This is a genomic window from Methyloversatilis discipulorum (assembly GCF_018780585.1).
Lineage (GTDB): Bacteria > Pseudomonadota > Gammaproteobacteria > Burkholderiales > Rhodocyclaceae > Methyloversatilis > Methyloversatilis discipulorum_B.
The window spans coordinates 1-57671 of sequence record NZ_JADMJL010000003.1; the positions used below are offsets into that span (position 1 = coordinate 1).

51 protein-coding genes (1 of these 51 running past the window's edge) are annotated in these 57671 nt (G+C 66.9%); 19 read left to right on the plus strand and 32 right to left on the minus strand.

The window, feature by feature from the left end:
- Window positions 1-174 precede the first annotated feature (174 nt).
- Window positions 175-954, minus strand: coding sequence for an SDR family NAD(P)-dependent oxidoreductase (locus tag IV112_RS00225; RefSeq protein ID WP_304000309.1), 780 nt, complete (start codon window positions 952-954; stop codon window positions 175-177).
- A gap of 33 nt (window positions 955-987) precedes the next feature.
- Window positions 988-1320 (minus strand): YnfA family protein, encoded by a 333-nt coding sequence (locus tag IV112_RS00230; RefSeq protein WP_304000312.1) that lies wholly within the window; start codon window positions 1318-1320, stop codon window positions 988-990.
- A gap of 134 nt (window positions 1321-1454) precedes the next feature.
- Here IV112_RS00230 and IV112_RS00235 point away from each other — a divergent pair, with 134 nt between their 5' ends.
- Together IV112_RS00235 and IV112_RS00240 are read left to right on the plus strand one after the other, a co-directional pair.
- Window positions 1455-2654, plus strand: coding sequence for an MFS transporter (locus IV112_RS00235; protein ID WP_304000313.1), 1200 nt, complete (start codon window positions 1455-1457; stop codon window positions 2652-2654).
- 69 nt (window positions 2655-2723) lie between these two features.
- On the plus strand, window positions 2724-3188 hold the full coding sequence (locus IV112_RS00240; protein ID WP_020165728.1) for a hypothetical protein: 465 nt from the start codon (window positions 2724-2726) through the stop codon (window positions 3186-3188).
- Between the two features lie 47 nt (window positions 3189-3235).
- On the opposite strand, the gene IV112_RS00245 is transcribed toward IV112_RS00240, so the two are convergent.
- From IV112_RS00245 to msrA, 18 genes are all read right to left on the minus strand, one after another.
- A complete protein-coding gene (locus IV112_RS00245; RefSeq protein WP_304000316.1) occupies window positions 3236-3544 on the minus strand; it encodes a type II toxin-antitoxin system RelE/ParE family toxin in 309 nt (102 codons plus the stop codon).
- Window positions 3541-3765, minus strand: coding sequence for an addiction module protein (locus tag IV112_RS00250; protein WP_020165730.1), 225 nt, complete (start codon window positions 3763-3765; stop codon window positions 3541-3543). Before IV112_RS00250 ends, IV112_RS00245 begins: the two co-directional genes overlap by 4 nt.
- A gap of 179 nt (window positions 3766-3944) precedes the next feature.
- The gene (locus tag IV112_RS00255) at window positions 3945-4391 is read right to left on the minus strand and encodes an SRPBCC family protein (RefSeq protein ID WP_304000322.1); all 447 of its coding nucleotides are present in this window, start codon (window positions 4389-4391) and stop codon (window positions 3945-3947) included.
- 101 nt (window positions 4392-4492) lie between these two features.
- Window positions 4493-5065 (minus strand): dihydrofolate reductase family protein, encoded by a 573-nt coding sequence (locus IV112_RS00260; protein WP_304000325.1) that lies wholly within the window; start codon window positions 5063-5065, stop codon window positions 4493-4495.
- A 162-nt stretch (window positions 5066-5227) separates the two neighbouring features.
- Entirely contained in the window at window positions 5228-5614 is a 387-nt protein-coding gene (locus IV112_RS00265; RefSeq protein ID WP_304000328.1) for a hypothetical protein, read from the minus strand.
- Window positions 5615-5802: 188 nt separating this feature from the next.
- On the minus strand, window positions 5803-6630 hold the full coding sequence (locus IV112_RS00270; protein ID WP_304000331.1) for a DUF817 domain-containing protein: 828 nt from the start codon (window positions 6628-6630) through the stop codon (window positions 5803-5805).
- A 33-nt stretch (window positions 6631-6663) separates the two neighbouring features.
- Window positions 6664-7260: a hypothetical protein gene (locus IV112_RS00275; RefSeq protein ID WP_304000333.1), complete on the minus strand. Its 597-nt coding sequence runs from the start codon at window positions 7258-7260 to the stop codon at window positions 6664-6666.
- A 332-nt stretch (window positions 7261-7592) separates the two neighbouring features.
- Window positions 7593-8201: a hypothetical protein gene (locus tag IV112_RS00280; RefSeq protein WP_304000335.1), complete on the minus strand. Its 609-nt coding sequence runs from the start codon at window positions 8199-8201 to the stop codon at window positions 7593-7595.
- Window positions 8182-8436, minus strand: a complete 255-nt coding sequence (locus tag IV112_RS00285; protein WP_304000336.1) for a hypothetical protein — start codon at window positions 8434-8436, stop codon at window positions 8182-8184. Before IV112_RS00285 ends, IV112_RS00280 begins: the two co-directional genes overlap by 20 nt.
- Window positions 8437-8514: 78 nt before the next feature.
- Entirely contained in the window at window positions 8515-9231 is a 717-nt protein-coding gene (locus IV112_RS00290) for a hypothetical protein (RefSeq protein ID WP_304000339.1), read from the minus strand.
- Between the two features lie 109 nt (window positions 9232-9340).
- Window positions 9341-9826: a hypothetical protein gene (locus tag IV112_RS00295; protein WP_304000341.1), complete on the minus strand. Its 486-nt coding sequence runs from the start codon at window positions 9824-9826 to the stop codon at window positions 9341-9343.
- A gap of 104 nt (window positions 9827-9930) precedes the next feature.
- Entirely contained in the window at window positions 9931-10248 is a 318-nt protein-coding gene (locus IV112_RS00300; RefSeq protein WP_304000344.1) for a hypothetical protein, read from the minus strand.
- A 251-nt stretch (window positions 10249-10499) separates the two neighbouring features.
- Window positions 10500-14456 (minus strand): translocation/assembly module TamB domain-containing protein, encoded by a 3957-nt coding sequence (locus IV112_RS00305; RefSeq protein ID WP_304000347.1) that lies wholly within the window; start codon window positions 14454-14456, stop codon window positions 10500-10502.
- Between the two features lie 58 nt (window positions 14457-14514).
- Window positions 14515-15813 carry an HlyD family type I secretion periplasmic adaptor subunit gene (locus IV112_RS00310; RefSeq protein WP_304000349.1) on the minus strand — a complete coding sequence of 433 codons (1299 nt, stop codon included), beginning with the start codon at window positions 15811-15813 and terminating at the stop codon, window positions 14515-14517.
- The gene (locus tag IV112_RS00315; RefSeq protein WP_304000352.1) at window positions 15797-17512 is read right to left on the minus strand and encodes a type I secretion system permease/ATPase; all 1716 of its coding nucleotides are present in this window, start codon (window positions 17510-17512) and stop codon (window positions 15797-15799) included. The genes IV112_RS00310 and IV112_RS00315 overlap by 17 nt, the downstream gene beginning before the upstream one ends.
- 76 nt (window positions 17513-17588) lie before the next feature.
- The gene (locus IV112_RS00320; RefSeq protein WP_304000354.1) at window positions 17589-19361 is read right to left on the minus strand and encodes an autotransporter assembly complex protein TamA; all 1773 of its coding nucleotides are present in this window, start codon (window positions 19359-19361) and stop codon (window positions 17589-17591) included.
- Window positions 19362-20036, minus strand: coding sequence for an FKBP-type peptidyl-prolyl cis-trans isomerase (locus tag IV112_RS00325; RefSeq protein WP_304000357.1), 675 nt, complete (start codon window positions 20034-20036; stop codon window positions 19362-19364).
- Between the two features lie 39 nt (window positions 20037-20075).
- Complete coding sequence (gene msrA / locus IV112_RS00330; protein ID WP_304000360.1) at window positions 20076-20630, minus strand: peptide-methionine (S)-S-oxide reductase MsrA; 555 nt, start codon at window positions 20628-20630, stop codon at window positions 20076-20078.
- A gap of 165 nt (window positions 20631-20795) precedes the next feature.
- Between msrA and IV112_RS00335 the strand changes: the two genes are divergently transcribed.
- From IV112_RS00335 to IV112_RS00385, 11 genes are all read left to right on the plus strand, one after another.
- The gene (locus tag IV112_RS00335) at window positions 20796-21815 is read left to right on the plus strand and encodes an AAA family ATPase (RefSeq protein WP_304000363.1); all 1020 of its coding nucleotides are present in this window, start codon (window positions 20796-20798) and stop codon (window positions 21813-21815) included.
- Between the two features lie 14 nt (window positions 21816-21829).
- A complete protein-coding gene (locus IV112_RS00340; protein ID WP_304000365.1) occupies window positions 21830-22681 on the plus strand; it encodes a DUF58 domain-containing protein in 852 nt (283 codons plus the stop codon).
- Between the two features lies 1 nt (window position 22682).
- Entirely contained in the window at window positions 22683-23750 is a 1068-nt protein-coding gene (locus IV112_RS00345) for a nonribosomal peptide synthetase MxaA (RefSeq protein ID WP_304000368.1), read from the plus strand.
- Window positions 23747-24775 (plus strand): vWA domain-containing protein, encoded by a 1029-nt coding sequence (locus IV112_RS00350; RefSeq protein ID WP_304000371.1) that lies wholly within the window; start codon window positions 23747-23749, stop codon window positions 24773-24775. Before IV112_RS00345 ends, IV112_RS00350 begins: the two co-directional genes overlap by 4 nt.
- Window positions 24772-25311: an MxaK protein gene (locus IV112_RS00355; protein WP_304000373.1), complete on the plus strand. Its 540-nt coding sequence runs from the start codon at window positions 24772-24774 to the stop codon at window positions 25309-25311. Before IV112_RS00350 ends, IV112_RS00355 begins: the two co-directional genes overlap by 4 nt.
- Window positions 25308-26285, plus strand: coding sequence for a VWA domain-containing protein (locus IV112_RS00360; protein WP_304000374.1), 978 nt, complete (start codon window positions 25308-25310; stop codon window positions 26283-26285). The genes IV112_RS00355 and IV112_RS00360 overlap by 4 nt, the downstream gene beginning before the upstream one ends.
- 323 nt (window positions 26286-26608) lie before the next feature.
- A complete protein-coding gene (locus IV112_RS00365; protein ID WP_304000376.1) occupies window positions 26609-28411 on the plus strand; it encodes a methanol/ethanol family PQQ-dependent dehydrogenase in 1803 nt (600 codons plus the stop codon).
- Window positions 28412-28861: 450 nt separating this feature from the next.
- Window positions 28862-30664 (plus strand): methanol/ethanol family PQQ-dependent dehydrogenase, encoded by a 1803-nt coding sequence (locus IV112_RS00370; RefSeq protein ID WP_304000378.1) that lies wholly within the window; start codon window positions 28862-28864, stop codon window positions 30662-30664.
- Between the two features lie 297 nt (window positions 30665-30961).
- Complete coding sequence (locus IV112_RS00375) at window positions 30962-31831, plus strand: quinoprotein dehydrogenase-associated putative ABC transporter substrate-binding protein (protein WP_304000379.1); 870 nt, start codon at window positions 30962-30964, stop codon at window positions 31829-31831.
- Between the two features lie 10 nt (window positions 31832-31841).
- On the plus strand, window positions 31842-32879 hold the full coding sequence (locus IV112_RS00380) for a S1 family peptidase (protein WP_304000380.1): 1038 nt from the start codon (window positions 31842-31844) through the stop codon (window positions 32877-32879).
- 47 nt (window positions 32880-32926) lie between these two features.
- Window positions 32927-33589 carry a hypothetical protein gene (locus IV112_RS00385; RefSeq protein ID WP_304000382.1) on the plus strand — a complete coding sequence of 221 codons (663 nt, stop codon included), beginning with the start codon at window positions 32927-32929 and terminating at the stop codon, window positions 33587-33589.
- 16 nt (window positions 33590-33605) lie between these two features.
- On the opposite strand, the gene IV112_RS00390 is transcribed toward IV112_RS00385, so the two are convergent.
- From IV112_RS00390 to IV112_RS00405, 4 genes are read right to left on the minus strand one after another with little or no spacing between them, the layout of a single operon-like run.
- The gene (locus IV112_RS00390; protein ID WP_304000383.1) at window positions 33606-35699 is read right to left on the minus strand and encodes a putative bifunctional diguanylate cyclase/phosphodiesterase; all 2094 of its coding nucleotides are present in this window, start codon (window positions 35697-35699) and stop codon (window positions 33606-33608) included.
- A complete protein-coding gene (locus IV112_RS00395; protein ID WP_304000385.1) occupies window positions 35680-38469 on the minus strand; it encodes a response regulator in 2790 nt (929 codons plus the stop codon). The genes IV112_RS00390 and IV112_RS00395 overlap by 20 nt, the downstream gene beginning before the upstream one ends.
- Window positions 38466-39029 carry a YfiR family protein gene (locus tag IV112_RS00400; RefSeq protein ID WP_304000387.1) on the minus strand — a complete coding sequence of 188 codons (564 nt, stop codon included), beginning with the start codon at window positions 39027-39029 and terminating at the stop codon, window positions 38466-38468. The genes IV112_RS00395 and IV112_RS00400 overlap by 4 nt, the downstream gene beginning before the upstream one ends.
- A gap of 1 nt (window position 39030) precedes the next feature.
- Entirely contained in the window at window positions 39031-40998 is a 1968-nt protein-coding gene (locus IV112_RS00405; protein WP_304000389.1) for a TonB-dependent receptor plug domain-containing protein, read from the minus strand.
- 250 nt (window positions 40999-41248) lie between these two features.
- Here IV112_RS00405 and IV112_RS00410 point away from each other — a divergent pair, with 250 nt between their 5' ends.
- The 5 genes from IV112_RS00410 (at window position 41249) to IV112_RS00430 (ending at window position 46198) form a co-directional block, all read left to right on the plus strand.
- Window positions 41249-43303 carry a M3 family metallopeptidase gene (locus IV112_RS00410; protein ID WP_304000391.1) on the plus strand — a complete coding sequence of 685 codons (2055 nt, stop codon included), beginning with the start codon at window positions 41249-41251 and terminating at the stop codon, window positions 43301-43303.
- A gap of 10 nt (window positions 43304-43313) precedes the next feature.
- A complete protein-coding gene (locus tag IV112_RS00415) occupies window positions 43314-43892 on the plus strand; it encodes a DUF4124 domain-containing protein (RefSeq protein ID WP_296813324.1) in 579 nt (192 codons plus the stop codon).
- A gap of 102 nt (window positions 43893-43994) precedes the next feature.
- Window positions 43995-44753 carry an exodeoxyribonuclease III gene (gene xth / locus IV112_RS00420; protein WP_304000393.1) on the plus strand — a complete coding sequence of 253 codons (759 nt, stop codon included), beginning with the start codon at window positions 43995-43997 and terminating at the stop codon, window positions 44751-44753.
- Window positions 44750-45412 carry a Crp/Fnr family transcriptional regulator gene (locus tag IV112_RS00425; RefSeq protein WP_304000395.1) on the plus strand — a complete coding sequence of 221 codons (663 nt, stop codon included), beginning with the start codon at window positions 44750-44752 and terminating at the stop codon, window positions 45410-45412. Before xth ends, IV112_RS00425 begins: the two co-directional genes overlap by 4 nt.
- 18 nt (window positions 45413-45430) lie before the next feature.
- Complete coding sequence (locus tag IV112_RS00430) at window positions 45431-46198, plus strand: amidohydrolase family protein (RefSeq protein WP_304000396.1); 768 nt, start codon at window positions 45431-45433, stop codon at window positions 46196-46198.
- Window positions 46199-46282: 84 nt separating this feature from the next.
- Here the strand turns inward: IV112_RS00430 and IV112_RS00435 are convergent, their stop codons facing one another.
- From IV112_RS00435 to IV112_RS00450, 4 genes are read right to left on the minus strand one after another with little or no spacing between them, the layout of a single operon-like run.
- Window positions 46283-46573 (minus strand): contact-dependent growth inhibition system immunity protein, encoded by a 291-nt coding sequence (locus tag IV112_RS00435; RefSeq protein WP_304000397.1) that lies wholly within the window; start codon window positions 46571-46573, stop codon window positions 46283-46285.
- Entirely contained in the window at window positions 46566-51575 is a 5010-nt protein-coding gene (locus IV112_RS00440; protein WP_304000398.1) for a two-partner secretion domain-containing protein, read from the minus strand. Before IV112_RS00440 ends, IV112_RS00435 begins: the two co-directional genes overlap by 8 nt.
- A 14-nt stretch (window positions 51576-51589) precedes the next feature.
- On the minus strand, window positions 51590-52318 hold the full coding sequence (locus IV112_RS00445; protein WP_304000399.1) for a peptidylprolyl isomerase: 729 nt from the start codon (window positions 52316-52318) through the stop codon (window positions 51590-51592).
- A 21-nt stretch (window positions 52319-52339) separates the two neighbouring features.
- Window positions 52340-53962 (minus strand): ShlB/FhaC/HecB family hemolysin secretion/activation protein, encoded by a 1623-nt coding sequence (locus IV112_RS00450; protein ID WP_304000400.1) that lies wholly within the window; start codon window positions 53960-53962, stop codon window positions 52340-52342.
- 179 nt (window positions 53963-54141) lie between these two features.
- Here IV112_RS00450 and IV112_RS00455 point away from each other — a divergent pair, with 179 nt between their 5' ends.
- Complete coding sequence (locus IV112_RS00455) at window positions 54142-54339, plus strand: YgaP family membrane protein (RefSeq protein WP_020165766.1); 198 nt, start codon at window positions 54142-54144, stop codon at window positions 54337-54339.
- A 5-nt stretch (window positions 54340-54344) separates the two neighbouring features.
- Here the strand turns inward: IV112_RS00455 and rsmA are convergent, their stop codons facing one another.
- The 4 genes in view from rsmA to IV112_RS00475 are tightly spaced (at most 13 nt apart) and all read right to left on the minus strand, a layout consistent with a single transcriptional unit that may run on beyond the window.
- Window positions 54345-55121, minus strand: coding sequence for a 16S rRNA (adenine(1518)-N(6)/adenine(1519)-N(6))-dimethyltransferase RsmA (rsmA, locus tag IV112_RS00460; protein WP_304000403.1), 777 nt, complete (start codon window positions 55119-55121; stop codon window positions 54345-54347).
- The gene (gene pdxA, locus IV112_RS00465; protein ID WP_304000405.1) at window positions 55121-56116 is read right to left on the minus strand and encodes a 4-hydroxythreonine-4-phosphate dehydrogenase PdxA; all 996 of its coding nucleotides are present in this window, start codon (window positions 56114-56116) and stop codon (window positions 55121-55123) included. The genes rsmA and pdxA overlap by 1 nt, the downstream gene beginning before the upstream one ends.
- 7 nt (window positions 56117-56123) lie before the next feature.
- A complete protein-coding gene (locus IV112_RS00470) occupies window positions 56124-57458 on the minus strand; it encodes a peptidylprolyl isomerase (RefSeq protein ID WP_304000406.1) in 1335 nt (444 codons plus the stop codon).
- A 13-nt stretch (window positions 57459-57471) separates the two neighbouring features.
- On the minus strand, window positions 57472-57671 hold the end of the coding sequence (locus IV112_RS00475) for an LPS-assembly protein LptD (RefSeq protein WP_304000408.1). 2683 nt of this gene lie beyond the right edge of the window; only the last 200 of its 2883 coding nucleotides appear in the window; its start codon lies beyond the right edge, outside the window; it ends in the stop codon at window positions 57472-57474.

Below are 57671 nucleotides of genomic sequence, written 5' to 3' on the forward strand. Positions count from 1 at the left end.
ACCTTTCGACCCAACCGCTCACGGTGCTTGACTCGGATAACAGTATCTACAGGGGCGGTGCGCAATCCACGGCCCAAGCATGGGCCGGGGTTCTGTGGGAGGGGTCTTCCGACCCCGACAAAGCTTCAGATCACCGCGGTGCCCGCCCCACCGCACTCATCCATCCGGCCGCCCTCAGAACGCGCTCTTCACGGTGCCGCCATCGACGCGCAGCGCAGCGCCGGTGGTGGCGGAGGCGAGCGGGCTGCACAGATAGGTCACCATCGCCGCCACTTCCTCGGTCGTCGCGAAACGCTTGATCAGCGAGGTCGGGCGCACCTTCTCGAAAAACTCCTTCTCGAACGCCTCGAAGCTCTGGCCGCTGTCGCCGGCCAGCGCCTGCACGAAGTCCTCGACGCCGCGCGAGCGGGTCGGGCCGGGCAGCACGCTGTTGACGGTGATGCCGCTGCCGGCGACCGATTCGGCGATGCCGCGCGCGATCGCGATCTGCGCCGACTTGGTCATGCCGTAATGCACCATCTCCGCCGGAATCTGCACACCGCTCTCGCTGGAGATGAACAGGATGCGCCCCCAGTTGCGGCGCTTCATGCCGGGCAGCACCAGTCGCGCCAGACGCGCGCCGCTCAGCACATTCACCTCGAAGAAACGCAGCCAGTCCTCGTCCGGAATGTCCTCGAAGGCCTTGGGTTCGAAGATGCCAAGGTTGTTCACCAGGATGTCGATGTCCGGGTAGTTATGCACCACCGTCTCGGCGTCGCCCGCCTTCGACAGGTCGCCGGCAAAGCCTATGGCACCCGCGCCCAGCCGGGCGACCGCCGCGTCCACCGACGCCTGCGAGCGGCCATTGACGATGACGCGGGCACCTTCGCGCAGCAGCGCTTCGGCGATCGAGTAGCCGATGCCGGCCGTGCTGCCGGATACCAGCGCGAGACGGTTGTTCAGTTGCAGATCCATACGGGAACTCCTTTCGAAGACAGCGCCGCGGCGTCAGCCCCGCGGTGCGAACATGATGATGGCCATGCCGGCCAGCGCGACCGCCACACCGGTGACATCCCACAGATGCGGACGTTCGCCGTCGACCAGCCACAGCCACAGCACGGCGACGCAGACATAGACGCCGCCATAGGCCGCATAGACCCGCCCGGCCGCGGTCGGATGCAGAGTCAGCAGCCAGACGAAGGCGACCAGCGAGACGGCCGCCGGCAGCAGCACCCAGGCCGACGCGCGGTCCTTCATCCACAGCCAGGGCAGATAGCAGCCGATGATTTCGGCGAGCGCGGTGGCGACGAACAGTGCGGTGGTCTGGAGCAGTGCGGACACGGGCGCGGAGCGGCGGGACGACAACGCGTCAGTGTGCCGCGATTCGCGCCCGGCGCGTAGCGTCGCTGTGCGGCACAGATGCCCGCCAGGCCTGTGCTAGCGTCGACGCCTCCAGATTCCGCGCCTTCCTCACCATGCCCACCGCCCTGTCAGCCGTGCTGTGCGCCGCCCTGCTGCTGATGGTGAGCATGGGCGTGCGGCAGTCCACCGGTCTGTTCATATCGCCGATCAATACCAGCACCGGGCTCGGTATCGTCAGCCTGAGCTTCGCGCTGGCCATCGGCCAGTTCATGTGGGGCGCGGTCCAGCCGGTAGCCGGTGCCGTGGCCGACCGTTACGGTCCGGGTCGCGTGCTGGCGGCCGGGCTGATCGTGCTGGCACTCGGCTGCGTGCTCACCACCTTCGTCGACAGCGCATTCGGCATGACGATGACGCTGGGCGTGCTGGCCGCCGCCGGCTCCGGCGCCGGCAGCTTCTCGGTGCTGATCGGCGCCGCCTCGCGCCGGCTCGATTCGGCGCAGCGCGGTCAGGCCGCCGGCATCATCAACGCCGGCGGCTCGCTCGGCCAGTTCGTGTTCGCGCCGCTGGCGCAGAAGCTCATCGCCAGCGTCGGCTGGATGGGCGCGATGTACGCGATGGCCGCCGCCGCGCTGGCCGCGCTACCGCTGGCACGCGCACTGCGCGCCCGCGAGCCGCATCCGCAGCACGCTGCCGGCACCGACGGCGGGCTGCGTCGCGCGGTCGGCGACGCGATGCGCGACCGCAGCTATCTGCTGCTGCATGCAGGCTTCTTCACCTGCGGCTTCCACATCGCCTTCCTGATCACCCACCTGCCGGGCGAAGTCGGCCTGTGCGGCCTGCCGGCCGAGGTGGCGAGCGGCGCACTGGCGCTGATCGGGCTGGCCAACATCTTCGGCAGCCTGCTTGCCGGCTGGGCGGTCGGCCGCTGGCGCAGCAAGATGATCCTGTTCTGGATGTACGCATCGCGCGCCGTGCTGGTGCTGATCTACCTCGCGTCGCCGCGCACCGAATGGACCTTCTACCTGTTCGCCATCGGGCTCGGCGTGACCTGGCTGGCCACCGTGCCGCCAACCGCGGGCGTCGTCGGCAAGCTGTTCGGCACCCGCTACCTCGCGACGCTGTTCGGCCTGACGCTGCTGTCGCACCAGACCGGCGGCTTCTTCGGCGCCTGGCTGGGCGGGCTGGCGCTCGAACACAGCGGCAACTACCAGTGGATGTGGTACGCCGACGCCACACTGGCCGCCGCTGCCGCGCTGGTGAATCTGCCCATCCGCGAGGCGCCCGTTGTGCGCGCGACCGCCGCGGCCACGTAGGCGCCCACCGATGGCGTTGCGCGCGCGGCGGCGCCACAATGCGGTGATCACAACAAGAGGAGACACCGCATGAGACTGCTCGGCGCACTCGGCATACTCGTACTCGGCCTGCTGGCCGCCTTCGTCATCGCCAACTGGCACGTGCTGGCGGCACCGGTCGAGGTGTCGCTGCTGGTGGCAACGATCGTTGCCCCCGCGGGCGTCATCCTGCTCGGCGGCACCGCACTGCTGCTCGTACTGCTCGGCGCCTATACGCTGAGCCTGCACACCTCCACCCTGCTCGAAGCACGCCGCCACGCCAAGGAACTGCGCGAACAGCGCCTGCTCGCCGACCAGGCCGAAGCCTCGCGCTTCACCGAACTGAACGCCGCGATGCAGAAGGAATTCGCCGACCTCAGGGTCGAACTGCAGAAGGTGTCGGTGGAGTCATCGAACTCGCTCGCCGCCGCCATCGGCGAGGTCGAGGACAAGCTGGATCGGGCGCTGGGTACGACGGGGGCGGCGACTGGATTGACGCAGAGATCTATTTCGTAAGACGCGTCGCGCGGCCAGTGCAAGGCTGGCCGCGAAGTTCGGCGCTCTTACCTACGCAACTCTCCGTGGTCAGGATCGCGATGGTGAGCGCGGACCACGAGAATTCGCAGTCGGCCATCGCGCAGTCGGCCATCGACTTCGCGATAGATCACCGAGTAGGGAAACTCATGCAGCGGATGCACTCGCCTCAGTTCGTCCGCCGGCGTACCGATGCCGGGGTATTCGAGCAGCAGCTCCACCACCCGCTCGAATTCGCTCAGAAAGCGGTTCGCCAGCATGACACCGCCCTCGCGCCGGTAGAACTGTGCCGCCTCCAGCAAGTCGAGTTCCGCGCCACGGTGAAGGCTGTATGTCATCCGAGGCTGGCCCGGATACGCGCGATCGCCTCCGGGCCGGACACAAGTGCCGATGGATCGGCGTCCGCCTCGGCGTCGCGTTGTGCGGCGAGGGCGTTCCAGCGGGCATCCCGCTCGCGGTCTGCATCGAGACTGCTGATCACTTGATCCAACAGACGTGCGCGATCCGTTGCGGGCAACTGAAGAACCTGTTGAACCAGGAGTTCTATAGGAGCAGCCATCGTGTTACCTCCTGTTCGGGAATGCGAAGGGTGCCATAACGCTCATTCTGAGCTCAAGACAAGCGGAAGCGTAAATCAAGGCCGGAATTCCGGCGCACCGCTCTCGCTCTGTGCCACCTTGCTCGCGAGGCACTGCCCGGCCCGCTGGCGCAGCACGTTGTCACGAGGGCCCCAGGCCCTCACTCGCGTATCTCCGGCTCCACGAGCAGGGTCAGCAACTGCAGCGACTGCTGCCAGCCCAGGTAGCAGCCTTCGGGCGGAATGACGGCCGGGATGCCCTCCTGCACGATGTTCATGTCGACGCCGCAGGACACGGTCTTCAGCGTCACCGTCGTCTGCATGGTGCCCGGCAGGTTCGGATCGTCGAACACCGCCGTGTAGCGCAGCGTCTGTCCTGGAATCAGCTCCAGATACTCGCCGCCGAAGGAATGGCTGTGACCGGTCGTCAGGTTGGTGAAGGACATCCGGTACCTGCCACCGACGCGCGGCTCCATCAGATGGACCTTGCCGGTATAGCCGTGCGGCGGCAGCCATTTGGCCCACGCGTCGGGATCAAGGAAGGCGCGATAGATGCGGTCGGCAGTCGAAGGGATGACGCGATGAAGCCGGACGGTATAAGTAGACATGAAGAACTCCGTTGCCGAGGACAACCCTCTGTTCACACGACGGATGGCAGGCGCCGGTTTCGACAGGGCGGCGTGCCGCGTCGCTGCTCCGACCTGCCCCGTCAGACCGCGGGGGCGATCGCGCCTGAAGGCACCTGATAGCGCAGTTCAGCGAAGCCCGTGCCCACCTGCCTGACCGACACGAGCACCAGCGGCGGACTGGTGAGCTGCCGCGGAAACAGCGGCTTGCCCCTGCCCAGCGTGACCGACCCCACCTGCACGATGATCTCGTCCAGCAGCCCGGCGTCATGGAACTGCCCGGCCAGATCGCCACCGCCGACGATCCAGATATTCCTGTCGCCCGCCGCCGCGCGCATGGCGCCATGCACGGGTCGCACATCGCCCCGGACGAAGCGGATGTCGGCGCCGGGAACGGTTGGCAGGGTCCGCTTCGAAAACACCCACGTCGGCTGGCTGTAGGGCCAGGCCGCGCCGGTTTCCGCGGCCACCGTGTCCGCGTGACGCAGCATCCATTCGTAGGTGGACGACCCCATCGCCAGCGCACTGACCTCGGCGATGAAGGCCGGGTAGCTCGTGTCACTGACGTCGCCCAGCGGAAACAGCCAGTCCAGCGAGTCGTCCTCGGTAGCGATGAATCCGTCGAGGCTCGTGGCGGTGTAGTACTGGGTTTTCATGGAAGTACCTCGGGGAAGGTGCGGGTGGACGTTCTGGCGTGGGGCCGCCGGGCGCTGTCGGCCACGGACAACATGTTCTCCGGTCTCACGTAACGAGATGACCTGTGACGGGCGGAACGGCGAAGGCGCGGTGCCGAACCGCTCGTCCGCGCCCTTTGTCCGCTAGGCTACGCGCTCACGCAGATGCACGATATTGCCCTCCGGGTCGCAGACATTGCGCACCTGCATGCCGGGGCCCGGCCACACCGGCCCCCAGACCCGCCCGCCACATTGCTCCGCAATGCGCTCCGCCGCCACCAGACTTTCCACCGTGAAGAAGGGCTTGATGGCCTGCCCCTCACGCGCCACCGGCGGCGCCTGAATGACGATGGAACGGCTGTACTGCTCGGGGATGGCGTGGATGATGAGCTGGACATCGGGCGTCTGCAGGACTCGGTGTTCGTCGTCCGCATGCAGCACCCGGGCACTCAGAACCTGTTCGTAGAAGGCGGAAACGGACGACAGATTCTTCGCGTAGATGAGCACACCGGTTCGTGCGGGGCCTGACATCGGGATCTCCTGTTGAAAAGACTTTCGAACTGGTGGGTATCAGCGCTGAGAGGTGCGCCGCGTGAAACTGCAGCTGCAATTCGCTCGATGGATCAGCGCACCAGGAAAGACCATCCGGTTCATGCGCCAAGAAGCTCTAAGAACCGTGACAGTCGGCGATTGTAAAGTGCTGCGCCACACTGGCCCGCTCACGCCGGCACGTGCACGGTGGCCTTGATGTGCTTCAGGTTCGTCACGATGGTGAAGCTCATCAGCACCAGCAGAGACCAGGCACTCCACTTGGTCACATGAACGGCCGCCCACGCGCCGAGCTGATGCGGATATGCCCACAGGCCGAAGAAGGTGCCGATGTTCTCGGCGAGCCAGATGAAAAACCCGATCAGCACCAGCGCCAGTGACAGCGGCATGCGGCGATCGACGCGGTGCGGCCGGAAGACCACCTGCGCCCGTGCGTACAGACCCAGCGCGGCGGCGGCCAGGTACCACCGGTAATCGCCGATGAAGTGGTGGGTGAAGAAGTTCAGGTAGAGCGCAGTCGCCACCAACCCGGCCATCCAGTACGGCGGGTGATGCTCGACCCGCAACTGCAGCAGCCGCCACGCCTGGATGATGTAGCTGCCCACCGCCGCGTACATGAAGCCGGAAAACAGTGGAACGCCCAGAAGCTTCGTGTACGCGAAGTCCGGATAGGACCACGAGCGGATGCCGCTGGACGTCTTGAAAACCTCAAGTCCGAAGCCAAGCAGATGGAACAGACAGATCGCCTTCAACTCATCGAGCGTTTCACGACCGCTCCAGAGCATCCACCCCTGAATCACCAGCGCGATCAGCAGCAGCATGTCGTATCGGGGCAGCCCCAGCACGCCGGTCCGCGGAACGCAGAAGACCGCGACAAAGAACAGCCCGGCAAACAGGCATGCCTGAGCTTCCTTCCAGGTGAACTGCAGGAACTCGACGCCAATCCCGACGATCCGCGCTCGCGCATCCGTTGCAGGTGAGAATGAGGCTTCAGGCATCAGTCCGTGCCGAGCGATGGTTAGCGCCCGCGGTCATGCAATTTGCTCAACGCGGCACTGCTCGCATAGAGGGTAAGTCGCGATGAATTCGGAGAGCCGGCCCTTCATCGCGTCGAACGATCGGCCATACATGTAAAAGGCCGTTTCTCTCGGGCCTTGCCAATAGCTCAGGACACGGCCTTCGCCCTCCAGGAGCCGGCCGAACTCGGCATAGACGTGGTTTGAGTCGCAGTCGCGATAGGTTTCGGCAGGGAGATCAGTGCCGTTCAGGTAGACGGCCAATCCTTCTGTTGAGCCGAAGGCAACCTCTTCTCCGTAGGCTTCAATCGTGAGTTTTGATCCCTTCGGCGCTCCCAGCGCGTCCAAGGTGGATGCGACCAGCGAAGCCACATCGGAGGAAGAGGCTGGAATTTGAATCTCGATGTCGCAGTACTCAATTTCGCCGCTCTTGGCCTGCATCGTTCCGCCGCCGGAAACTTCACCAACCCCGTGCTTCTTCAACACCGCGTCGAGTGGATCTTCGAAGAACTCACCGCGATGTATCGGCTGAAGTCTCGCGTTCAAACGTGCGACGAGGAACTGTCCAGCAGCGGGCGGGGTTTGCTTCTTTTTGAACAGGCGACCGAACATTGTGTGGACTTCCTATCAAGGGGGGCTAACGGCGCTGTAGAAAAACCCCATTTCGGGGCAAGCGCATACTTCCGTCCTTCGCCGGCTCGAAGTCGTTCATCACTATTTCAGCCTTCCGACCTTCGCGTCATCGTCGTCCTCTGACGTGCGCTGTGGCTGACGCGGGGCGCCCTTGCGGCGGCAGCCGTTCCGCGCGAGAGATTGCCCAATTCGCCTACCAATGGTGCCCGAGCTTTTCGATGTTGCACGGAGACCAGGAACAACCCACGTTACGGCGGAGCGCAAAAACGTGGTCTGTCCTTACTCACAAGAGAACGGGGGCGACCGGCCGCCTATGCGTCATTTGGGGCGAACTTGAATGAACGTATGATTTGCCGAAAAGTCTTGGCCAATGGACACTCTGTTTTGCGGTCGAGAAACGTGACAACAAACGCATGGCGCTCTTGCTCGATGCAATAAGAATAGACGCGAAACTTCTCAGGGGAGTCGTCGAACACTGCATCCGCCACTATGACCCGCCCCTTGGCAGGCCCAAGTCGAAACGACTTGTAACGGAGTGCTCGCTGCTTGGGGACCTCGAAGCAACGTTGGCCTTTCGCGAGCGTAACGACGCCTGGCGAAATCTCAGCTACTTTTCTTCCCATGGCATCTTCAAAGACGCTATATCCAGTGAATGACCACTCACTGGGATAGTTGAAAGAGTAGCGACGATAAGGGGCAGCGGTAGATTCCGTATAGCTATTCCATTCGGATGTCTCCCAAACGACTGGCTTCGGACTAATGATGTCGGAGTTGAAAAGAGCTTGGCCGTCGCCGGCCAAACTCGCCAAGGAATAACAAGCCAGCGAGGCGGCAAAGATAAGCGGGCGCATCAACCTAAGACGCATAGCGTCCGCTGCAGCAAAAGGTTGGGCATCGACTTCACTTGCGAAGCCGGACATATAGCGACGCGCCTACAGACGCCAAACCACTCCCGATAAGCATGAACTCAACCGCTCTGCTTTGCTCGCAAGGAACGACACGATAGAAGACCTGCTCCGCCGGCGCTGGCCCGGTCGCGAACAGACTCGTCAGACTCGGCCAGAAGTTTAATGGCAGCAGATCGCCAAGCGGTGACAACAGCGCCAGGCCGGTGATGACGAGCACGATACCGATGCGGAGTGTCCAGAGGCTCATGCGCATGCTTTCGTTGATGCCGAACGTGAAGGTCAGCGGCCGCCGAGGCCCGCAGGGCGGGACCGGCTGATCGTAGGGTTATGCATCGGAGCTAAACGCAACGACGCACGAGCCCCACATCGTCTTTAGCAGGAGGGGATCGCTGTGGCCAAAAAAACGCTTCTCCGTTGGGGCATATTTTTCGACTGTTGCGAAGTAAGTTAGATGCAGGCTGTGAGCGTCGACCTTGCTCACCGGAACACTGTCGATGGTGGCTACTTTGTACATCGAGCTCTTCCCATCCTCGGCTGCAACAAATCCACCCGTCTTGGGAATATACGTGGCCGTGTCGAGAGCAGGATTGTCCGCGACTTTGGATTGAAGAAGTTGCGCGTAACCGTCGCCGATCATTGCCGCAAATTCATTTCGAGAACGTTCACTAATGAAGAAGTGAGCTTCATCTCTTATACCGAGGTCGTTCTCGTAATGCGCCATGAAATCGCCGGCAGAAGCCCAGATTTCCTTGCGTCCGCGGCGCGTCAGGGCGGAATTGAGGCGCTGACTCTTGGAAATGACAAGAGATGGTTCGGTCTCTTGGCCCAGAAAGCGAACACTAAAAGGAGCGCGCGCAATATGAAGCACCCCGCCGACAGGTAAGATTTCGCGACCGTGCTGAAGCACGGAGACGCGTTCGCAGGATGGCTTGTACGAGAGTTGCAGATCCGGCAGAGGCGCGGGAGGTGAGTCGACACAGCTTGCAAGAAGAATCAAAGCCGGTACCAAGCACAACTTGAACACCTGCGGGTGAATTGTCATGGGACAGTCCGTGAGGCATAACGCAAAAATGAGGCGCAGCCGTAGCGCGAAGGGCACTAGAAATGTAGCTTTTGGCTGTCCCCTCGACTGGCGGGTTGGGCCGCATTGGCTATTTCACCTTTTTAGTTAGCGCCACGTGAAGGAAGCCTTCTAAGCGCGCTTCATTCAACTGCGAAGTCAGGCCTGCAAGATCCTCGGCTAAGTCGTGAAGCTCAGTCGTTGTGGGTAATGGCCGCCATTCGTGGCCTGAGCCTTTTCGGGCGGGTTCACCATCCAGTTCCTTTCCCCAGACGCTGTGAACGAGATCGTTGCGCTTCTCGGTGGCGCGCTTGCAGCGCTCAAGGAGCGCTTGAAGCTTGAGCAAAGGTTCGCCTTCCCCGAGTCGTTGGCGGGCCAACTTTTTGATTCGGTCTCTAAGTTGGGAGGAACTGTCGTAAGCCGTAGCGTCCAGCGCCTCATTCGCGTCGAGGCGAGCGAGGGTCTTGATAGTCATTCGCAGGATGTGGTTCAGATGCTCGTGCCGTAGCGCTACCTCGCCAATCTCTGCCAACAGGTCTCTGTCTTGAGGGACGTGAAAGGTCATCATCTTTGTCATTCTGGCCTCACCGTAATGGCAGGAAGCATGCGACCCAACGTTGGCGCTAAGCGGCGGACGGAGGCTGGAGAAGCCAGCCGGAGGACATCCGCTTGAGCAACTGGTTAGCTGGCACCATGAAACTGCCTCCAAGCTTCTTCTTCAATGCCGCCGGTGACGACGGTGCCGTCTTGGGCCGTCAACTGATAGATCTGCTGAATGCCGCCAATGCTGCCCTCTCCTTCAAGCGCCAAGAGGATGGTGTACATGACATCCGTGAGCGCGCCGTCGAACGCCAACCGTAGCTGGCAAAGCTGTTCATCAGAAAGGGTCATGCTGCGGACGTGCGCCGCCACTGCACTTTGGCCTTCGTCGCCCATAAAGAGCCGCAACATCTGCTCCTTCTCACGCTTCCACGCGGCCACGAACTCGTAAGCGGTCATCGATGCTTCTGCCAGCTAACGTGAGGTAGACGACATTCTCGTCCGATAAGACGGACGCTGTCCGGATAAGCAAACAAACCGGACACCGGATTTCTTCTTCATTTCAACGTCCTCCGTTTGCTTACCCGTTTACGCACGGTACGAAAAAAAAGGCCGTGAAACCGGACACCCCGCCAACCCATGTCCGTGGCCTTTTGAATTCCATTCAATTATGCACAAACAGATAAGCACGCGGCAGCGGCCCACACGCCCTACTTGAACGAGAACACATACCTCACATCCACCGCCTGCTCCGTCCCCGTGCTGCCGATCAGCGCGAGGTGGCGGGTGAGGTTCCAGGTGAGCTTGACAACGCTGGTGGCACCGGCCACGCCTTGTTCGTAGGTGAGCAGCGCGTTCGATGACAGGCGCTTGCCGACGCTGACGACTTGGCCGCCGACGGTGGTCGTGTTGTTCGACGAGGTGACGACCTGGCTGCGCGGGCCGGTGGTCGTGCTGCTCTGGGTCAGCGCGATCTGGTCCAGGCCGAGCGCCTGCGCGAGCGAGCCGGTGATGCCTTCGCCTTCGCCGCCGAGCAGCGCGCTGGCGGCGGTGGCGAGCAGCGAGAGGTCGGAGCCGCCAGCGCGGTCCTGGCCGCGGCCGAGCACGATCCATGACAGCTTTTCGCTGTCCGGCATCGCCGAATCGGACACCAGCCGCACGCGCGGCTTCAGTACCGTGCCGCTGACTTCGACGCCGGCCTGCACCGGCAGGTTGGGGCGGATGGCGCGCACGTTGAGACCGGGGTTGGACACCGAGCCCTGGAAGCTGATGACGCCGCGCTCGATCACCAGGTCCTGACCGTAGGCGCGGTAGCGGCCGTCGACGGTGCGGATGTTGCCGGTGGCGCGCAGGCCGCGGCCTTCGTCGCGCAGCGCGAGCTGGCCGGTCAGCCGCGTATCGAGCCCGCGGCCCTTGAAGTAGACGCGCTCGCCGAGATCGACGTCGATCGCCAGGCCGAGCGGCGGGCCGGCGGCTTCTTCCGGCGTGCGGCCCTTGATGACCACGTCGTCGCCGAGCGCGGGCGCCGACTGCTCGGGCACGGTGAACAGGCCGGCGTCGGCCTTCAGCGCCAGCTGCAGTTTCATGCCCTCCTTCGCCGAGCCGCGCACCGTGCCATCGCCGGACAGCATGAGCCACTGTTCGCCGCCCTGCAGCGGCACGAAGCGGCGGATGTCGATGGCGATGTCGGCGCGCGTGGTAGCGAGGTCGACGCTGCCGCGCGCCGACAGCCGACCCGGTTCGCGCGTCAGACCGGCGGCGCCGAGCCGTGCATCCGGCGGCGGGCGGCGGTTGTCGCTTTCGAAGCTGAGCGACTGCAGCGTCAGGTGATCGCCGTCGAACTGCGCGCGCAGTTCGCCGCGCTCGAGTTTCACGCCGGCATCGACCAGCGCGAACGCCAGCGCGTCGCCGTCGATGCGGCCGGACAGTTCCGGCGCGCGCAGCGTGCCGGCCAGCTTCACGTCGCCGCGCAATCGCCCGGCGGTGCTCATGTCGAGGCGCAGCGTGCGGCCTATCCAGGCGAGCGAGGGCACGTCCAGCGTCGCGCTGCCGCGGGTCGGCGCGTCGAGGTCGGGCTGCCACAGGCTGCCGTCGCGGCGCAGCGGCAGCGCCACCTCGGCGCGCGCTTCGCCGATGTCCGGCCCGGCCAGCACCGCCTTCGCCAGTGCTTCGCGGCCAGCGAAGGTCACGTCGACGCGCGCCGCCGACAGCGCCAGTTCGTTGCGCGTTTCGCCCGACACCACGACGTTGCCCGCTTCGCGGAACAGCGACAGCGTGCCGTCGATGCGCTCGTCGCCGGCCAGCAGTGCGGCCAGCGACCAGTCGGCGCCGAGCTTCAGCGGCGCGCGCACATTGACGCCGGCGGCGCGGTCGCGCCACACCAGGCGCAGCGGCACGCCGCGGGCGCGGCCACGCGCGTCGAGCCGCTCGGGTGTCCAGCCGGTGTGCGCCAGCACCAACTCGCCACCGCCGGTCAGCGCAAAACGCGCGTCGTCGAGCGTCGCCTGCTGCGGTGACGCGCTGAGCCGCGCGGGTGCGCTCAGCGTCGCGCTCAGTTCGGACGAAATCACCAGCGCCAGCCGGTCGATGATGCCCGACCACGCCGGGCCGTCAGCCAGCGCGCCGTGCGCGGCCAGCTTCAGCGACGGCTTGGCTGGCGTGTCACCGCGCTCAGTCGGCAGCGCGCCGGCGACGATGTCGGCATCCAGCGTATGTGCGGCGCGCGAGCCTGCGATGTCGATGCGCAGCTGCTCGACCGGCACCGGCGCCTGCGGGCTGCGCAGGTCGGCGGCGTCGAGCGCGAGGCGCAGGCGACCGTCGGCCCCCGGAGCCAGTTCGGCATCGATGTCGGCGCGCGCCACGCTGCCCAGTTCGCCCAGCGCCAGCGCGCGCGCCTGCAACTGCAGACGCCCATGCGGCGCCGGAATGCTGCCGGCGAGGCGCCCGCTGCCGGACACGCGCCCGGCCAGCGTCTGCCCGGTGAATGCGCGCAGCGCCGCCAGATTGCGCGCGTCGAGGGTCCAGTCCAGCGCGTCCTGCGCGCCGCCGAAGCCACCCTGCGCGGTCAGACTGTTGCCCGACCAGTCGAGCGCGACATCGACGTCGGACAGGCGCTGCCCCTGCAGGCGCAGCTTCGCGCGGCCGGCCAGCGGCTCGCCGATCAGCGTGCTCGGCTCGATGTCCAACGCGGCGCGCAGATCGATCTGCGGACCCAGGCGGCCGGCGGCGTCGAAGCGGGCCGACAGCGACGCCGCCGGAGCCTTCACGAAGGCCGACGGGTCGAACTTCTGCAGTCGGCCGTCGACCGTGAAGGCCAGCGTGTCGTCCAGCTTGAGCGTGCCGCGCACGCCGGCCTGTGCGCCGCGCGCGGAAAGATCGGCCTGCGCCAGCGTGAGCAGCGCGTCGGCGACATGGCCGCTCGCCGTCAACGCGAGGCGGCTGGGGCCGCGGTCGGTCAGGTCGACGACGAACTGCTGGCGCGCGCCCGAAGCCTGGATATCGATGCGCCCGCCGATCTTCGTGCGCACACCCTGAGCGTGCAGTTGCGCGCTGTCGATGTCGCGCAGCGTCAGTGCGGCGGTGATCGGCAGGTCGCCGCTGCTGCGCCAGCCGGCCTCGCCGCTGACCTCGCCGCCCCCGGCCAGCGCGAGGCGCAGATCGCGCACATCGACCGCCGCCACGCTTGCTTCGATGCGTGCCGTCAGCGCAGTGACCGGTGCACGCCCCTGATCGATGCGGCCCGGTGCGGCGTTGGCCGCGCTGACGGTGCCGGTCAGCGCCAGCGCGTCGCCGTCGCGCGGCGCGAGATCGGCATGCAGCGTCCATCGACCGGACGGCGCAGACGGGTGCAGGCTGTGCGGATCGAATTCGTCGAGCGCCAGTTTCAGCGCCGCCAGCGGCTGCGCGGCAAACGGCCGCACGCCGACGCGGGCGCTGCCCGACACGCCGTAACCACTGGCGCGCAGATCGATGTCGGCCGCCTCGGCCAGCGCACCGCCCAGCGTCGCCTGCGCCGCGTAGTCGGCCGCCTTGAAGTTCAGCGCGCCATTCAGCGCGAAGGGTGCGGCACCGTCGAGCTGCAGCCGGCCGTCGAGCGCGCCCCAGGGCGTGCCGAGCGACAGCGAATCCAGGCTGTGCGTACGCCCGTCTGATTCCACTTGCGCGTGCAGCGCGTCGAGCACGATGTTGTCGACGGCAGGCGTCGCGTAGTCGGCCAGCACCAGCCGTTCGATCTCGATCTGCGCGTTCAACGACAGCGGCAGTTCGAGGCTGGTTGGCACCACCGGCGCCTCGTCGCTGGGCGAGGTGGCGATGCGCAATTCTTCGACCGACAGCCGGGCGATGTCGAGCCGGCCGCGCAGCAGCGCCGAGGCGCTCCAGTCGAGCGCCACCGCCCGCGCGTCGATGCGCAGGCTGCCGTCGTCATGCACCAGCCGCGCCAGGCGCGGCGCGTCGACCAGGCTGCCGCCAGCGACTTCGATCTGCAGCGCCGGCACGGCCCACTGCGCAGCCGCGGCCACTGCCCGCAAGCCGCTCTGCGTCGCCAGCGCCCAGTAAACGAGGAGCACGGGCAAGGCGAGCAGCGCGAGGTCGGTGAAGGCCAGCCCGAAAAGCCGGCGGCGGCGCGGCGGCGGCGCGGAGTTGTCTGCAGGTTCGCTTTCGGTCATCGCTCAGTCAGGCATGCGTGTCCGGACCTGACAGCGTCCGGGCACCGGCGTTCGCGCATCAGCTTTCGCGCAGCGAACGACGGGTCACGTTGATCACCGGATCGAGCAGGTAGTCGAGCATGCTGCGCTCGCGCGTACGCAGGAAGGCCTCGACCGGCATGCCCGGCTCGATGCGCTCGGCCGGCCGGGCGTCGAGCGTCACATGTACGGTGTAGTAAGGATTGCCGTGCGCCGGATCGATCAGCCGGTCGGCCGACACATAGCTCACCTTTCCGCTCACCAGCGGCGTCGTGCGGGCATTGTAGGCAGCCAGCCGGACTTCGGCCGGCATGCCGGTGTGCACCTCTTCCACGTCCTGCGGCTGCACCCTCACCTCGACCACCAGCGCGGTTTCGTCCGGCACGATGTCGACGATGGGGTCACCGGCGCGCACGACGCCGCCCACCGTATGCACCTGCAGGTTCACCGCGCGACCGGCCACCGGCGCAATGACCTCCTTGCGCAGACTGCTGTCCTTCGCCGGGTTGAGCCGCGCCTGCAGGTCGAGCAGCTTGCGCCCGGTCAGTTGCGCCTCGTCGACCGCGCGCTGCACGAAGTCGGCACGCAGTTGCGCCTTGCGCAGCCGGAAGTCGCCGATGTTCTGCCGCGTGCGCGACAGCATGGCCTGGTGCTCGGCCATCTCCGCCTCGCGTATCGCCAGGCCGCTGCGCAGTTCGAGCAGCCGTGTGTGCTGGATGAATTTCTGCTCGGCCAGTTTTTCCGACGCCTGCAATTGCTCGCGCAGAGCAGCCACTGCCCGCTGGTCGGCCTCGACCTGCACCTGCACGTCGGACGCTTCGCGCTGCGCCTCGACCGCCTGCGCTTCGAGCAGTGCCAACTGCTCGCGCAGGTTGTCGCGCCGCGTGCGGAACAGCCGCTGTTCGCCGTCGATCAGGCTGCGGTAGCGCGGCGACGATGCGAGCTCGACGAGATCGTCGGGCAGCGCCAGTGCCGGCAGCTCGCGTTTTTCCGATTCGAGCCGGGCCAGCGTCAGCCGCTCGCCGATGATTTCGTTCTCGATTGCGTCGAGCGAAGCGTCGACGCGTGCATCGCCGAGCACCAGCAGCACCTGCCCCGCCTGCACCACGTCGCCGTCGCGCACCCGCAGTTCGGCGACGATGCCGCCCTCCAGGTGCTGCACCGTCTTGCGTTCGCCGGACACGCGCACTTCACCGCCGGCCACCACGGCGCCCGAAACCGGCGCCAGTTCGGCCCAGGCCAGCATGGCGGCCAGCGTGCCGCCGATCACCCACAGCCCGGCGCGGACCACGCGGTCGCGCGCCAGCGACGGCAGGCCGGCATCAAGCTCGATGGCCATGCTGCGCACCTCCCTGCTGTGCCGCTCTGTCATTCAATGCCGTCACGCGCGGGCTGCGCGTAACACGGGCGGCGATCTCGGCGTAATCACCGTACTGCTCGACGACGCCATCGCGCAGCACCAGCAGCTTGTCCATGCCCTGCAGCATGCGCGGCCGGTGCGCCACCACGACGGCGGTGATGCCGCGCTCGCGCAGCCGCGCCAGCATGTCGAGCAAGGCGTCCTCACCTTCGGCGTCGAGGTTGGCGTTCGGTTCGTCGAGCAGCACCAGCGCCGGTGCCCCGTAAAGCGCGCGGGCGATGCCGACGCGTGCGCGCTGGCCGGCCGACAGCTGGGCACCGCCCTCGCCCACCTCGGTGTCATAGCCCTGCGGCAACCGCAGGATGAGTTCGTGCGCACCGCACAGCTTCGCGGCGTCGATCACCGCGTCGGCATCCGGCGACGGCTGCATGCGGGCGATGTTCTCGGCCACCGTGCCGGGGAACAGTTCGACGTTCTGCGGCAGATAGCCGATTGCCGCCCCCAGCGTGTCTGGCGGGTAGTCCTGCAGCCGCGCACCGTCGAGGCGCACGGCGCCGGACGCCGGTGTCCAGATGCCGGCGAGCAGGCGCAGCAACGCGGTCTTGCCGGCACCGCTCGGGCCGATCACGGCCAGTTGCTGACCGGCCTGCAGCGAGAAACCGACGCCGCGCAGCAGCACGCGCTGGCCGGCCATCATGGTGAGCGCTTCGACACCGAGCCGGCCGGTCGGCTGCGGCAGCGGATGCGGCTCGCGCGCCTGCTCGCTGCCTTCGAGCAGCGACGAAAGCCGCGCCACCGACTCGCGGAAGTCGAACAGGCTGCGCCAGCTCGATACGATGGCTTCGACCGGCGACAGCGCACGCGCCAGAATCAGCGTGCCGGCCATCATGGCACCGGAGCCGAGGTCGCCGCGCACCACCAGCCAGGCGCCGCAGCCCAGCATGAGCACCTGCAGGTAGAGGCGGACGAAGCGCGTGAGGCCGGTCCAGGGTGCGCCGACCGCCTGCGACGCGGCGCCGGCGCGGATCACCTCGTCGTTCAGCGCACCCCAGCGACGGCCCAGATCGGGCGCCATGCCCATCGCGCGGACCGCGTCGGCATTGCGCACCGAGGCGTCGATGAACTGCGAGGAGGCGCGCGACGCACGGGCCGACACTTCGTTGTAGTGACGGGTGACGCGGCTGTTGACCCAGGCGCAGGCCAGCAGCACCAGCGCGCCGACGCTCGCCACGACGCCGAGCAGTGGATGGAAGACGAAGATGAGCAGCAGAAAGAGCGGCGCCCACGGCGCGTCGAACAGCGCGATCACGCCGGGCCCGGTCAGAAAGCCGCGCACGTTGGCAATGTCGCGGATGTACTGGGTCTGCGCCGGATGGCCGGGCGATCCGGCCTCGGCAAACAGTCGCGTCACCACCTGCGGGCCGAGCGCACGGTCCAGCCCGAAGGCGCACGACATGAGCAGGCGCGCACGCACCTGGTCGAGCAGCATCATGCCGACCAGTGCGATGGTCGTGACCAGCGTCAGCATGACCAGGGTGGGCACGCTGCGGCTGGCGAACACGCGGTCGAACACCTCCAGCGTGTAGAAGGGCAAGGCCAGCGCGAGCAGGTTCAGCACCAGGCTGAACAGCGCAGCCCAGAAAAGATGCCGGCGACAGGCCTGGATGAAGGCGTTCAAGCGGAATCCTCGTGTTCTTCTGTCGTATCCGGGCGCCATCTTGGCACCGGCGGGCCGCTTGTCAAACCACCTTTCCTCAGAACGCGATCGCCAGCGAAAAATGCGGCCGCCACTGCCGCTCGCGTTCGCCGTAGGCGAGGTCGAAGGCGATCGGGCCGGCCGGCGAGCGCCAGCGCACGCCGGCACCGGCGCCGAAGGCGGGTTTGAAATCCTCTCGGGTGTCGGCGGCGTCGCCGGCATCGACGAAGAAGGCCGCGCCCCAGGTGTCGGAAGTCCAGTGCACATACTCGACACTGGCCACGCCCAGCACGCGGCCGCCGACGATGGCGCTGCCCTGGCGCACGCCCAGTTCGAGGTAGTCGTAGCCGCGCACCGTGGTCGAGCCGCCGGTGCGGAACAGGAAGTCCTGCGGCAGCGATTCGGTCACGCCGCCGGTCAGGCCTAGCTCGCCGCGCAGGATGAGCTGGTCGCGCTGGCCGACCGGGATGAACCACTGGCCTTTCAGATAGCCGCGCAGGAAGTTGGCGTCGGACAGCAGGCCTTTCACGCCGCCGCCGATCTGCGCGTTCAGCACCCAGCCGTCGCGCGGATTGAACAGGTCGTCGACGCGGCGCCAGGTCCACGAGGTGTTCAGCGCCAGCGACTGCTGCGTGCTCTGCACGAAGCCGTCGATCTCGCGCTGTTCGCGCTGCAGGCTCAGCGAGTGGCGGATTTCGACGTCGCCCTTGACGCGCGCCCGCACGATGCCGGCGCCGACCCGGCGGGTGATCAGGTCCTGGATGTCGGCGTTCTCGGCCAGCACGCCGAAGCTGTCGCGGTAGCCGTCCTCGCGCGGCGGCAGCATCACGTCGGCAAAGGCGATCTGGCGCAGTTGTTCCAGCCGCACTGCGCTATTGAGCAGCCAGGAGCGCTTGAACAGATTGTTGTCCGACCAGCCCACCTCGCCGCGATAGCCGGTGTTGCTGCTCAGACCGGCGCCGAAGGACAGGCGGCGCGAACTGGCTTCGGTCACGGCGACGCGCACCGGTGTGGCGTCGGCACGCGCCGGATCGACGTCGGCGAGGATCTGCACCGAACTGAAATAGGGTGACGACAGCAGCGCGCGCTCGAAGGCGAGCACGGCGTCGGTCGAGTACGGGTCGCCCGGCTTGATCGTGGAATAGCGGCGCACCAGATCGAGGTCGTGCAGCGCCAGCCCGGTCGCTTCGATGTCGCCGAAGCGGAAGGCCGGGCCACTGTCGAGGCGCACGCTGAGGTCGACCTTCGCGCTGTCCGGATCGACCTCGGCGCGGCTGTCGCCCAGCACGGCGGCGGCGTAATCGCGCGCGGTCAGGTCTTCGAGCAGCGTCTGCTTGGCGGCCGACCAGTCCGCCTGACGGAAGGGCTGGCCCTCGGCCAGGCGCCAGCCGGCACGCAGCGCGGCACGGCGGGCGGCGCGCTCGTCGCCCTCGCCCGCCAGATCGCCGTCGAACACGATGGATACCGACGACACGCGCGTGCGCGCCCCCGGCTCGATGCGCAGCACCGGCGGATCGCCGGCGATGTCGAAGGTGGGGCTGAACCAGCCTTCGGTGGCGAGCAGCTCGGTCATTTCGCGGCGCACCCGACGCAGCGTGCGCCGCTCCGCACGCTCGCCGTCGAGTGGCTCGCGCAACTGCAGCGAGCGGGCGTGCGTGTTCAGCATGTCGAGCACCGGCTCGGGCAGCGCCGGCGCCTCGATGGTCAGGCGGCCGAGGTCGACCTCGGCCGGCGTCGCCTGCCCTTCAGGCGGATCGACCGGTTCGTCCGCCGCCTGCGCCGTTGCGCCGGCCAGCAGCGCAAGGCCGGCGCAGAGGATGAAACGGCGCAATCAGCTCGCGCTCAGCAGCTCGACCTCGAACACCAGCGTGGCGTTCGGCGGAATGACGCCACCGGCACCGCGGGCGCCGTAGCCCAGCTGCGGCGGAATCGTCAGCTTGCGCACGCCGCCTTCCTTCATGCCGGCGACCCCCTGGTCCCAGCCACGGATGACCTGGCCGCCGCCCAGATTGAAGCTGAAGGGCTGGCCGCGGTCCTTGCTCGAATCGAACTTGCGGCCGTTGGTGAGCCAGCCGGTGTAATGCACGCTGACGCGCTGGCCCGGCACTGCTTCGCGGCCGGAGCCTTCGGTGATGTCCTCGATCACCAGTTCGCCCGAATTGCGGATGACCGACAGCAGCTCGACCTCGAACACCAGCGTGGCATTCGGCGGAATGACGCCGCCGGCGCCGCGCTCGCCGTAACCCAGATGCGGCGGAATGGTGAGCTTGCGCACGCCGCCTTCCTTCATGCCGGTGACGCCCTCGTCCCAGCCGCGGATGACCTGGCCGGCGCCCAGCTGAAAGCTGAACGGGTCGTTGCGGTCCTTGCTCGAATCGAACTTGCTGCCGTCGGTGAGCCAGCCGGTGTAATGCACGCTGACCTCGTGACCCGATGCCGCTTCATGGCCGGTGCCCGGCGTGGTGTCCTCGATGACGAGGCCGCTTTCGGTGGTGCTTGAAGTCATTGTGTCCGTCCCGCGAAGTTGGAAAGGAAGGGAGTGTACTCAGCGCAGCTGGGTTTTGACGCGCCCGGCAAACAGTTTGCGCAACTTCGCCACCTTGGGCGCGACCACCGCCATGCAGTAGGGCTGCAGCGGATTGTGTTCGTAGTAGGCGACGTGGTGGTCCTCGGCCGGCCAGAACTGCACCGCGCCCTCGACCTGCGTCAGCACCGGCGCGGCATAGGTGCCGGCGGCCGTGAGGCGGTCGATGGCGGCGCGCACCGCCTGCCGCTGCGCGTCGTCGTGGCAGAACACGACTGAGCGGTACTGGGTGCCGACGTCGTTGCCCTGGCGGTTTTCGGTGGTCGGGTCGTGCAGCGCGAAGAACACGTCGAGCAGCGCGTCCAGAGTGGTCAGCGAGGCGTCGAAGGTGACGCGCAGCACTTCGGCGTGCCCGGTCTGGCCGGCGCAGACCTGGTCGTAGGTCGGGTTGTCGACGTGGCCGCCGGCATACCCCGGCTCGACCCGTATCACGCCCTCGACCCGGTTGAACACGGCTTCGAGGCACCAGAAGCAACCTCCTCCAAGAATCACGGTCTGCGTGGGCACGGCATTCATCGTTCTCCCCTTGTCGTTGGTGTCCCGGTCCTGATCGACCGGGCACTTTCCACGAGGTTCATCCGATGAGACAGATGCCTCGCGCTGCAACATGCAGACGGGACACAAACCTTGTATCGTGCGTCGCGTTTCCCGTACCCATAAATCGAGCAGGAATCTTCGCTAATGCTCTCTCAGGAAGCCTTGCAGGACTGGCGTGGCCTCGCGCTGCGCGTGGAAGAGGAAGTGCGTCGCGCAGTGGTCGGGCAGGACGACACGCTCCGGTTGATCAACGTTGCACTGTTCGCCCGCGGCCACGTACTGCTCGAAGGTGACGTCGGCGTCGGCAAGACCACCGTTCTGCGTGCCTTCGCCCGCGCCATCGGCGGCGACTTCGAGCGCGTCGAGGGCACCGTCGACCTGATGCCGAACGACCTCGTCTATCACACCTATGTAGACAGCGAGGGCAAGCCGCGCATCGAACCCGGTCCGCTGCTGCGTCACGGCGAGCGCCTGACCACCTTCTTCTTCAACGAGATCAACCGTGCCCGCCCGCAGGTGCAGTCGCTGCTGCTGCGCGCGATGGCCGAGCGCACGCTGTCCGCCTTCAACCGCGAGTACAGCTTCCCGCACATGACGGTGTTCGCCGACCGCAACCGCGTCGAAAAGGAAGAAACCTTCGAACTCGCGTCGGCTGCGCGCGACCGCTTCATGTTCGAACTGCGCATGCTGACGCCGTCGGACGACGACACCCGCCGCGCGCTGGTATTCGATCCGCGCTTCCACGACACCGACGCGCTGATCGACACGGTGACGCCGGGCGTGGTCGACTGGATGCAGATGAACACCATCGGCGCCGCCATCCAGCGCGCCGTGACCGCGTCCGACGCGCTGCAGCGCTACGCGATGGACATCTGGGCGGCCACCAGCGACCCGGTGAAGTACGGCCTGCAGATCGACGGCGTGGACATGTCGCGGCTGATCCTGGCCGGCGCCAGCCCGCGCGGCATGGGCATGCTGATGCGCGCCGCGCGCGTGGTCGCCTGGTTCAGCGGACGCGACTACCTGACGCCGGAAGACATCCGCGCCGTGCTGCCGTCGACGCTGGTGCATCGCGTCTTCTTCACCCCGGTGTACGAACTGCGCCGCGCCGAACTGGCCGATGCGCTGATCGCGCAGATGCTGGAGCGGGTCGCCACGCCCTGAGTCACGCCGCCGCCATGAGTTTCCAGCGCGACTTTCACTACCGCATGCCGATGCGGGTCGGCGGCCAGCGCCCTGGCGCGCATCGCAGCTCGACCACCGGCAGCGGTCAGGAATTCATCGCCCACCAGACGCTGTTCGACCGGCCGGACCCGCGCCGCCTCGACCTGCGCGCCAGCATCCGCGACCCGGAAGGGCGCTGGCTGGTACGGGTGAACCGGCAGCGCGCCGGCATCCCCGTTTATCTGCTGGCCGACGTGTCGGCGTCGATGGCCTTCGGCTCGGCAGCGAGCAAGATCCAGCGGATGTCGGAATTCGCGCTGTCGCTCGGCGATTCGGTGTTCCGCACCGGCGACGCGCTGGGCATGCTGGCCTACGACAGCAGCGAGCGCACCGACCTGATGCTGGCGCCGATGCATTCGCGCGGCGCCGGCGTCATGATGGCCGAATCGCTGGCCCGCGCCCGCGCCGACCAGCCGTCGACTGCTGGCATCTTCCAGGCCTGTTCGCGCATCGCCGGCAAGCAGGCGCTGGTCTTCCTCGCTTCCGATTTCCACGCGCCGCTGGAACAGACCTCGGCCGCACTCGACCTGCTGTCGCACGCCTACGTCGTACCGATGGTGATCTGGGACGAGGTCGAACCCAAGGCGCCGGAGGGCGAAGGTCTGCTCGCGCTGCGCGACATCGAAAGCGGCCGCCGGCGCGGTCTGTGGCTGCGGCCGCAGATCCGCCGCCGCTGGGAAGACGCTTTCGCCGAGCGGCGCGAGGCGCTGGAAACGCTGTTCTCGGCGCGCGGTGTCCGCCCTTTCTACATGACCGGCCGCTTCGACGCGGACGCGCTGTCACGCTATTTCTTCGAGGCCGTCTGACATGCCTTCCTTCTGGAGACTGCGCCTGCTGAGCGCCTGTGCGGCGCTGGCCCTGGTCTGCTGTGGCGCCACCCAGGCGCAGGACACCAACGCTGCGGCGCCTGCCGCCGGTGCCGATTCCAATGCAGCGGCTGCGCCGGGCACACCGCCGCAGCCCACCGGCTACGTCATTCCGCCGCCGCCGGACCCGGCTGCGGCCCCCGCCGAGCCCGCTGCAGCGCCGGCCGAACCGGCGGCCGACGTGGCGACACCGCCGGCGCCCGCGATCTCGGCGGTCAATCCCGAAGTCGATCCGCTGCGCCCCTTCGGTTACGTCATCGGCGACATCGTGACCCAGCGGGTGGTGCTGGAATACGACGGCAAACCGCTCGAACTGGGCGCGCTGCCGCCGCTGGAGCGCACCGGCAACTGGTTCGAGCGCCGCGACGCGCGCGTCGAACGCGATGCGGCCGGCCGCCGCTGGCTGGTGCTGGACTACCAGATCATCAACGTGCCGGAAGAACTGCGCGCGATCGAACTGCCCGCGCTCGACATTGAAACCGCGGTATCGGGTCGCCGCCTGCAGACCACGCCGATGCCGCTGACGGTGGCGCCGCTCACGCCCAATGTGGTGCTGGCGCGCGCCGGACTGGAAGAGATGCGACCGGACGACCCGGCGCCGCACATCGACACCGCGCCCTACGAACGCGGGCTGCACGCCGCGCTGTATGCGGGCGCGCTGCTGGTGGCGCTGTGGGCGGCACTGGCCCTGCTGCGCCAGTTCAACGCGCGGCGACGCCTGCCGTTCTCGCGTGCCCAGCGCGACATCGCGCGGCTGGATGCCGGTTCGATCGAGGCCTGGCGCCGGCTGCACCGCGCGCTCGACGACACCGCCGGCCAGGTGGTGCGCGATCACAACCTGCCGCTGCTGCTCGCCCGTGCCCCGTGGTTGGCCCCGCTGGAAGCCGACCTGCGCCGCTTCTTCGAAGCTTCGCAGACGCGCTTCTTCGCCGACCGTGCGGTCGACGGCGTGGAACCTCGCACGCTGTGTGCGCAGGCGGCAAAACTGGAACGCAGCGCGCTGGCATGAACGATCTGGTCCTGAACCTGTGGCCCGGTGCGCTCGAACTGACCGCGCCGCTGTGGCTGCTCGCGCTGCCGCTGGCGCTGCTGCCGCTGTGGCCGCGGCGGCGCCATTCGCTCGACTACGGCTGCATAGACTGGCTGCCGCGCGATGCGCTGGGTAATGCCGTGCTGCGCGGCGGTCGCATCGCCGCCGCGCTCGCCATCGTGGCGGCGGTGCTCGGCCTGGCCGGACTGGCGCAACCGGCAACCGAACAGCAGCGCACCGGCCGCGGCGCCGAGATCGTCATCGTGCTCGACCGCAGCCGCAGCATGGACGAACCGCTGCTGCCCAAGGGCCGGCAACCGTCGATCGACACCACGGCGGAAGCCAAGGGCAAGGTGGCGCGCCGCCTGCTCGCGGAGTTCGCGGCACGACGCCCCGAGGATCGCTACTCGCTGCTGCTGTTCAGCACGTCGCCGATGCTGGTTGTGCCCTTCACCCAGCACGGCGACGTGGTGCAGGCCGGCATCGAGGCCGGCGGCATCGGCCGCGGCCTGTCGGAGACCGACATCGGCCGCGCCTTGCTGGCCGGCGCCGAACAGTTCGACCGGCGCGCCTATTCGGGCAGCCGCATCCTGCTGCTGGTGTCGGATGGCGCGGCGCAGATCGACGACGAAATGCGCGGCAAGATCCGCCGCGCCTTCGAACGCAATCGCGTCGCGGTGTACTGGGTGTTCATCCGCTCGACGCTGAGCCTGGGCCTGAACGCCGACGAGAACGACGGCAACGTACCGGAGGCAGCGCTGCACAAGTTCCTGAAATCGACCGGTGTGCCGTACGAAGCTTTCGAGGCGGAAGACCCGGAGGCGGTGAAGCAGGCGGTGGCCGAGGTCGATCGCCAGCAGAACCTGCCGCTCGACTACGTCGAACGCATTCCGCGGCGCGATTTTTCGGGCTGGTGCTTCGCGCTAGCCCTGCTCGCCGGTGCGATCGCACTGGCCTGCCGCCTGATCACGCGGCCGGCATGGAAAGAGGAGTTGCAGTCATGAAGTTGCGCAGTGTCGCGTCCATGCTCGCCGTGGGCATCGCGGTCAGCGTCGCGGTGGCGGCCTGGGAGGGCTACCGCCTGTCCAAGGCCCGCGATTTCAATCGCCTGGTCGACAGCGGCATCGACGCCGCCGCGACCCAGGACACCCCGCAGGCCGAGTTCGCGCGCGCGCTGTCGCTGGCGGCGCGCAACGACTACGAGGGCGCGGTGCGCGCCTACAAGGATCTGTCGCGCAGCAGCGACGGCGATCTGCTCCAGTCGGTGCTGTACAACCTCGGCAACCTGCACCTGCGCGAGGCGCTGCAGTTCGGTCCGGAAAGCATAGGCAAGTCGCTGCCGCTGGCCGAACTGGCGAAGTCGAGCTACCGCGAACTGCTGCGTCTGAACCCGCAGCACTGGGACGCCAAGTACAACCTCGAACGGGCGCTGCGCCTGGCGCCCGAACGCGAAAGCGCGATCGAGGAAGGACCGCCGCTGCCGCAGAACAGCGAACGGGCGGTGACGACGATGAAGGCCTTCACGCTGGGCCTGCCATGATCGCGACGACGCGACAGCTGCTGGCGCGTGCGCGCAGCCCGCAGGCGCGACCGCTGACCGTGGCGGTGCTGCTGTTCGGGCTCGCCGCGGTGCTGCCGCCGGTGTCGCTGCCCGGTCGCAGCTACACGCACATGGTGGTGCTGGACATCACGCAGAGCATGAACACGCTCGACTACGAGCTCGACGGCAAGCCGGTCGACCGCCTGACCTACGCCAAGCACAGTCTGGCCGAGTCGCTGCGCGCCCTGCCCTGCGGTTCGCGCATCGGCTGGGGCGTGTTCTCAGAGTACCGGCTGCTGGCGCTGATGACGCCGGTCGAGGTGTGCAGCAACTATCACGAACTGCTGGCGACGCTGTCCAGCATCGACGGCCAGATGTCCTGGGCCGGCGCCAGCGAGGTGTCGAAAGGCCTGTTCTCGTCGATCCGTGCATTGAAGGATCTGGAGCAGAAGCCGTCGCTGGTGTTCGTGACCGACGGTCACGAGGCGCCACCGCTGCACCCGAAGATCCGCCCCTCCTTCGACGGCGAACCGGGCGCGGTGAAGGGGCTCATCGTCGGTACTGGCGGCAGTGCGCTGAGCCCGATCCCGAAGTTCGATCCAGACGGCCGGCCGCTCGGTTACTGGCGTGCCGACGAGGTATCGCAGACCGACACGGCGACGCGCGGGCGCACCGGCTCGAGCGCAAACGGCGAAGCGATGGTGGATGAGTCCGGCCAATCGGTGGCGCAGCAGGCGGTGGTCGCCGGCACCGAACATCTGTCCAGCCTGAAGTCGCCGCACCTGCGCGAACTGGCGTCGCAAACCGGCATGGCCTACCACACGCTGGCCGACGCCGACGGGCTGGCGGCCGCGCTGACCGATCCCGAACTCGGTCGCACGCAGTCGGTGCCGACCCGGCTGAGCTGGCTGCCGGCACTGCTCGGCGTGCTCAGCCTCGCCTGGGGTTTCCGCCCGGATCGTTTCCGCCGCTGAGCCAGCGCTCCGGCCGGCGCCTGCCGGCAGACGTTGCATATCGCCACGCCCCGGATTCCGGTCGGCGTCCCGCTCGAATGACAGCGGCACATACGCCCCCGCCAAATCCTTGAATCCGGGATATATCCCCGTTTTGACCGTGAATCCATCCCGACATCGGGGCATCCAGGCTCTTGGTCGGGGGATTCCATCCCGTCGTTGCATTCTGCGATGTATAAGTCCATAACCCGTCAACAGAGAGCTACTTATGGGCTCCGGCGGGGGCCGCCGGTCCGGGCCGTTCAGGCGTGGGCCATTGGGAAAGCAACGAGGAGAAACACCCCATGTCCGTGAAGATGAAACAACTGCCCCTGTGGCTCGCCGCGCTCGCCGTTCCGGGCGCCGCGATGGCCAACGCCGATCTGGCGAAACTGATCAAGGATCCGAAGAACTGGGCCATGCAGGCCGGCAACTTCGAGAACCAGCGCTACAGCACGCTGAACCAGATCAACAAGAAGAACGTCAAGGATCTGAAGGTGGCGTGGACCTTCTCGACCGGCGTGCTGCGCGGCCACGAGGGCGGCCCGCTGGTGATCGGCGGCATGCTGTTCGTGCACTCGCCTTTCCCCAACAAGGTGTTCGCGATCGATCTGGAAACCCAGAAGATCGTCTGGAAGTACGAGCCCAAGCAGGACCCCTCGGTGATTCCGGTCATGTGCTGCGACACGGTGAACCGTGGCCTCGCCTACGCCGAAGGCAAGATCCTGCTGCAGCAGGCCGACACCGTGCTGGTCGCGCTCGACGCCAAGACCGGCAAGAAGCTGTGGGACGTGAAGAACGGCGATCCGAAGATCGGCGAGACGAACACCCAGGCACCGCACGTGTTCAAGGACAAGGTGATCACCGGCATTTCCGGCGGCGAGTTCGGCGTGCGCGGCCGTGTGACCGCCTACGACCTGAACACTGGCAAGATGGTGTGGAAGGGCTATTCGACCGGCCCCGACGCCGAAATGCTGATGGACCCGGAAAAGTCGATGACCTGGACCAACGGCAAGATGGCGCCGGTGGGCAAGGATTCGTCGCTGAAGACCTGGCAGGGCGACCAGTGGAAGATCGGCGGCGGTTCGACCTGGGGCTGGTACTCGTACGACCCGCAGGAAAACCTGATGTATTACGGCACCGGCAACCCGTCGACCTGGAACCCGTCGCAGCGTCCGGGCGACAACAAGTGGTCGATGACCCTGTGGGCGCGTGACGTCGACAGCGGCAAGGTGCGCTGGGTCTATCAGATGACGCCGCACGACGAGTGGGACTTCGACGGTGTGAACGAGATCATCCTTGCCGACATCGACGTCAAGGGCAAGAAGCGCAAGGTTGCGGTCCACTTCGACCGTAACGGCTTCGCCTACACGCTCGATCGCGTGTCCGGCGAACTGCTGGTGGCCGAGAAGTTCGACCCCAAGGTGAACTGGGCCACCCATGTAGACATGGTGACCGGCCGCCCGCAGGTCGTGGCCAAGTACTCGACCCGCCTGAACGGCGAGGACGTGAACAGCAAGGGCATCTGCCCGGCCGCGCTCGGCACGAAGGACCAGCAGCCGGCATCGTTCAACCCGAAGAACGGCCTCTTCTACGTCCCGACCAACCACGTGTGCATGGACTACGAGCCGTTCCGCGTCGAATACACCGCGGGTCAGCCCTATGTCGGCGCGACGCTGTCGATGTACCCGGCCCCGGGCAGCCACGGCGGCATGGGCAACTTCATCACCTGGGACGCCGGCAAGGGCAAGATCGTCCAGTCCAAGCCGGAGAAGTTCTCGGTGTGGTCGGGCACCCTGGTCACGGCCGGCGGCATCGCCTGCTACGGCACGCTCGAGGGTTACCTCAAATGCGTCGACGCCGACGACATCACGAAGGAACTGTACAAGTTCAAGACCCCGTCCGGCATCATCGGCAACGTGACGACCTGGGAATTCAAGGGCAAGCAGTTCATCGGCATCCTGTCGGGTATCGGTGGCTGGGCCGGTATCGGTCTGGCAGCCGGCCTCGAGAAGTCCACCGACGGTCTGGGCGCAGTCGGCGGCTACGCCGAACTGGCCCAATACACCGAACTGGGTGGCGTCATGACGGTGTTCGCACTGCCCTGATCCGCTGTCTGTCCTGGACAACCCGCCTCCCCCGGCGGGCCCCTGAACGGCACTTCGCGCACGCGTGAAGTGCCGTTTTTTTCGTCCTTTCTGCCTCATTTTTAAGCAACACCAAGTGTTCCGTTCCGGAACGTTCCAGCGTCACACAGTGTCGGCGGCGCTGTTGCGCGCTGCAACATCCAGCGATTTTTTCCATGTTGCAGCGCGCCACAAGCGAGGGCAATCATCCCGACCAAACCGCATTCTGACGCGGAAGAGCACTTTTCTAAAATCTCGTCAAGTTTAAAATTTTAAGATCTTGCGGGGAAAACTTCCCGCTGTTCAAAAATCGTGTGCTATATCTTCATTACCTCGACGCCCGGGGGCACTTATGGGCGTCGCAGGGCAACAGCGGCCGGAGCCCACGACATGGGTGTCCGGTCACATTTTGGTAGCAATGAGGAGGAGCCTATGTCTAGCAAGATGAAACAACTGCCCCTGTGGGTCGCCGCACTGGCCATCCCGGGCACTGCGCTCGCTAACGCCGACGTCGCCAAGCTGATCAAAGACCCGAAAAACTGGGCAATGCAAGCTGGCAACTTCGAAAATCAGCGCTACAGCACGCTGAACCAGATCAATAAGAGCAACGTCAAGAACATGAAGGTGGCCTGGACCTTCTCGACCGGCGTTCTGCGCGGTCACGAAGGCGGCCCGCTGGTGATCGGCGACACCCTGTTCGTGCACTCCCCCTTCCCCAACAAGGTTTTCGCAATCGATCTGGAAACCCAGAAGATCAAGTGGAAGTATGAGCCGAAGCAGGATCCGTCCGTGATCCCGGTGATGTGCTGCGACACGGTTAACCGTGGTCTCGCCTACGCCGAAGGCAAGGTGTTCCTGCAGCAGGCAGACACCATGCTGGTCGCACTCGATGCCAAGTCGGGCAAGAAGCTGTGGGAAGTCAAGAACGGCGACCCGAAGGTCGGCGGCACCAACACCAATGCCCCGCACGTGTTCAAGGATAAGGTCATCACCGGTATCTCCGGCGGTGAATTCGGTATCCGCGGCTACGTCGCTGCCTACGACATCAACACCGGCAAGCAGGTGTGGAAGGGCTACTCGACCGGCCCCGACGCAGAAATGCTGATGGACCCGGAAAAGACCATGACCTGGACCAACGGCAAGATGGCGCCGGTGGGCAAGGATTCGTCGCTGAAGACCTGGCAGGGCGACCAGTGGAAGATCGGCGGCGGTTCGACCTGGGGCTGGTACTCGTACGACCCGCAGGAAAACCTGATGTATTACGGCACCGGCAACCCGTCGACCTGGAACCCGTCGCAGCGTCCGGGCGACAACAAGTGGTCGATGACCCTGTGGGCGCGTGATGTCGATACCGGCAAGGCTCGCTGGGTTTACCAGATGACCCCGCACGACGAGTGGGACTTCGACGGCATCAACGAAGTCATCCTGGCTGACGTGGATGTGAAGGGCAAGAAGCGCAAGGTTGCGGTGCACTTCGACCGTAACGGCTTCGCCTACACGATGGACCGCGTTTCCGGCGAACTGCTGGTGGCCGAGAAGTACGATCCGAAGGTGAACTGGGCGACCCACGTCGACATGAACACCGGCCGTCCGCAAGTCGTGGCCAAGTACTCCACCCGTCAGAACGGTGAAGACGTGAACAGCAAGGGCATCTGCCCGGCTGCTCTGGGTACCAAGGACCAGCAACCCGCTGCGTTCAGCCCGAAGAATGGCCTGTTCTACGTGCCGACCAACCACGTCTGCATGGACTACGAGCCGTTCCGCGTTGAGTACACCGCTGGCCAGCCGTACGTCGGCGCCACCCTGTCGATGTTCCCGGCCCCGGGCAGCCACGGCGGCATGGGCAACTTCATCACCTGGGACGCTGGCAAGGGCAAGATCGTCCAGTCCAAGCCGGAGAAGTTCTCGGTGTGGTCGGGCGCCCTGGTCACGGCCGGTGGCATCGCCTGCTACGGCACGCTCGAGGGTTACCTCAAGTGCGTCGATGCTGACGACATCAACAAGGAACTGTTCAAGTTCAAGACGCCGTCCGGCATCATCGGCAACGTCAACACCTGGGAATACAAGGGCAAGCAGTACATCGGCATCCTGTCGGGTATTGGTGGCTGGGCCGGTATCGGTCTGGCAGCCGGTCTCGAGAAGCCGACCGATGGTCTGGGCGCCGTGGGTGGCTACGCCGAACTGGCGAGCTACACCGAACTGGGTGGCACGATGACGGTGTTCGCACTGCCGTAATCCGGTACAGCACAAGGAGGGCGTCTGAGGCGCTCTCCAGTCTGACCCTGAACTGGCACCTCGCGGCAACGCAGGTGCCAGTTTTTTTGCCCCGGATGGCACATGGACCCGGCGCACCGGCCTGCTGTCACCGGTCGTGAGTGCGCTCCACGCATCGCGCGCGTGGAACAAATCACCGGAATTCACAAAACAAAATCCCCTCGGTCGATGTCAGACTGTCACCTTGAAGGATTGGCACCAGCCACCCTTCGATAAAAAAGACATCACGCCATATAGACACGGAGGAGAGACCCCAAGATGAAGTATCGACTGTCCGCTGCCCTCGCCCTGGCCGCCGCCGCCACACTCGCCGCGCCGCTCGCTTCTGCCGAAACTGGCGACGACAAGGTGCTGCGCGTCTGCGCCGACCCGAACAACCTGCCCTTGTCGAACGACAAGGGCGAAGGTTACGAAAACAAGATTGCCGAGCTTCTGGCCAAGGATCTCGGCTACACCCTCGAATACGCCTACTTCCCGCACCGCATGGGCTTCGTGCGCATGACGCTGCGCGCCAAGCACGAGAAGATTCCGGGCAAGTACAAGTGCGACCTCATCGTCGGCGTCCCGGTCGGTTTCGACATGGGCGCCACGATCAAGCCCTACTACCGCTCGACCTACGCGATGGTGTTCAAGAAGGGGCGCGGTCTGGACGACGTGAAGCTGCCGGACGACCTGCTCAAGCTGCCGCCGGAAAAGCTGTCCAAACTGAAGTTCGGCGTGTTCTCGCAGACGCCGCCGGTGGACTGGCTGCTGCGCAACAAGCTGTTCGACCAGGCCATCTCGTACCAGCGCCAGTCCGGCGATCCGGGCGCCTATCCGGGCGAGATCGTCGAGAAGGATCTGGTCGCCGACAAACTGGACGTCGCGATGGCCTGGGGTCCGATCGCCGGTTACTTCGCGAAGAATTCCGGCGCTACTGACCTGGTCACCGTCGGCTTTCCGCCGGAAAACAACGTCAAGTTCGACTACGCGATCACGATGGCGGTGCGTTACGGCGAGAAGGACTGGAAGAACAAGATCGACGAAGCCGTCCAGCGCAACCTGCCGGGCATCCAGGCCATCCTGACCTCCTACGGTGTACCGCTGATCGAAGAATCGCAGGCCAGCCAAACCGCGGCGGACCGCTGAGACCCGGGTCGTGTCGACGTACTTCCGCCTGGCCGCGACCCTGCTGCTCACCGCCTTGCCGTCGCTGGCCAGCGCGCTGGGCGAGCGGGACATCGCGGCGCTGATCAGCTTGCGTCCCAGCGTGCTGAAGGTGGAAGCGTCCGATGCCCGCGGCAACGTGGGCGTCGGTACCGGCGTGGCGGTGGCGCCGGGCGTCATCGCCACCGCCTGTCACGTCACCGCCAGGGCAAGCACGCTGCGCGTGGTGTCCAACGGCGAACGGATGCAGGTGAGCAGCCAGCGGGCGATGGTCGCGCGCGACCTGTGCCTGCTCGATGTGCCGGGGGCTGCGCAGGTGCCGCCGGTACCGCTGCGTGAAACGCCGCTGAAGCCGGGCGAGGAGCTGGTGGCGCTGGGCTACATCCTCGGCGCCGCCCCGCGCGTCAGCAACGGAACGGTATTGCGGCTGCACGCATACGACGGTGCGCAGGTGATCCAGAGCACCACCCTGTTTACGTCGGGCGCCAGCGGCGGCGGCATGTTCGACCGCGACGGCCGCCTGGTGGGCTTGATGACGTTCAAGTTCCGCGCCGGCACCGACAATCAGTTTTCCGTACCGGTCGCCTGGATCGCCGAGGCGCTGAAGCTGCCGCCCGGCCCGGAGGTTGCACCGCTCGACGGCCGTCCGTTCTGGGACGCCCCGGAGCCGGCGCTGCCCGCCTTCCTGCAGACGCTGCGCCTGGAAACGGAAGGCCGTTGGGTCGACCTGGAACGCCTCGCGCGCGACTGGATCGCCGGCGATCAGCGCAATGCCTCCGCCTGGCACGCGCTCGGCCGGGCCCAGGCAGGGCGCGGCATCGACGCGACAGCCGCCTTTGCGCGCGCCGACGCGCTCGAAAGCAACAACCCCGTTTTCATCAGCGACCTCGCACTGGCGCAGTACCGGACGAATGATCAGGCTGCCTATGCCAGTGCACGCGCCCGCCTCGAGCGCATCGCGCCGACCGCCGTCGAAGCCCTCGACGCGCGCGTCAACGCCTGCGCCGGCGGTGCGTCAACAACGTGCTGAATTCCCCCCCAGACCGGGCACAGACCCGGCAATCACGAGGAGTCACCATGAAGTTCCGCCCCACCCTTCCCGCCCTGCTGTTCGCGCTGTTCGCATCGATCGGCATCGCTCACGCAGAGCCGAGCCAGGAAATCACCGAAGCCGAGAAGCAGTTGTTCATGAACGACCAGATGTCGGCCGTGAAGGCCCCGGCCACGCTCAGCTATTCGTTCAAGCGCAGCGGCAGCCAGGAGGCCGCGTTCCAGGACACGGTCGAAGTGCGCGTCAGCGAGGAAAAAGGCACCCGCAAGGTGAGCACCAGCTGTCTGAGCGGCGTACGCAAGACCGAAATTCCGGAAATCGATGCCGCGCAAAGCAACCCGGCCCTGATGTGCTTCCTCGAACGCGACATCCGTGAAATGGAGCGACTGACCGGCGGCAAGTCGAACTACTTCCGCAAGCGCATCCGCCTGGCACTGGCCGAAGGGCCGAAGGCCACGCCGGTCAAGGTGAGCTTCGGCGGCAAGACGGTGGACGCGAAGGAATATCGCATCACGCCTTACCGCGACGATCCGAACAAGCAGAAGTTTCCGAAGTACCTCGGCAAGACCTATATCTTCGTGCTGTCCGACGCTGTGCCCGGTGGCATCTACCGCGTGGACACCGTGGTGCCGGACGGCAACAACGTCCTGATCGAGGAAGACATGGTGCTGGCGGGCAGCAAGGGCTGAGCCTGAGCGGTGCCGCTCAGGCGTAGCGCGGCACCGCCCCGAGCAGCCCGGCGAATCCGTCGGCCGGCAGCGGCTTCGAGAACAGGTAGCCCTGCATCAGGCCGCAACGACGGCTGCACAGGAAGTCTCGCTGTGCAGCCGTTTCCACCCCTTCGGCCACGACACCCAGACCGAGCGCATTCGCCAGCGCCAGAATGGCTTCGACGATGGACGCGCTGCTGCCGTCTTCCGGCAGATCGCGGACGAAGCTGCGGTCGATCTTGAGCAGGTCGATCGGGAACTGCTTCAGCGTAGACAGCGACGAGTAGCCGGTGCCGAAGTCGTCGATCGACAGCTTCAGACCGATCGCCTTCAGCGCGCCCAGCGTCTTCATCGCCGCCTCCGGTTCCTGCATCACCGCGCTCTCGGTCAGCTCGACGTGCAGATAGCTCGACGGCAGGCCGGTCGATTCCAGCGCGTGCGCGATCGACGTGAGCAGCGAATCGGAGCGGAAGTTGTGCGCCGACAGATTCACCGCGACCGGCACCACCGGCAACCCGGCCTGACGCCATTCCGCCATCTGGCGGCAGGCGGTCAGTACCACCCACTCGCCGAGCGGCACGATGAGGCCGGTTTCCTCGGCCACCGGAATGAACTGAACCGGCGACACCATGCCGCGTTGCGGATGTTCCCAACGCAGCAGTGCCTCGGCCGACACGATGCGGCCGCTGCCGGCGTCGACCTGCGGCTGGTAATGCAGCGAGAACTGGCCGCTCTCCAGGGCGCGCGCCAGATCCTGCTCCAGTGAGAGCCGTTCGACCGCCTGCTGCTGCATCGCTTCGGTGAAGAACTCGTAGGTGTTGCGTCCGCGCTGCTTGGCCGCGTACATCGCCATGTCAGCGTGACGCAGCAGCGTTTCCGGATCGGCGCCGTTGTCCGGGAAGATGGCAATGCCGATCGACGCGGTCACCACCAGTTCGACGTGGGCCACCTGCAGCGGCCGCCCCAGTTCGGCGCAGATGCGCGCCGCCACGCGCGCGGCGTCCTCGGCGCGCGACAGGTCGGTCAGCAGAACGGTGAATTCGTCGCCGCCGAGCCGCGCTACCACCTCTTCGTGCAGTGAATCGTCGTGCGCCACCAGGTCGGCGGAGCGGATGGACGCGATCAGCCGGGTCGCCACCTCGCGCAGTATCTGGTCGCCCAGTGTGTGACCGTAGCTGTCGTTGATGCGCTTCAGGCGATCGAGATCGAGGTAGAGCAGCGCGCAGCGCGAGCCGGTGCGCTGCGAACGCGCCAGCGTGTGGTCCAGCATTTCACGGAACATCTGACGATTGGCCAGCCCGGTCAGGCTGTCGTGGTAGGCGAGGAAGCGGATGCGTCGCTGCGCCTGTTCGCGCTCGGTCACGTCCTGCGTGACGCCCTCGATGCGCACCACGCGGCCAAATTCGTCGCGCACCGGCAGCGCCTGCTCGTACAGCGTCACCACGGTGCCCTCGTCGCGCTGCACGCGGAAACTCATCTGGTAAGGCTCGCCCTCGCGCGCGCGTTCCATCGCCTCGCGCAGATGCTGACGGTCCGGGCTGAGCACGCGCGACAGCAGACCGAAGGGCACCTCGTGCAGCGAACCGGGCGTGTCGCCCCACAGGTCGAGGCAGATCTTGCTGCGCTCGCAGCGGTCCTCGTCGACATGCCACAGCCAGCCGCCCAGTCTGGCGACGCGCTGGGCAACCGCCAGCCGGCGCTCCGATGTTTCGAGGTCGGCGACGGTGTGGGCCGCACGCAATGCGTAGCGCACGCGATAGACGAGCAGGGTCCAGTTCAGGGGCTTGGTGACGAAATCGGTGGCGCCCAGCGAGTAGGCGCTGTCGATCGAGTGGGTGTCGTCCATGGCGGTGAGCATGATGATGGGCAGCGAGCGCCCGTGCGGCCGCTCGCGCATCTGTCGGCACACCTCGAAGCCGTCGATGCCGCCCAGACTCACGTCGAGCAGCACCAGCGAGAACTCGTGGCGGTCGAACAGTTCGAGCGCCTGTTCGCCGTCCGCGGCCTCCATCACCTCGAACCCCGAGGCGATCAGCGCCTCTGCCGCCATCAGGCGGACCATCACATCGTCATCGACCAGCAATATCACCGTCGGCTCCCGTCGAATCCGGCGCGCATGCAGCGCCCTGTGTCGTCATCAAATATTCCAGAGCGCTGCAAGTCTGCAGCAGAATCTGCTCGAATGTGCGCTGTGCCACGTCGTCGAACTCGACGCGGCCGGCGCGCGCCGCGTTCTCGATCTCGCGCGCCCTTTCATAGACCAGGCGCGCCCCGAGCGCACCGCTCGAACTTTTGAGCCGATGCGCCGCCGCCCGCAGCGCCGGTGCATCGCCGCTCGCCGCGGCCGTCTGCATCGCCGCCAGGCTGATCGACGACTCGCGGCGGAACAACGCAGTCATGCGTGTCATCAGCCCCGCACCGTTACTGCGCATGCCGGGCACGCTGAACAACTGTACTTCGTCGATCAGGGTCGCCGCCATCGCGCCCGCCACCGGCGTCGCATCGGCCACGTCCCCGTTGCGAACGTAGCGCTCCAACATCCTGTTCAGTTCGCGCAGCGGCAGCGGCTTGGGCAGGTAATCGTTCATGCCGGCCTCGATGCAGCGCTCGCGGTCGCCGCGCAAGGCGTTGGCCGTCAGCGCGACGATGGGCACCGGGGTGCGTCCGGCGTCCCGTTCGAATTCGCGGATGCGCCGCGTCGCCTGAAAGCCGTCCATCACCGGCATCTGGCAATCCATCAGCACCAGGTCGAACGCGGTCTGCTCGACCGCTTCGCACGCCTCGACGCCGTTGTCCGCGGTGCTTACGCGGTAGCCAAGCTCGCGCAGCATCTCGACCGATATCTCGCGATTGACCGGATGGTCATCCACCAGCAATACCGAGACCGGCTGTGCATCCGGCGCGGCGACCGCTGGGGCGACATCGGTCGAAACATGGCGCGGCGGCGTATCGCCGCCGAGGACGGACTGCAGTTCCCCGCGCAGTACCGGCTTGCGCAGCGTGGCCATCGGCGGCTCGACCACCTCGGGATCAGCGAAGCCCTGCACGCAGACGAACAGCGGCGGCTCGGCCAGGCGCTGCGCCAGCACGCCAGCCAGCGCGGGCGCATCGCCGTCCGGAAGCTTCTGTGCACACAGCACCGCGTCGAACGGCAGGCCGCAGAAGTACGCATGCATCAGCGCCGCCATCGCACCGTGCGCATCGGCACAGCGCGCATGCTCGACACCCAGTTCGTCGAGCATGTCCGCCAGCGTCCGCGCAGCGCGCGGCACCGGATCGACGACGAGCACCCGGCGCACCGTGCTCGGCGGCAGCGGCGGCGACGAACGCACGGCGGCGATGTCGAACGACAGCACGAACCAGAATCGCGTGCCGTAGCGTGGCACGCTGCAGAAACCGATGGCCCCCTTCTGCAGCAGGATCAGTTCGCGCGTGATCGCCAGCCCGAGGCCGGTACCCCCGTACTGGCGGGTGGTCGAACTGTCGCCCTGCGAGAAGGCCTCGAAAATGTCCGCTTCGGCCACCGCCGGAATGCCGGCGCCGGTGTCGATCACATCGACATGCAGCACGGCCCGACCGGGTCTTGCCTGCTGGTCGGCGCCGGTGGTCGACACATCGACCAACACCTCGCCGCTGGCGGTGAATTTCACCGCGTTCGACACCAGGTTCACCAGCACCTGGCGCAGCCGGTGCGGATCGCCTATCAGTGCCCGCGGCAGCGCCGGATCGATGCGCAGCGACAGTTCGATGCCACGCGTCCGTGCGCTGTCGGCGAACAGCATGACCACATCCTCGACCACCTGACGCGGAAAGAACACGACCTTTTCCAGCGTCAGCTTGCCCGCCTCGATCTTGGAGAAGTCGAGCACGTCGTTGATCACGCGCAGCAGAGATTCGGCCGAGCCGGCGATACCTTCGACATAGCGCCGCTGACGGTCGTCGAGCCGGGTGCGTTCGAGCAGACCGGCCATGCCGATGACACCGTTCATCGGCGTGCGGATTTCGTGGCTCATGTTGGCGAGGAAGCGGCTCTTCGCCTCGTTCGCCGCCTCGGCCTGTTCCTTCGCCACGCGCAGTTCGCTGGTCCGCGCCTCGACCTCGCTTTCGAGGCGGTCGCGATGGCCGCGCAGTTCGGCGTCGCGCAGCGCGATCTCGTGCAGCATTTCGTTGAAGCGATCGGTGAGCTGACCGATTTCGTCATTGGCCAGGCGCGGCACCGCCACGTCGTAGCGACGCTCGTCCACCACCCGGCGCGCCGACGCGATCAATGCCTGCACCGGATCGGTCACCCGCCGCTGCATGCCGGCCGACAGCCGGTAGGCGAGCAGGAAGGACAGCGCGGTGGCGATGCCATTGATCAGCATGGTGGTGGCAACCCGGCTCCACAGCGGCAGCAGATCGGCCTCCAGCACGATGACGCCCAGACGCTGATCGTCATCGACCAGCGGCCGCGCGAACAGCAGGCGGGGCGACCACAGCGCACCGATCACCGTCATTTCGTCGATCTGCTGCCCCGGCAGCGGCGGCGGTGCGGACGGCGGGAAGGCGGCGAAGGGCACGCCGTCGTTCAGCTGTATCCAGGCGCGCGTCACCGCCGCCACGCTGGACACCGCAGACAAGGTGCCGCGCGCCGCATCCGGGTCGCTGAAGGCGAGTGCCGACGCGCTGTTGGCACCAATGATGCGCGCGGTCGCGTCGAGCTGATCGACCAGTCGCTCGCGTTCGCCGAGCAGGCCGTTGAGCGAGGTGAGCACGAAGTTGATCACCAGACCGGTCGCCAGCGACAGCAGCAGCACGCGGCGCAGCCGGGCGCGCAGCGGCAGGTCGGGCGTCTCGGCGAACAGACGCAGCAGCTTCATCGGGGCCGCGCTCCGAGGTTGCGCGCCAGTTTCAGCAACTGCGAACTGGCTTTCAGGTTGGCCCGTTGCAAGGCCGCCTGATTGATGTCGAACTGCAGCCGGTCACCATTGCGCACGATGCCTATCATGCCGCCGCCATCGACGAAGCCGTCGGCGTCGCTGACCGTGAGCACCGCCTGCGCCGGCATCTGCTTCAGCGCGGCCACCACGCGTCGATCGCTGCTGTCGCTCAGCACCGCGATGTGGCAACGATCGACCTCCTCCGGCTGCACATGGCGTCTCACCTGGAAGGTGCGCCCGGCGACCGCCCGTCCGTGGAAGGCGCCCAGCGCGTCGCCGATCGCGCTGGCATCGCCGATCACGCAGGCAACGATCTGCGCCAGCGTGCCTTCCTCGGCCGGCCACTCGATGTACTTGGCGAAGTTGAACACGAAGGCCGCCTTCAGCTGCTCCTCCGGCAGATGCGGCTGCGCCTGGCCGGCCAGCGCACACAGAAGTGCCCCGACGGCACCAACCGAACGCAGGCAGCGCAAAGCCCGGGTGCGCGCGCGGAGCGTCATGTCAGAAGGACCAGACCGCCTTCACATAGGCGCCGCGTTCAATCGCCAGTGAAGAGGACGGCAGCGTGTCCGCCGCGTAGTGCACGCGGCGTGCGTGCAGCAGGTTCTGTCCGACCAGCGACAGTTCGAGCCCACGGCGCGGCGTCCACGCCAGACGCAGGTCGAGATCGGTGAGCGAAGGAATGTCCGCCGGCTCGACCCGGCTGGTGTGGCGCAGCCAGGCGTCGAACTTCAGGCGCGGCGTCAGGTTCCACAGCGAACGCAGCGAGAGGCGGTGCCGCGCATCGGCGGAGTAGATGAAGAAGTTGGTCAGCGGAATGTCGGCGCGAAAGGTGCGGTCCAGCGCCGTCGAGTCGGTGTAGGTGTAGGCGCCGTGCAGCGACCAGTCGGTGCGCGGGCGATAGTCCGCAGCCAGTTCCAGACCGTGCGCGCGACTGTCGTCGCTGGCGCGCACTTCGAACTCGGCGAGCAGGGTCGGAGCCGGCAACGCGACCACGCCAGTGAACACATTGACGTACTCGGCCTGATGGCGGTAGCGCGTCGCGAACGCGGCGACATCCACGGTCAGCGGACCGCTGTGGTAGCGGTAACCCAGCTCCAGCGAGGTGGCGGTTTCGCTGCGCATGTCGCGGCCCCCGCCGGCGCTGCGGATGCGGAAGCCGCCGGCCAGCGGCGGCTGCGGGAAAGGGCCGAGGTCGGCGCTGAAATCGCGCAGCGCTCGCGACGGCTGGCGCGTGGTGCGCGACGCCGCCGCCCAGGCGCTGTGCGGGCCATCCGGCGTGAACATCAGGCGTGCAGTCGGCTGCACTTCCGGCTTGTCCAGATTGCTCTCCTCGACGCGGACGCCGAGCACCAGGTGCAGGCGCTCAGGCAGCAGCGTGATGTCGTCCTGCACGAATACGCTGGTCCAGGTGGTGCTGCGGCTCGGCGGCCGGATGAAACCGCCGATCAGCTGCACGTTCAGCTGGTCCGAGGTATGGCGGTAACTGGCGCCCCAGATCACGTCATGACGACCGCCCTGCGGCTCGCGTCGCTGGAAGTCGATGTCCAGCGTATTCCGCGCGTCGTCGATCGGACCGGCCGCGTTGTCGACGGCAAAGCTCGAATGCGCGTAGGACGCCTGCAGCGAGTAGTCGGCGCCGCTGTCGGCGATGCCGGCGTAACGCATCAGCAGATGGTTTTCCTGCGAATCGAGACGGCCGGGTATCGGCGCACCGCCGAAGGTGTAGCGCGTCAGATCGAGTTCCTCGCCGTGCCGCGTGCTGCTCGCCCCGGCCTGCAGCGTGAAGGTATGGCCGCCACCGAGCCGGCTTTCCCAGAGCACGCCGCCGGCGGTGTTGCGTCCGTCGTCGTAGCCGGCCGAGCCATCCGGCCGGTCGCTGGCGTCGCTCAGGCGGCGCTTGGCCCAGATACGTCCGCTGTGGCTGTCGCCGACGCTGAAACCGTGGCGCACGGCAAGCCAGCCGCGCTGCTCGGTGCCCGCCGCGGCACTGACCAGCGTGCCCTGCGTGTCCTGCGCGCGGCGGGTGATGATGTTGATCACGCCATTCATCGCATTGCTGCCCCACAGCGCCCCGCCCGGCCCACGCACCACTTCGATGCGTTCGACGTCCTCCAGCATCAGTTCACGGTCTTCCCACACGGTGCCGGAGAACAGCGGCGTATAGACGCTGCGGCCATCGACCAGCACCTGCAGCTTGTCGGCGAAGCGGCTGTTGGCACCGCGCAGCGAAATCGCCCAGCTACCGGAGGAAATGCGCCCGACCTGCACGCCCGGCGCCATCTGCAGCGCCTCCGGCACCGATGCTGCGCCGGAGCGCTCGATGTCCTCGCGCGAGATGACGAATACGGCGGCTGGCGTGCTGCGCAGTGACTGCGGCTTGCGGGCGGCGGTGGTGACCTTGATCTGCAGCAGATCTTCCAGCGCAAGCCCGGCCAGGTCGGCGCTCTCGTCATCCGCGGCAGCCATCGAAGACGCGCAGCACAGCACGAGCACGCAGGCGCGCACGCGCAGGGAATCAACTCGCGTCGGACGATGTCTTTTCATGGCTCGGGCTTTTGTTTGCGGCCCCGTCTCCGGACGCGGCTTTATTCTTCATCTGCTTTCGGCATGGAAATGCCCAACTTGAGTGAGCGGCGCGCAGAGCGGGCTAGAATCCCCATTGAGATCCGCGCGCGACCGCCGCACGTGTCAACCCGTACCGAACCGTCCGCACACCATGACCACGAATCCATTGCTCGATTTTTCCGCCCTGCCCCGCTTCGATGCGGTGCAGCCCGAACACGTGGCGCCGGCCATCGGCGAACTGCTGAAGCGCTATCAGGCGCTGATCGACGATCTGACCGCGCGCGCCGAGCCCCCCACCTGGGACAGCTTCGCCGCGCCGATCACCGACATGGGCGAACAGGTGAATCGCGCCTGGGGCGTCGTCGGCCACCTGCACGGCGTCAATGACGTGCCGGCCTGGCGCGAGGCCTACAACGCGACACTGCCCGACATCACCCGCTTCTACAGCGCGCTCGGCCAGAACCTCGCGCTGTTCGCCAAGTACAAGGCGCTGCGCGAATCCGCGGAGTACGCGACGCTGTCGCCGGCGCGCCAGCGCATCCTCGACAACGAGGTGCGCGATTTCCGCCTGTCCGGCGCCGAGCTGGCCGAAGATCAGAAGCCGCGCTTCAAGGAAATCCAGGAAGAACTGGCCGCGCTGTCGGCGAAGTTCAGCGAGAACCTGCTCGACGCCACCAATGCCTTCGCCGAGTACGTCACCGACGAAGCGCTGCTGGCCGGCCTGCCGGAAGACAGCATCGAGGCGGCGCGCGAAGCCGCCCAGCGCGACGAGCGCGACGGCTGGAAGTTCACGCTGCACATGCCGTCCTACCTGCCAGTCATGCAGTACGCGGACAACCGCGACCTGCGCGCCCGCATGTACCGCGCCTACGCCACCCGTGCCTCCGAGTTCGGCGAAGCGGAGCGCGACAACACGCCGCTGATCGCCCGCATCCTGGCGCTGCGTGCCGAGGAATCGAAGATGCTGGGCTTCGCCAGCTTCGCCGAACTGTCGCTGGTGCCGAAGATGGCGGACACGCCGGAACAGGTGATGGACTTCCTGCGCGACCTCGCCGGCCGCGCCCGGCCGCACGCGCAGCGCGACCTCGACGAACTGCGCGCCTTCGCCCGCAACGAATTCGGTCTCGACGAACTGCAGCCCTGGGACATGACCTGGGTGTCGGAAAAGCTGCGCGTTCAGCGCTACGACTTCTCGGAACAGGAGGTGAAACAGTACTTCCCGGAGCACAAGGTGCTGGAGGGCCTGTTCCGCGTGGTCGAGGGGCTCTATGGCGTCACCATCAAGCCGGACACCGCGCCGGTGTGGCACCCGGACGTGCGCTTCTTCCGCATCGAGCGTGCCGGCGGTGAACTGGTCGGCCAGTTCTACCTCGACCTCTATGCACGCGACACCAAGCGCGGCGGCGCCTGGATGGACGAGGCGATCACCCGTCGCGCGGTCAGTGGCGGCGTGCAGACGCCGGTCGCCTACCTGAACTGCAACTTCCCGTCGCCGGTCGGCGGCAAGCCGGCCACCTTCACTCATGACGACGTGATCACGCTGTTCCACGAAAGCGGCCACGGCCTGCACCACCTGCTCACGCGAGTGGACGACCTGCCGGTGTCCGGCATCCACGGCGTCGAGTGGGACGCGGTCGAACTGCCCAGCCAGTTCATGGAGAACTTCTGCTGGGAATGGGATGTGCTCTCGGGCATGACCGCCCACGTCGTTAGCGGCGAGCCGCTGCCGCGCGCGCTGTACGACAAGATGATCGCCGCCAAGAACTTCCAGAGCGGCATGCAGACGCTGCGCCAGATCGAGTTCTCGCTGTTCGACCTGCGCCTGCACCACGACTTCGTACCCGGCGGCGACAGGACCCTGCTGCAGCTGCTCGGCGAAGTGCGCGACGAAGTGGCCGTGGTGCGCCCGCCCGAGTGGAACCGCTTCGCCAACAGCTTCAGCCACATCTTCGCCGGCGGCTATGCAGCCGGTTACTACAGCTACAAGTGGGCCGAGGTGCTGTCGGCCGACGCCTTCGAAGCGTTCGAGGAAGCGCGCAGCGTCGCCGGCACCGTGTTCGACACCGCCACCGGCCGCCGCTTCTGGGACGAAATCCTCGCCGTCGGCGGTTCGCGTCCGGCGCTGGAATCGTTCAAGGCCTTCCGTGGCCGCGAACCCAAACCCGACGCGCTGCTGCGCCACAGCGGCATGGTGGCCGCGGCCTGAGGAGAAGATGATGACGCTGCGCAGACTGCTCTGCGTGACCCTCGCCGGCGCCGTGTGCGCCGCGCCGGCCCTGGCCCAGACCTACAAGTGGAAGGACGCCCAGGGCCGCACCCACTACTCGGACACACCGCCGCCGGCCGACGCGCGCGCGGCGACCGAGAAGAAGCTGCAGCCCAGCGTGGTCGAACAGGGGCCGAGCTATGCCGAACGCGAGGCGATGAAGAACGCGCCGGTCACCGTCTGGCTCGGCAACGAGTGCGACAAGCTGTGCGAGTCTGCGCAGGCGCTGCTGAAGAGCCGCGGCATCGCCTACAGCGAACAGCGCATCACCACCGAAGAACAGAAGCAGGCCTTCGCCACGCGCTTCAAGGTGAAGGAAGCCCGCGTGCCGGCCATCGCCGCCGGCGCCGACCAGCTGATGGGCTTCAGCGCCGACGCCTGGACCCGCTTGCTGGACCGCGCCGGCTACCCGGCAAAGGGCAGTGCCAAGCCACAGCCACCGAAGCCGGCCGCCGCCGCGCCCGAAGCACCGGAGGGTGCTGCCGCCGAGGGCAACGGCCAGACCGCGGAGCCGCCTGCGCCGCGCTGAAGATCCCGCTGACGCAACTGTTCAGTGTCCGGCGCAGATGGGACAATGCGGCGGCCCTGCAGGGCCTTGCCCGCTCACTGCCTGCCCGTGACACCGATACCGATGAAGATTGCCTGCTGGAACGTCAATTCGCTGAAAGTCCGCCTGCCCCACCTGACCGACTGGCTCGCCACCGAACAGCCGGACGTGGTGTGCCTGCAGGAAACCAAGACCGAAGACGCCAACTATCCGCGCGCCGAACTCGAGGCGGCCGGCTACCACAGCGCGATCAGCGGCCAGAAGACCTATAACGGCGTGGCCATCCTGTCGAAGCGGCCGGCCGAGGACGTGCAGATCGGCATCCCTGGCTTCGCCGACGAACAGAAGCGCGTCATCGCCGCGACGGTCGATGGCGTGCGCATCGTGTGCACCTATTTCCCGAACGGCCAGGCGGTCGGCTCGGAAAAGTTCGAATACAAGATGCGCTGGCTGGTCGCGCTGACCGACTGGCTGCGCAACGAACTCACCCGCCACCCGCAGCTCGCTCTGCTCGGCGACTACAACATCGCGCCCGAGCCGCGCGACGCGCATCCGGACTGGAAGGATGAAATCCATGTATCGCCGCCGGAACGCGCCGCCTTCGCCGGCCTGATCGCACTCGGTCTGACCGACGCCTTCCGGCTGTTCGAACAGCCGGAGAAGACCTGGTCCTGGTGGGACTACCGCGCCGGTGCCTTCCGCCGCAATTTCGGCCTGCGCATCGACCACATCCTGCTGTCCGCACCGCTGGCCGCACGCTGCACCGCCTGCGTCGTCGACAAGGCACCGCGCAAGCTGGAGCGCCCGTCCGATCACGCACCGGTCATCGCCACGCTGTCATGAACGGACACACGGACGCACTCACCGCGATCTATCCGCTGCTCGCCGGCCTGTCGCCGGAGGCGCGCGCACTGATCGAGAAGGAAGGCCGCGCGATGGAGGTGCCGGCCGGCACCCGCATCTTCGACGAGCACCAGCCCTGCGGCGGTTTTCCCTTCGTGCTCGAAGGCCAGGTGAAGGTGGCGAAATCGTCGGCCAACGGCCGCGAGTTGCCGCTCTACCGCGTGCATGCCGGCGAAACCTGCGTCATATCGAGCGCCTGCCTGCTCGGCCACATCGATTACAACGCGCACGCCGTCGCCGAAAGCGCGGTCAAGCTGCTGGTGCTGCCGACCTCGCTGTTCGACCGCCTGCTGTCGGAGCCCGCTTTCCGGCAGTTCGTGTTCGGCCTGTTCGCCGAGCGCGTGGCCGAACTGATGCAACTGGTCGAAGCCATCGCCTTCCAGCGCCTCGACCAGCGCCTGGCCGCGCTGCTGCTCGGCCACGGTCAGACCCTGCACACCACGCACCAGCAACTGGCCGACGAACTGGGCAGCGTGCGCGAAATCGTCAGTCGCCTGCTCAAGAGCTTCGCCGAACAGGGCCTGGTCGCGCTCGGCCGCAACCAGATCGACATCCTCGACCCGGCCGGTCTGCGCGCGCTGGCCGCCGAGCGCAAATAGGACGGCACTGCACATGACATGAACAGCACCGCTCTGCCCGACGTGGAGGGCGGCCTGTTCGACGCCCACCTGCACATCATCGCGCCTGGCTTTCCGCTGATCCCGAACCAGGGCTATCTGCCGGACTTCTTCACCGTCGACGACTACCTCACCCGCGCCAGGCCGCTGGGCATCACCGGCGGCGCCGTCGTCTCCGGCAGCTTCCAGGGCTTCGACCAGACCTACCTGCTCGACGCCCTCGCCCGCCTCGGCCCCGGCTTTGTCGGCGTGACACAACTGCCGGCCAACACGCCGGACGACGTCATCCTCGACCTCGATTCAAAGGGCGTGCGCGCCGTGCGCTTCAACCTGCAGCGCGGCGGCTCGGAAGACGTGTCCCAGCTCGAACGGATGGCGCTGCGCGTGCATGAACTGTGCGGCTGGCACGTCGAACTTTACGTCGCCAACCGCCACCTCGCCGGCCTGCGCGACCTGCTCGCGAGACTGCCCAAGGTATCCATCGATCACCTCGGCCTCACGGCCGAAGGCTTCGACGATCTGCTGTGGCTGGTCGAGCGCGGCGTCAAGGTGAAGGCGACGGGTTTCGGGCGGTGTAGCTTCGATATTGCAGAGGCGCTGCGCCGGATTGATGCAGTGAATCCGGAGGCGTTGATGTTCGGGACGGATCTGCCGTGTACGCGGGCGCCTAGGGTGTTTGAGGAATCGGATATCGAGGTAATGAACCTCGCCGTCGGGACGCAGGAAATATTCGGACGAAACGCGGTTCGCTGGTATGCCAACACTTGACTCTGAATCGCCCCCCGTTAAGCCCGACTCTGAGGCAGGTCAGGAGCCCAGAGACACAGGTGCAATTCCCTCCGATCAAATCGTTCAAGTCGAGAGTCGCTCACAAACCGACGTCAGCCACTCCCTGTATGTCTGTGAATCAGCACGAGGCTCGTAGTAGCAGCCCAGCCTCAAAGCCATTTCGCGAAGCTCGTCCTCGCTCTTTGTGTCGAACAGCAACTGTCTGATTTCCTTGACCGCGACCGAGACCTCGTCGGTAGGCCACTCATCGAGATAGCACTCAACCGCGGCTGTCGCGGTGTCGTGGTCAGACTTCCAGTCTTGGTGAAAGTAGCCCGCTAGAAGATCCTTCAGGTGTCGATACTTTTCACTCATGGATCGGAAAACCTGTGTGAATTCGATAGCCGTTCGGCATGGCCGCGTCGCGTCTAATGATTAATCTGATCTTGTTTGTATCTACCGCTTGAGCCATGCCTCTGCTGACAGTGATTCCGACAGGATCCGACAGCGTGTGCTCGACAATTACTTGAGGCTTTGACCCTGCCAGCCATGCATTGATCTCACCCTGTCGGGCATCCAGCGCTGTAGAGATGCTTTGTTCCGCAGTAGCTCGATCATAGAAGGACGAGGAGCCTGAGATATGCGGCTCATCCGCTAAGCGCTTTATCAATGCTGCTTCTGACTGACCAACATGTTTCAGCAGCAAGTGGCCGCCTGCTCTCTCATGCGCCTGCAATCCGCCGCCGGGAACAAGCCGGCTGAATGCAGCTTGTCCGCTTGCGGCATGAATCGCATTATCCACACTCCCATCCGCCCATCGCAGCAGCTTCTGCCCTCCAACCTCGATCACCCGCGCAACGAACTGCCCCGCCAGCGTCGTCAGCACCGCGCCGACGGCCAGATCCTCGGGGCCTGGCAGCAGCAGCGATGCGCCGGCCGCGGACAGCACGACCACTTTGTCGATGTTCTGCGCGGTGTTGGCGCCGACGTAGTGGCTGCTGCCCTGCGACGCAAACTGGTAGGCCTCGGGGTCGGGGGCGAAGTCCTGGCGCACGACTTCGGCCGACAGCGGGCGCGCCATCAGGCGGTCGAACAGGGCCAGGTTGTAGGCGATGGCGTCGGCACTCTGCTGGGCGCCGAGCCAGGGGTTTTCGGGGTCGATGCCGCCGGGAAGCTGCGCACCCATGCCGAGTGGCATGGCCTCGGTCATCAGACGGTAGTACTCGGTACAGAAGCCGGTCGTTTCGCATGCGATACGTGCTTCGGCCAGCGCCCGCTTGTTCGCCTGCGACAGCTGTCCGAAGTCGGCGTCGACCGCCTGCAGACAGGCGGCGTCGCCACCGCAGGCGTTCTTCGCACTGGCGTAGCGGTCCTGCTCCGGGTGCTTCAGGAAGTTGAACAGGGTCACGTTCTGCGCGGAGAACGCGCCCGCCAGCGGATCGCCGCCGGCCGCATCGGCGACGGCACCGCCGGCCATCATGCTGAACGCGGTCAACAGCGCATGGCCGTGCGCCGTTCCGCTCAGGCCCAGTGCGTCATCGAGCGGACGTTCGATCAGCGTTGCGGTCATTGCGCCCAAGGCGCCTGCCATCGGGTCACCGCCGCGCGCGGCTTCGGCGAGTGCGCCCAGTGCGCCGTGCGCGAGCAGGTGGCCGACGCTGCCATGCTCGCCGAACACGCCGTCACCGATCCGGCCTGCACCCAGGGCTGAGGCCTGATTGACAGCCGAATAGAGCAGCGCGGCTTCGAAGCTGCTGCCGGTCACCTCGCCGATCAGACCAGAAGTCAGCGCTCGGGCGGCGTAGCGCTGCAGGGGATCGTTGAAGGTCGTTCCGGTCCATTGTGCGGATCCGGCACTCAGGCCGGCAGCCAGGCCGCTGTTCAGCGCGTTGCCGATGTCGAGGCGACCGCTGGCCACCATCTGGCCGACTGACGACGAGATCGTCTGCGTCACGAAGGCGCTGGCCACGGTGTTGCCGAAACCGGCCGCGCCCGCCGAGGAGGCCGCCGCGAAGGTCGAGCCGGGCGACGCGAAGCTGCCGATGAAGGTCGATACGTCCACGCCTATCATCGAGGCGACCAGGAAGCTGGTCGCCAGCCCCATCACGTCGCTGAAGCCGAAGTCCTTCTCGAAGCGGTAGTGCAGGTCATCGCGCGCCACATCGCGCACGAAACGGCTGCCCAGTTTGTCGGCCAGCTGTGCTTCGAAGGCCGCACTGCGCTGTCGCGTGTCGTCGACGCCGTCGCCGAGCAGTCGGAACTCACCTGACAGGGACTGGATGCGATCGATGTCCAGCGCCCACTGCGCCGCCTGCATGAAGCCGCCAGCCTGCACCTGGCTGCCTTCGACGATCAGCGTGCCGCCGTCGACCTTGAATTCCTCGTAGTAATAGGCCGAGCGCTTGCGGTTCAGCAGTTCGTCGGCGGTCACCGACAGCGTTCCGTCCGACAGCACGAAGCCGGTGTTGTCGACGGTGCTGCCGACGATGACGATGCCGACGTCGGCATCGAGCAGACCGCCCGGAATCACCGCAAGCTGAGATTGCCAGTCCTCCGGCAGATAGATCCACGGACGCAGTGCGCCGCCCCGCTCGACGTACCAGAGAATGGGCGACTTCAGCAGCGCCTGCTGCGCCTCGCCGAGCGCCGACCCCATCGGAATGCCGTGCTCGACGGCGAAGGCGAAGCCGTTCGCTGCCAGCAGCGTGCGCTGCTGGGCCTCGGGCGATTGCCCGGTGAGCGGATCCCAGCTCAGCCCGGGCAGTATCCAGCCACGGTGCGTGGTCGCGAGCAGCGCGTTGCGCAGCGCTGCCGCCTCTTCCTCGGGCGTCAGCGCGAACGGCGCACGGCTGGCGAGGTCCGCCGGCAGCAGGCGCATCAGCGCTGCACCGCTGTAATCGCCCGGCGGCACCGCAAGACCGCCGTGGGTGCCGTAGGCCGCTAAGTCGATGGCGGCCGGCGGCAGCGACAGCTCGGCGGTCCGGTGGTAGTAGTCCGCGACCACGTCAAAACCGTTGCGGATGTGATCGGCGCGTACCGCGATGCTGCCGGCGTGGATGCTGCCGGTATTGACGAAGGAGGACAGCGCCGCCGGAACGTTGCCCAGGCTGCCCGAGCGCTGGTCGATCAGCCGGGCGAGCGAAGCCAGCAAGAGGGCTGAGCCGTCCACCGACGGGACCGGGGCAGTCGGCGGAGGCGTGCCTCCACCCGGCGTTCCGCCAGCGCCGCCATCCGGAGGCTGGCCGACGGAAAAGTCCGCCCCGGCCTGGATGATGCCCGGCAGCACGCCCAGCTCGACGCTGCCGGATGCGTTGCGCATCCAGTCGATCGGGTCGAGACAGACGTCGGTGGCGACGTCGCAGCTGCCGTCGTCGCCGAACTGGGAGTCCGGATCGATCAGCGAGTAGCGCGAGGACCAGGTCGCGCCGTAGCGCCTGTCTTCGTTCAGGAAGTCGGGTGCCGTGATGTCGATGCGTCCGCCCGCGAGCACGCGCGCGCCGCGATTGACGAAACGCTGCGCGCTGACTGTCAGGTCGCGTCCGGCCACCATGGTCGCCGGCGCCGCCGGCTGTTCGATATCGGCGCTGCAGACGCCGGCGTACTCGGTTCGGCAGCCGTCGAAGTACTCGTAAGCGACCTCGACATGACGGCTGGCGACCTGTGTTTCGTTGCGGACCTCCTTCGCCACGATGGTCAGATCGCGGCCGGCTTCGATCACCGATGCATTGGCGAAGCGTGCGTCGAGCACAACATGCAGATCACGCCCGGCCGCCAGCGTGTCGCGATTGACATAGTCGTCGGTGCCCGACCCGCTAGGGGTTGCCGTGCCCGCGAGCAGTTGCATGCGCAGCGTGTCGTGGTCGCTCAGGATGTCCGGCGCGTCGAGCAGGTAAAGATCGCTCGCCGCACGGAACAGCCGGCCGCTCACCTGTGGCGGCTCATGTTCATCAGGCACCGGCGCGAACAGGAAGAGGTCGCGCCCGGCCGACGCGTTACCGGACGCAGCGGATTGCTGCGGCTCCTGCCACAGGAAAAGATCGCGCGCCGCGACCAGCGTGCCGCCCTCGTTGTCAGCCGCGTTCACGAACAGATCGAGTCCGGCCGACATCGTGCCGGCGTTGAGCATCCGCACCGGCGCCCGCTCGTCATCAATCGCGCGACTGGAATGAGCGCCGGTCAGATGACGGCGATGATCGGGCACGCGCACCGTTGCAGCAGCTGCGTTCATCGTGCCTCCCGAGCGGATGACGCCCGTGTTCAGGCCCATGCCGAGACCGGACATCGACAGCGCGCCGCCGGCCTCGATGCGCCCGGCGTTGCGCAGCGCCGTCCAGCCGTCAGAGTTGTCGCCGACGAAGCCCAGACCGATGTCGCCGTCCGCGCTCATGCTCGCGGCCGCCGCGAGATCGAGACCGGTGCCGACAAACTTCAGATGGCGGCCTGCCTCGACCGACGCGGACAGCGCGGAGTCCATGGCGCCGATGTTGTAGAACTCGACGTCGCGCCCCGCGCTTACCGCGGCGTCGAGCAGCACGGTCTGGCGCGACGCGATCAGGATGTCGGCGGCCGCGAGCAGCGGCGCAGAGGTGCGCACGCCGATGTTCTCGCCCATCGCGATCAGCTGGATGCTGCCGGCGCTGACGGTCTGGCCGATGTCGATGGCGATGAAATCATCGCTGCCCTGCGGATACGCCGCGAGGTCGTCCGGGACCAGCGACATGCCGTCGACCACGGCCCGGCCGGCGAACAGGTTTGCGTCGCTGGTCGTACGCAGCTCGCCGCGCGTGCGCACGGTCTGCGCGATCAGATCGATGCGCGCCGCCAGTGCGGCCAGTCCGTTGGTGCCGATGTCGATGCGGCCACCGGTCACGTCGAAGCGCAGTGCGTCGTCGGCCCAGACCGGCCGACCGGTCGTCAGCTGCACGTGCTGCGTGCCGATGAAGCCGCAGCCGTCGCAGGTGATGCCGTTCGGATTGGCGATGACCAGACGCGCCGCTTGCCCGGCCACTTCGATCTGTCCCAGCAGCGCGCTCGGTCGATTTCCGGTCACCTCGTTGACGATGAGGCTCGCCGCCGCACCGCCGAGATTGGGATTGGCCACCAGCGCGCCGGCCAGCACGGAGTTTGCGCCCGTCGGCGCGTTGTTCAGCACAAGGCCACGCGCCGGCACGTCGAAGGCCGACCATCGGTTGTGCGAGGTGCCGCGCGCGTCGGCGGCCACGATATCGACGACCGATACGCCGCCGACCGACCCGACGCGGGCCTGCTGATGCGCAGCGGCGGTCACGTCCGGCGTCAGGTCGGCACGCACCGGCAGCGAAGCCATCAGCATGACAACGGACATCCATGCCGACAGGCGGCGACGGATCGAACGCATGCGGACCTCCTGTCTCACGGTCGCGAGCCCATGGCTTCGTGGACGATTTCCACACCCAGTGCGCGCGCCTGCGCCAGCGCCGATTCGCGCAGGAAGAGCGCGCGCAGCGTTTCGCGCACGCTTTCGAACGACGGCCGCTGCGTATCGCGCACCGCTTCGAGCAGCACGAGGGCCCAGCTGTCGGTCAGCGCCAGTGGCTCGCTCACCTGACCCGGCGTGAGCCGAGGCAGCACATGGGCAATCTCCAGCGGCAGACCGTTTGTCCGACCGTGGGTCGGTGGCAGGACAAAGCCGACCCAGCCCAGTTCGCCGCCACGGGCGGCCGACGGCACGCGGGACAGTTCACCGGCAAGCTGCGCGAACGGAACGCCGGCCTTCGCACGCTCGTGCGCAGACCTCACGGCGGCAGCGTCGTCGCTCTGCAGCAGCCTGATGCGGTACTCCTGCGGTCCCGTCCTCCCGAGCAGATCGCGATAGCGCGCCTGCAGCGCCTGTTCGCTCGGTTCGACGGGGCGGACGCGGCTGCCGACGTAGGCGTCGATCGCCGCCTGCCTCCGGTCAGGGTCGGAAGCGCCGGTGCCATCGTCGAAACCGGCTGCCAGCGCGCGCCGCCACAAAAGGTCGTGCGCAAGGGCCTGCGTCGCGGCGGCCGCGGCCGTGCGTTCGTCCGGCGGACTGGCGGCGGACACCGCTATCGCGAAGGTCAGCAGCGTGGCGCAGATCGAGGTTCGAACTGGGGTCATCGTGTGCTCCGTGCGCGTCCGTCAGATGGCATAGCCAAGGGCAAAGCGGAAGGTCCAGCCACTGTCGGGAAGCGCCTCGGGGCGGCGCAGTGGCGTGCTGATGACGGCTTCCCACACGAAGTCCGGTGTGCTGCCGCGCACACCGGCTCCAGCGCCCGCCAGGGTCATGCGCGGCCCGTCGATCAGCCTCGTCGCGCCCTGATCGAAATGGACGAATGGCGTGGCCACCTGCATATCGCGGCCGAAAGCTGTCGGGAAGCGCACTTCGCAGCGCAGCAGGTAGCCGGTATCGCCGGCCACCGCCGCCTCGTCGAAGCCGCGCACCGTATTCAGCCCTCCGAGCAGTAGCTGCTCAGCGCCGGGCAGGCTGACGCCGGTGCGCTGCACCGTCAGTTGTGATGCGAATTCGATGTGCCCGCCGTCGTCCCGCGCCACGGCCGCAGCGGCCAGTGACCACTTCGCGAACTGGTAGTGGGTGTGACTCGCCGGCAGTCGCTCCGCATCGACCTCGGCGCCGAAGGACCGCAGTCCGACCGACAGCGACGGCTCGACGAAGTACTGGGTCTGACCGAAGCGCCCGGTCCGGCTCCAGGCAAGGCGCGCCACCGTGCTGCGCCGCGTGTCGAGTTCGATCGGTCCGAGGGTGCGTGCGATGCGCGTGCGCTGGACGCTCAGATCCAGCGCGTCGCGTCGCCCTGCATCGAGCGCGAGTACGCGGTTCCAGCCGATGACGGCGGTCCGCGCCGAACTGTCGAAGGACAGCCCGGCAAGCGTGCTGTCCGAACGGGATCCGGACAGCGTCGCCGACCAGGTGTTGAAGCCATCGGGCACCGACAGCGACGCCAGCAAGGCCTCACTGTGGGCGCTGCGCAGGTGCATGAGCTGGATGTCCTCGATCAGACCGAGGCGATTGCCGAAACGCAGGCCGACGCGGGCGCGGCCGCTTCCGGTCGACCGCGTACCCAGGTTGTCCGCGCCGACGGACAGCGAGGTGCTCTGTCGCGGCTGCAGCGCGAGGTCGATCACGCTTCCTCCGTCCTGCCCGCCCGGCAGAACGCGCACCTGAGCCTGCACCATGCGCAGCCGGTTGATCTGCTGCACGCCCTGTTCGAGCGCTTCCTGCGTCAGTACGTCGCCGGCCGCCAGCGGAAAGGCACGGGTGACTGCCGACCGTGGCGCGTCAGCCGAGCGGATCGCCTCGACGCGGCCGGGCACGACCTCGATACGGAGCAGATTTCGCGCGGGGTCGAGGGTGACCAGCCGCGACCGGCTGGTGATCCAGCCCGCCTCGACCAGCCGGGCGTCCACGCGGCGAAGCAGCAGCGCGATGCGGCGCACGCCAAGCGGCACGGCAGAGAACTCGTCGGTCAGCGAGGCCAGCACATGCGCCGGCAGCAGGCCTGCAGCGTCGATCTCTATCGATGGCCGCTCGATCACGACGCCGTCCTCGACGACCGAATCGGGACGCACGTGCAGCGCCGGAGCGGGTGCGTCCGCAGGTGGCAGTGCGTCGCGTTCCAGTCGCGAGCGCTCCGCGGCCTGACGCTGTTCGTCGAGCAGGCGCTCGGCCGGCTCGCGCGCCTGCACCGCGAACGTACCGAGCAGCGCAAGGGCGCAGCAGACGATGCTGTGGGCGAGCGACATGTCCGGCGACGACCTCGTTCACGAAGATCGCGCAACTATCCATATGTCATTTTCCGATGTCAACAGCCCTGTACGGACAACCGCCGGGGCCGTGCGCTCGCTGTGTAACCTGGGTCACTGAAGGCGGATGACTCCGCGCGGACCATGGCGTCACACCTTACTTACTCGGGAGAACGATCATGAAAAGCAATGTGGGCGGCATCGACAAGATCCTGCGCATCGTCGTCGGCGCCGCGCTGATCGCGCTGGCGGCCATGGGCCAGATCGGCGTGTGGGGCTATATCGGCGTCGTGCCGCTGCTGACCGGGCTGTTCAATTTCTGCCCGGTCTATCCCTTGCTGGGCATCAGCACCTGCGGCATCCGCAAGGACGCCTGAGGACGTCAGCGGCGCTCGGCGCAGTGGTTGGCGATCCGCACGTAGTCGGCGACTTCGAGGGTTTCGCCGCGGCGTGACGGGTCGATGCCGAGCGCGTCCCAGTCCGCCGTATCGAGGTGCTCGCGCAGCGTATTGCGCAGCGTCTTGCGACGCTGGCCGAAGGCGGCCTTGACGATGGCCGACATCAGCAGCGGGTCGCGCGCGGTCAGCTGTTCGACCGGGCGCGGGCGCAGATGCACGATGGCCGACATCACCTTGGGCGCCGGCCGGAAGGCGCCCGGCGGCACGTCGAACAGGTGGGCGCACTCAAAGCGGTACTGCAGCATGACGGACAGCCGACCGTACTCGTCGGTGTCCGGCGCGGCGACGATGCGATCGACCACTTCCTTCTGCAGCATGAAGGTCATGTCGCGCACGCGTTCGGCGTGCTCGGCAAGGTGGAACAGCAGCGGGCTGGAAATGTTGTACGGCAGGTTGCCGATCACCCGCACGTCGTCGCCGAGCGCACCGAAGTCGAACTTCAGCGCGTCGGTCTCGTGTATCTCGAGCTTCGGCGCGAGGTCGCCTTCGCGCAGTCGCTGGGCGAGGTCGCGGTCGATCTCGACCACGTGCAGGTGATCGATCCTCTCGGTCACCGGCCGCGTCATGGCGCCCAGACCGGGGCCGATCTCCACCATCACCTGACCCGGCTTCGGATCGATGGCCGCGACGATCTTGCGGATGATGTTGCCATCGACCAGGAAGTTCTGGCCGAAGCGTTTGCGGGCGCGGTGCTGTTCCATCAGTGTCCGCTCATCGCAATGGCCGCCTCGACCGCCTCGACCAGACTGCTCGCGTCAGCGCGGCCGCTGCCGGCCAGGTCAAGCGCAGTGCCGTGATCGACCGAGGTGCGGATGATGGGCAGGCCGAGCGTGATGTTGATGCCGTGGCCGAAGGTCGCGTACTTCAGCACCGGCAGGCCCTGGTCGTGGAACATCGCCAGCACGGCGTCGGCGCCGTCCAGGTGCCGCGGCACGAACAGCGTGTCGGCCGGCAGCGGGCCTTCAAGATGCATGCCTTCAGCCCGCAGCGCGTCGAGCACCGGCGTGATCACGTCGATCTCCTCGCGCCCCATGTGCCCGCTCTCCCCGGCGTGCGGATTGAGGCCGGCGACCACGATGTGCGGACGGGCGATGCCGAAGCGGGTGCGCAGGTCGGCGTCGAGGATGCGCAGCGTCTGCATCAGCGACTCGCGCGTGATGGCGGCCGGCACGGCGGACAGCGGCAGGTGGGTAGTGGCCAGCGCCACGCGCAGCCAGGGGCCGTCGGCGTTCGCGCCGGTGCGGCCGGCCAGCATCATGACGACGCGCGGCGTACCAGTGCTGTCGGCCAGGTATTCGGTGTGACCGGAGAAGGGCACGCCGGCGTCGTTGATGACGCCCTTGTGCAGCGGCGCCGTCACCATGGCGGCGAACTCGCCACTGACACAGCCGTCGCGGGCGCGGTCGAGCAGCGACAGCACATAGCGGGCGTTGGCGACGTCGAGTCGCCCGGCCGTCGAGGGCACGGCCAGCGGGCTGTGCAGCACTTCGAGCGCGCTGTCGTCGGCATCGCTTGCCGGGTCATATGCGCGCAGTCGCACCTGCAAGCCGGCCGCCTGTGCGCGCTCGGCAATCAGGCCGGCATCGCCGAGCACCACCAGCCGGGCGGCGAAGCGTCGGCCGCACAGGGCCGCGCACAGTTCGGGGCCGACTCCGGCCGGTTCGCCGCTGGTGACTGCGATGCGGGGGCGGTTCACCGCGGTCTCATCGCTCGTCGTTCAGACGGATTTCGACGTAAGCGCGGTCGCGCAGCTGACGCACCCAGTCCTGATACACCTCTTCCGCCTTGCGCTCGCGCAGCGCGAGGCGCGCGGCGGCACGCTGACGTTCGGTCGATACGTCCTCGACCCGGCGTTCGACCACCTGGATCAGATGCCAGCCGAAAGGCGACTGCACCGGTTCGCTCACCTTGCCCGGTTCGAGCGCATTCATCACCTTCTCGAACTCCGGCACCGTGTCGCCCGGGTAGAGCCAGCCGAGGTCGCCGCCCTTGGCGGCCGACAGATCCTGCGAGTTGGAGCGCGCCAGTTCCTCGAAATCGCCGCCGTTGTCCAGGCGTTCCTTGATGCCGGTCAGGCGGCGGCGCGCCTCGGCGTCATTCACCACTTCCGAGGTTTTGATCAGGATGTGACGGGCGCGCGTCTGACTGACGCGGGCATCGCTGGCGCCGGCACCGCCACGCTTGTCCACCAGCTTCATGATGTGAAAGCCGGCCGGGCTGCGCATCACCTCGCTCACCTGCCCCGGCTTCAGATTGGGCAGCATGTCGGCGAACAGCTGCGGCAGACGGTCGAGCGGACGCCAGCCCAGGCTGCCGCCGGACAGTGCATCCGGCGCATCCGAGTAGGACGCCGCGACACGGGCGAAATCCTCGCCCTTGGCCAGCTGTTCCATCGCCGCGTCGGCACGTGCCTTCAGCCGCATCAGCGTTTCCGGGCTGGCCCCTTCCGGTACGCGCAGCAGGATGTGCGAGACATTGAATTCCTCGCGCTGGTCGGCCTTGCGCTCCGGGTTGGCGAGGTAATTGTCGATCTCGCCCTCGGTCACCACGACGCGGCTTTCGACCTCGCGGTCACGCAGACGGCTGAGGATGATTTCCTTGCGGATGTCCTCGCGGAAGCGCGGCCACGGGATGCCGTCGCGCTCAACCGCAGAACGCAGCTGGGTCGCGTTCATGTTATTGCTCTCGGCAATGCGCCCGAGCGCGGCTTCGAGCATGCGGTCGTCGATGCGCATCTGCGTCTCTTCTGCGTGCTGCAGCTGCACCTTCTCGTAAATCATCCGCTCCAGCACCTGCCGCTCGAAGTCCTCGCGCGGCGGCGGCGTCACGTTGCGTCCGCGCAACTGGGCAATCGCCTGTTCGGTACGCGAGCGCAATTCGAACAGGGTGATCGCGTCGCTATTGACGACGGCAACGATGCGATCCACTTCGACCACATCGGAGGGCTCTGCCTGCCCGTTCGGCTGCGCCTGCGCGAGCGCTGCGCCGAAGAGGCCCAGAACGGCCAGCAGGCAGGCCGGAATCAGTTTGTTCAGCATTAGGATAAGTCCGTCAGAAATCGTCGCCGAAAATCGGGTCGGCGGCACTCTGGTTGATCTGGCCGTAGCCGGGAATGCTGCGCTTGAGTGCATCGAGCGGGTTGGAGCCGATGCGCGAGAAATCGTTGAGCTCGAGCTGGAAGAACAGCGCGGTGCGGGTACGTTGCACATTGGTGGCGATACGCTGGAACACGAAGCGGCCCACCCAGCAGC

Bases quoted from the DNA above. Each gene is read 5' to 3' on its own strand.
- IV112_RS00410 (WP_304000391.1), top strand. From the start codon at position 41,249: ATGACCACGAATCCATTGCTCGATTTTTCCGCCCTGCCCCGCTTCGAT.
- IV112_RS00300 (WP_304000344.1), bottom strand. From the start codon at position 10,248: ATGACCGCTTACGAGTTCGTGGCCGCGTGGAAGCGTGAGAAGGAGCAG.
- IV112_RS00450 (WP_304000400.1), bottom strand. From the start codon at position 53,962: ATGTCGCTCGCCCACAGCATCGTCTGCTGCGCCCTTGCGCTGCTCGGT.
- IV112_RS00310 (WP_304000349.1), bottom strand. From the start codon at position 15,813: ATGGCCATCGAGCTTGATGCCGGCCTGCCGTCGCTGGCGCGCGACCGC.
- IV112_RS00440 (WP_304000398.1), bottom strand. From the start codon at position 51,575: ATGCGTTCGATCCGTCGCCGCCTGTCGGCATGGATGTCCGTTGTCATG.
- IV112_RS00235 (WP_304000313.1), top strand. From the start codon at position 1,455: ATGCCCACCGCCCTGTCAGCCGTGCTGTGCGCCGCCCTGCTGCTGATG.
- rsmA (WP_304000403.1), bottom strand. From the start codon at position 55,121: ATGGAACAGCACCGCGCCCGCAAACGCTTCGGCCAGAACTTCCTGGTC.
- IV112_RS00400 (WP_304000387.1), bottom strand. From the start codon at position 39,029: ATGACGCTCCGCGCGCGCACCCGGGCTTTGCGCTGCCTGCGTTCGGTT.
- IV112_RS00260 (WP_304000325.1), bottom strand. From the start codon at position 5,065: ATGAAAACCCAGTACTACACCGCCACGAGCCTCGACGGATTCATCGCT.
- IV112_RS00335 (WP_304000363.1), top strand. From the start codon at position 20,796: ATGCTCTCTCAGGAAGCCTTGCAGGACTGGCGTGGCCTCGCGCTGCGC.
- IV112_RS00370 (WP_304000378.1), top strand. From the start codon at position 28,862: ATGTCTAGCAAGATGAAACAACTGCCCCTGTGGGTCGCCGCACTGGCC.
- IV112_RS00245 (WP_304000316.1), bottom strand. From the start codon at position 3,544: ATGACATACAGCCTTCACCGTGGCGCGGAACTCGACTTGCTGGAGGCG.
- IV112_RS00375 (WP_304000379.1), top strand. From the start codon at position 30,962: ATGAAGTATCGACTGTCCGCTGCCCTCGCCCTGGCCGCCGCCGCCACA.
- IV112_RS00470 (WP_304000406.1), bottom strand. From the start codon at position 57,458: ATGCTGAACAAACTGATTCCGGCCTGCCTGCTGGCCGTTCTGGGCCTC.
- IV112_RS00345 (WP_304000368.1), top strand. From the start codon at position 22,683: ATGCCTTCCTTCTGGAGACTGCGCCTGCTGAGCGCCTGTGCGGCGCTG.
- IV112_RS00445 (WP_304000399.1), bottom strand. From the start codon at position 52,318: ATGACCCCAGTTCGAACCTCGATCTGCGCCACGCTGCTGACCTTCGCG.
- IV112_RS00415 (WP_296813324.1), top strand. From the start codon at position 43,314: ATGACGCTGCGCAGACTGCTCTGCGTGACCCTCGCCGGCGCCGTGTGC.
- IV112_RS00455 (WP_020165766.1), top strand. From the start codon at position 54,142: ATGAAAAGCAATGTGGGCGGCATCGACAAGATCCTGCGCATCGTCGTC.
- IV112_RS00270 (WP_304000331.1), bottom strand. From the start codon at position 6,630: ATGCCTGAAGCCTCATTCTCACCTGCAACGGATGCGCGAGCGCGGATC.
- IV112_RS00250 (WP_020165730.1), bottom strand. From the start codon at position 3,765: ATGGCTGCTCCTATAGAACTCCTGGTTCAACAGGTTCTTCAGTTGCCC.
- IV112_RS00430 (WP_304000396.1), top strand. From the start codon at position 45,431: ATGAACAGCACCGCTCTGCCCGACGTGGAGGGCGGCCTGTTCGACGCC.
- IV112_RS00305 (WP_304000347.1), bottom strand. From the start codon at position 14,456: ATGACCGAAAGCGAACCTGCAGACAACTCCGCGCCGCCGCCGCGCCGC.
- IV112_RS00290 (WP_304000339.1), bottom strand. From the start codon at position 9,231: ATGACAATTCACCCGCAGGTGTTCAAGTTGTGCTTGGTACCGGCTTTG.
- IV112_RS00325 (WP_304000357.1), bottom strand. From the start codon at position 20,036: ATGACTTCAAGCACCACCGAAAGCGGCCTCGTCATCGAGGACACCACG.
- IV112_RS00405 (WP_304000389.1), bottom strand. From the start codon at position 40,998: ATGGCTGCCGCGGATGACGAGAGCGCCGACCTGGCCGGGCTTGCGCTG.
- IV112_RS00240 (WP_020165728.1), top strand. From the start codon at position 2,724: ATGAGACTGCTCGGCGCACTCGGCATACTCGTACTCGGCCTGCTGGCC.
- IV112_RS00365 (WP_304000376.1), top strand. From the start codon at position 26,609: ATGTCCGTGAAGATGAAACAACTGCCCCTGTGGCTCGCCGCGCTCGCC.
- IV112_RS00225 (WP_304000309.1), bottom strand. From the start codon at position 954: ATGGATCTGCAACTGAACAACCGTCTCGCGCTGGTATCCGGCAGCACG.
- IV112_RS00360 (WP_304000374.1), top strand. From the start codon at position 25,308: ATGATCGCGACGACGCGACAGCTGCTGGCGCGTGCGCGCAGCCCGCAG.
- IV112_RS00255 (WP_304000322.1), bottom strand. From the start codon at position 4,391: ATGTCTACTTATACCGTCCGGCTTCATCGCGTCATCCCTTCGACTGCC.
- IV112_RS00395 (WP_304000385.1), bottom strand. From the start codon at position 38,469: ATGAAGCTGCTGCGTCTGTTCGCCGAGACGCCCGACCTGCCGCTGCGC.
- msrA (WP_304000360.1), bottom strand. From the start codon at position 20,630: ATGAATGCCGTGCCCACGCAGACCGTGATTCTTGGAGGAGGTTGCTTC.
- IV112_RS00425 (WP_304000395.1), top strand. From the start codon at position 44,750: ATGAACGGACACACGGACGCACTCACCGCGATCTATCCGCTGCTCGCC.
- IV112_RS00295 (WP_304000341.1), bottom strand. From the start codon at position 9,826: ATGACAAAGATGATGACCTTTCACGTCCCTCAAGACAGAGACCTGTTG.
- IV112_RS00275 (WP_304000333.1), bottom strand. From the start codon at position 7,260: ATGTTCGGTCGCCTGTTCAAAAAGAAGCAAACCCCGCCCGCTGCTGGA.
- IV112_RS00285 (WP_304000336.1), bottom strand. From the start codon at position 8,436: ATGAGCCTCTGGACACTCCGCATCGGTATCGTGCTCGTCATCACCGGC.
- xth (WP_304000393.1), top strand. From the start codon at position 43,995: ATGAAGATTGCCTGCTGGAACGTCAATTCGCTGAAAGTCCGCCTGCCC.
- IV112_RS00350 (WP_304000371.1), top strand. From the start codon at position 23,747: ATGAACGATCTGGTCCTGAACCTGTGGCCCGGTGCGCTCGAACTGACC.
- IV112_RS00280 (WP_304000335.1), bottom strand. From the start codon at position 8,201: ATGTCCGGCTTCGCAAGTGAAGTCGATGCCCAACCTTTTGCTGCAGCG.
- IV112_RS00340 (WP_304000365.1), top strand. From the start codon at position 21,830: ATGAGTTTCCAGCGCGACTTTCACTACCGCATGCCGATGCGGGTCGGC.
- IV112_RS00435 (WP_304000397.1), bottom strand. From the start codon at position 46,573: ATGAGTGAAAAGTATCGACACCTGAAGGATCTTCTAGCGGGCTACTTT.
- IV112_RS00355 (WP_304000373.1), top strand. From the start codon at position 24,772: ATGAAGTTGCGCAGTGTCGCGTCCATGCTCGCCGTGGGCATCGCGGTC.
- IV112_RS00385 (WP_304000382.1), top strand. From the start codon at position 32,927: ATGAAGTTCCGCCCCACCCTTCCCGCCCTGCTGTTCGCGCTGTTCGCA.
- IV112_RS00265 (WP_304000328.1), bottom strand. From the start codon at position 5,614: ATGTCAGGCCCCGCACGAACCGGTGTGCTCATCTACGCGAAGAATCTG.